The 53,416-nt window shown below is 63.7% G+C and carries 59 protein-coding genes and 1 pseudogene (1 of these 60 cut by a window edge); 39 read left to right on the top strand and 21 right to left on the bottom strand.

Annotated elements, in window-relative coordinates:
• Window positions 1–32: the start of a MurR/RpiR family transcriptional regulator gene (locus tag F6S12_RS07010; protein WP_169892262.1), read on the bottom strand. Its footprint begins 829 nt before the window's first position; the window shows 32 of its 861 coding nt (coding positions 1–32); the start codon lies at window positions 30–32; its stop codon lies beyond the left edge, outside the window.
• A gap of 312 nt (window positions 33–344) precedes the next feature.
• Between F6S12_RS07010 and zwf the strand changes: the two genes are divergently transcribed.
• The 3 genes from zwf to F6S12_RS06995 are packed head-to-tail and all read left to right on the top strand — an operon-like array spanning window position 345 to window position 3,197.
• The gene (zwf, locus tag F6S12_RS07005) at window positions 345–1,814 is read left to right on the top strand and encodes a glucose-6-phosphate dehydrogenase (RefSeq protein ID WP_015636738.1); all 1,470 of its coding nucleotides are present in this window, start codon (window positions 345–347) and stop codon (window positions 1,812–1,814) included.
• Window positions 1,801–2,514, top strand: coding sequence for a 6-phosphogluconolactonase (pgl, locus tag F6S12_RS07000; RefSeq protein WP_019094569.1), 714 nt, complete (start codon window positions 1,801–1,803; stop codon window positions 2,512–2,514). The genes zwf and pgl overlap by 14 nt, the downstream gene beginning before the upstream one ends.
• Before the next feature lie 17 nt (window positions 2,515–2,531).
• Window positions 2,532–3,197: a bifunctional 4-hydroxy-2-oxoglutarate aldolase/2-dehydro-3-deoxy-phosphogluconate aldolase gene (locus tag F6S12_RS06995; RefSeq protein ID WP_015636736.1), complete on the top strand. Its 666-nt coding sequence runs from the start codon at window positions 2,532–2,534 to the stop codon at window positions 3,195–3,197.
• A 114-nt stretch (window positions 3,198–3,311) separates the two neighbouring features.
• Here F6S12_RS06995 and F6S12_RS06990 read toward each other — a convergent pair whose 3' ends face one another.
• Both F6S12_RS06990 and F6S12_RS06985 read right to left on the bottom strand, forming a co-directional pair.
• The gene (locus F6S12_RS06990) at window positions 3,312–4,502 is read right to left on the bottom strand and encodes an aminotransferase class V-fold PLP-dependent enzyme (RefSeq protein WP_015636735.1); all 1,191 of its coding nucleotides are present in this window, start codon (window positions 4,500–4,502) and stop codon (window positions 3,312–3,314) included.
• Between the two features lie 13 nt (window positions 4,503–4,515).
• The gene (locus tag F6S12_RS06985; protein WP_015636734.1) at window positions 4,516–4,752 is read right to left on the bottom strand and encodes a DUF3820 family protein; all 237 of its coding nucleotides are present in this window, start codon (window positions 4,750–4,752) and stop codon (window positions 4,516–4,518) included.
• Window positions 4,753–4,984: 232 nt separating this feature from the next.
• Between F6S12_RS06985 and F6S12_RS06980 the strand changes: the two genes are divergently transcribed.
• The 4 genes from F6S12_RS06980 (at window position 4,985) to F6S12_RS06965 (ending at window position 8,668) form a co-directional block, all read left to right on the top strand.
• Entirely contained in the window at window positions 4,985–5,452 is a 468-nt protein-coding gene (locus F6S12_RS06980; RefSeq protein WP_011062859.1) for a ferritin-like domain-containing protein, read from the top strand.
• 157 nt (window positions 5,453–5,609) lie between these two features.
• On the top strand, window positions 5,610–7,598 hold the full coding sequence (locus tag F6S12_RS06975) for an FUSC family protein (RefSeq protein ID WP_174395797.1): 1,989 nt from the start codon (window positions 5,610–5,612) through the stop codon (window positions 7,596–7,598).
• A complete protein-coding gene (locus tag F6S12_RS06970; RefSeq protein WP_011062857.1) occupies window positions 7,585–7,791 on the top strand; it encodes a DUF1656 domain-containing protein in 207 nt (68 codons plus the stop codon). Before F6S12_RS06975 ends, F6S12_RS06970 begins: the two co-directional genes overlap by 14 nt.
• A 10-nt stretch (window positions 7,792–7,801) precedes the next feature.
• The gene (locus F6S12_RS06965) at window positions 7,802–8,668 is read left to right on the top strand and encodes an HlyD family secretion protein (RefSeq protein WP_011062856.1); all 867 of its coding nucleotides are present in this window, start codon (window positions 7,802–7,804) and stop codon (window positions 8,666–8,668) included.
• A gap of 67 nt (window positions 8,669–8,735) precedes the next feature.
• Here F6S12_RS06965 and F6S12_RS06960 read toward each other — a convergent pair whose 3' ends face one another.
• On the bottom strand, window positions 8,736–9,206 hold the full coding sequence (locus F6S12_RS06960) for a MaoC family dehydratase (RefSeq protein ID WP_015636732.1): 471 nt from the start codon (window positions 9,204–9,206) through the stop codon (window positions 8,736–8,738).
• Window positions 9,207–9,255: 49 nt separating this feature from the next.
• Window positions 9,256–10,200, bottom strand: coding sequence for an alpha/beta hydrolase (locus F6S12_RS06955; RefSeq protein ID WP_123431341.1), 945 nt, complete (start codon window positions 10,198–10,200; stop codon window positions 9,256–9,258).
• A gap of 214 nt (window positions 10,201–10,414) precedes the next feature.
• On the opposite strand from F6S12_RS06955, the gene fadD2 reads away from it, so the two are divergent.
• Both fadD2 and fadD1 read left to right on the top strand, forming a co-directional pair.
• Complete coding sequence (gene fadD2, locus F6S12_RS06950) at window positions 10,415–12,103, top strand: long-chain-fatty-acid--CoA ligase FadD2 (protein ID WP_011062853.1); 1,689 nt, start codon at window positions 10,415–10,417, stop codon at window positions 12,101–12,103.
• A 340-nt stretch (window positions 12,104–12,443) separates the two neighbouring features.
• Window positions 12,444–14,135 (top strand): long-chain-fatty-acid--CoA ligase FadD1, encoded by a 1,692-nt coding sequence (gene fadD1 / locus F6S12_RS06945; protein WP_011062852.1) that lies wholly within the window; start codon window positions 12,444–12,446, stop codon window positions 14,133–14,135.
• A 61-nt stretch (window positions 14,136–14,196) separates the two neighbouring features.
• Here fadD1 and F6S12_RS06940 read toward each other — a convergent pair whose 3' ends face one another.
• On the bottom strand, window positions 14,197–14,574 hold the full coding sequence (locus F6S12_RS06940) for a hypothetical protein (protein ID WP_152686383.1): 378 nt from the start codon (window positions 14,572–14,574) through the stop codon (window positions 14,197–14,199).
• A gap of 210 nt (window positions 14,575–14,784) precedes the next feature.
• On the opposite strand from F6S12_RS06940, the gene F6S12_RS06935 reads away from it, so the two are divergent.
• From F6S12_RS06935 to def, 3 genes are all read left to right on the top strand, one after another.
• Window positions 14,785–14,976: a CsbD family protein gene (locus F6S12_RS06935; protein ID WP_011062850.1), complete on the top strand. Its 192-nt coding sequence runs from the start codon at window positions 14,785–14,787 to the stop codon at window positions 14,974–14,976.
• A gap of 186 nt (window positions 14,977–15,162) precedes the next feature.
• A complete protein-coding gene (locus tag F6S12_RS06930; protein WP_015636729.1) occupies window positions 15,163–16,107 on the top strand; it encodes a YihY/virulence factor BrkB family protein in 945 nt (314 codons plus the stop codon).
• 2 nt (window positions 16,108–16,109) lie between these two features.
• On the top strand, window positions 16,110–16,649 hold the full coding sequence (def, locus tag F6S12_RS06925; RefSeq protein ID WP_011062848.1) for a peptide deformylase: 540 nt from the start codon (window positions 16,110–16,112) through the stop codon (window positions 16,647–16,649).
• Window positions 16,650–16,667: 18 nt separating this feature from the next.
• On the opposite strand, the gene F6S12_RS06920 is transcribed toward def, so the two are convergent.
• Both F6S12_RS06920 and gstA read right to left on the bottom strand, forming a co-directional pair.
• On the bottom strand, window positions 16,668–17,093 hold the full coding sequence (locus F6S12_RS06920) for a GNAT family N-acetyltransferase (protein WP_123472891.1): 426 nt from the start codon (window positions 17,091–17,093) through the stop codon (window positions 16,668–16,670).
• 265 nt (window positions 17,094–17,358) lie between these two features.
• Window positions 17,359–17,961 (bottom strand): glutathione transferase GstA, encoded by a 603-nt coding sequence (gstA, locus tag F6S12_RS06915; RefSeq protein ID WP_041119583.1) that lies wholly within the window; start codon window positions 17,959–17,961, stop codon window positions 17,359–17,361.
• Window positions 17,962–18,059: 98 nt separating this feature from the next.
• Between gstA and F6S12_RS06910 the strand changes: the two genes are divergently transcribed.
• The 3 genes and pseudogenes from F6S12_RS06910 (at window position 18,060) to F6S12_RS33745 (ending at window position 20,777) form a co-directional block, all read left to right on the top strand.
• Window positions 18,060–18,920: a LysR family transcriptional regulator gene (locus F6S12_RS06910; RefSeq protein ID WP_041774414.1), complete on the top strand. Its 861-nt coding sequence runs from the start codon at window positions 18,060–18,062 to the stop codon at window positions 18,918–18,920.
• 537 nt (window positions 18,921–19,457) lie between these two features.
• A pseudogene (locus tag F6S12_RS33750) lies at window positions 19,458–20,231 on the top strand (PAS domain-containing protein); the annotation flags it as partial.
• A 6-nt stretch (window positions 20,232–20,237) separates the two neighbouring features.
• Complete coding sequence (locus F6S12_RS33745) at window positions 20,238–20,777, top strand: methyl-accepting chemotaxis protein (RefSeq protein ID WP_225368817.1); 540 nt, start codon at window positions 20,238–20,240, stop codon at window positions 20,775–20,777.
• A 60-nt stretch (window positions 20,778–20,837) separates the two neighbouring features.
• On the opposite strand, the gene F6S12_RS06900 is transcribed toward F6S12_RS33745, so the two are convergent.
• From F6S12_RS06900 to F6S12_RS06880, 5 genes are all read right to left on the bottom strand, one after another.
• Window positions 20,838–21,347, bottom strand: coding sequence for a hypothetical protein (locus tag F6S12_RS06900; RefSeq protein ID WP_011062843.1), 510 nt, complete (start codon window positions 21,345–21,347; stop codon window positions 20,838–20,840).
• A gap of 160 nt (window positions 21,348–21,507) precedes the next feature.
• On the bottom strand, window positions 21,508–22,923 hold the full coding sequence (locus F6S12_RS06895) for an MFS transporter (protein ID WP_315868801.1): 1,416 nt from the start codon (window positions 22,921–22,923) through the stop codon (window positions 21,508–21,510).
• Between the two features lie 179 nt (window positions 22,924–23,102).
• Window positions 23,103–23,846, bottom strand: a complete 744-nt coding sequence (locus F6S12_RS06890; protein WP_015636722.1) for an NAD-dependent epimerase/dehydratase family protein — start codon at window positions 23,844–23,846, stop codon at window positions 23,103–23,105.
• A gap of 37 nt (window positions 23,847–23,883) precedes the next feature.
• Window positions 23,884–24,516, bottom strand: coding sequence for a glutathione S-transferase family protein (locus tag F6S12_RS06885; protein ID WP_011062840.1), 633 nt, complete (start codon window positions 24,514–24,516; stop codon window positions 23,884–23,886).
• A 90-nt stretch (window positions 24,517–24,606) separates the two neighbouring features.
• Window positions 24,607–25,038 (bottom strand): PACE efflux transporter, encoded by a 432-nt coding sequence (locus tag F6S12_RS06880; RefSeq protein ID WP_015636721.1) that lies wholly within the window; start codon window positions 25,036–25,038, stop codon window positions 24,607–24,609.
• 123 nt (window positions 25,039–25,161) lie between these two features.
• On the opposite strand from F6S12_RS06880, the gene F6S12_RS06875 reads away from it, so the two are divergent.
• Window positions 25,162–26,076 (top strand): LysR family transcriptional regulator, encoded by a 915-nt coding sequence (locus tag F6S12_RS06875; protein WP_011062838.1) that lies wholly within the window; start codon window positions 25,162–25,164, stop codon window positions 26,074–26,076.
• 4 nt (window positions 26,077–26,080) lie between these two features.
• On the opposite strand, the gene F6S12_RS06870 is transcribed toward F6S12_RS06875, so the two are convergent.
• The gene (locus F6S12_RS06870) at window positions 26,081–27,010 is read right to left on the bottom strand and encodes a LysR family transcriptional regulator (protein ID WP_041119577.1); all 930 of its coding nucleotides are present in this window, start codon (window positions 27,008–27,010) and stop codon (window positions 26,081–26,083) included.
• A gap of 66 nt (window positions 27,011–27,076) precedes the next feature.
• Here F6S12_RS06870 and F6S12_RS06865 point away from each other — a divergent pair, with 66 nt between their 5' ends.
• Window positions 27,077–27,697 (top strand): LysE family transporter, encoded by a 621-nt coding sequence (locus F6S12_RS06865; RefSeq protein WP_315868800.1) that lies wholly within the window; start codon window positions 27,077–27,079, stop codon window positions 27,695–27,697.
• A gap of 6 nt (window positions 27,698–27,703) precedes the next feature.
• Here the strand turns inward: F6S12_RS06865 and F6S12_RS06860 are convergent, their stop codons facing one another.
• Window positions 27,704–28,735: a LacI family DNA-binding transcriptional regulator gene (locus F6S12_RS06860; protein ID WP_011062835.1), complete on the bottom strand. Its 1,032-nt coding sequence runs from the start codon at window positions 28,733–28,735 to the stop codon at window positions 27,704–27,706.
• 215 nt (window positions 28,736–28,950) lie between these two features.
• Between F6S12_RS06860 and F6S12_RS06855 the strand changes: the two genes are divergently transcribed.
• Entirely contained in the window at window positions 28,951–29,484 is a 534-nt protein-coding gene (locus tag F6S12_RS06855; protein ID WP_011062834.1) for a gluconokinase, read from the top strand.
• 84 nt (window positions 29,485–29,568) lie between these two features.
• Entirely contained in the window at window positions 29,569–30,921 is a 1,353-nt protein-coding gene (locus tag F6S12_RS06850) for a GntP family permease (RefSeq protein ID WP_011062833.1), read from the top strand.
• Between the two features lie 102 nt (window positions 30,922–31,023).
• Here F6S12_RS06850 and alaC read toward each other — a convergent pair whose 3' ends face one another.
• Window positions 31,024–32,235, bottom strand: coding sequence for an alanine transaminase (gene alaC / locus F6S12_RS06845; RefSeq protein WP_011062832.1), 1,212 nt, complete (start codon window positions 32,233–32,235; stop codon window positions 31,024–31,026).
• A gap of 280 nt (window positions 32,236–32,515) precedes the next feature.
• Here alaC and F6S12_RS06840 point away from each other — a divergent pair, with 280 nt between their 5' ends.
• The 9 genes from F6S12_RS06840 to F6S12_RS06800 all read left to right on the top strand — a co-directional run bounded on the left by F6S12_RS06840 (window position 32,516) and on the right by F6S12_RS06800 (window position 42,184).
• Window positions 32,516–33,178, top strand: a complete 663-nt coding sequence (locus tag F6S12_RS06840) for a LysE family translocator (protein WP_011062831.1) — start codon at window positions 32,516–32,518, stop codon at window positions 33,176–33,178.
• Window positions 33,179–33,247: 69 nt separating this feature from the next.
• Window positions 33,248–33,736 carry a GyrI-like domain-containing protein gene (locus tag F6S12_RS06835; protein ID WP_011062830.1) on the top strand — a complete coding sequence of 163 codons (489 nt, stop codon included), beginning with the start codon at window positions 33,248–33,250 and terminating at the stop codon, window positions 33,734–33,736.
• A gap of 257 nt (window positions 33,737–33,993) precedes the next feature.
• On the top strand, window positions 33,994–34,092 hold the full coding sequence (kdpF, locus tag F6S12_RS06830; RefSeq protein WP_019093583.1) for a K(+)-transporting ATPase subunit F: 99 nt from the start codon (window positions 33,994–33,996) through the stop codon (window positions 34,090–34,092).
• Window positions 34,076–34,246, top strand: coding sequence for a hypothetical protein (locus F6S12_RS06825; RefSeq protein ID WP_011062828.1), 171 nt, complete (start codon window positions 34,076–34,078; stop codon window positions 34,244–34,246). Before kdpF ends, F6S12_RS06825 begins: the two co-directional genes overlap by 17 nt.
• A 13-nt stretch (window positions 34,247–34,259) precedes the next feature.
• Window positions 34,260–35,966: a potassium-transporting ATPase subunit KdpA gene (gene kdpA, locus F6S12_RS06820; protein WP_315868799.1), complete on the top strand. Its 1,707-nt coding sequence runs from the start codon at window positions 34,260–34,262 to the stop codon at window positions 35,964–35,966.
• Between the two features lie 9 nt (window positions 35,967–35,975).
• Window positions 35,976–36,659 (top strand): potassium-transporting ATPase subunit KdpC, encoded by a 684-nt coding sequence (gene kdpC / locus F6S12_RS06815; RefSeq protein WP_015636717.1) that lies wholly within the window; start codon window positions 35,976–35,978, stop codon window positions 36,657–36,659.
• A gap of 12 nt (window positions 36,660–36,671) precedes the next feature.
• Window positions 36,672–38,744 (top strand): potassium-transporting ATPase subunit KdpB, encoded by a 2,073-nt coding sequence (gene kdpB, locus F6S12_RS06810; RefSeq protein ID WP_315868798.1) that lies wholly within the window; start codon window positions 36,672–36,674, stop codon window positions 38,742–38,744.
• Window positions 38,745–38,822: 78 nt separating this feature from the next.
• Window positions 38,823–41,495 (top strand): sensor histidine kinase, encoded by a 2,673-nt coding sequence (locus F6S12_RS06805; RefSeq protein WP_019093585.1) that lies wholly within the window; start codon window positions 38,823–38,825, stop codon window positions 41,493–41,495.
• Window positions 41,492–42,184 (top strand): response regulator, encoded by a 693-nt coding sequence (locus F6S12_RS06800; RefSeq protein ID WP_011062823.1) that lies wholly within the window; start codon window positions 41,492–41,494, stop codon window positions 42,182–42,184. Before F6S12_RS06805 ends, F6S12_RS06800 begins: the two co-directional genes overlap by 4 nt.
• Here the strand turns inward: F6S12_RS06800 and F6S12_RS06795 are convergent.
• Entirely contained in the window at window positions 42,163–42,303 is a 141-nt protein-coding gene (locus F6S12_RS06795; RefSeq protein WP_015636715.1) for a hypothetical protein, read from the bottom strand. The genes F6S12_RS06800 and F6S12_RS06795 overlap by 22 nt on opposite strands.
• 211 nt (window positions 42,304–42,514) lie before the next feature.
• Here F6S12_RS06795 and F6S12_RS06790 point away from each other — a divergent pair, with 211 nt between their 5' ends.
• Entirely contained in the window at window positions 42,515–43,012 is a 498-nt protein-coding gene (locus tag F6S12_RS06790; protein WP_011062822.1) for a GNAT family N-acetyltransferase, read from the top strand.
• 34 nt (window positions 43,013–43,046) lie between these two features.
• On the opposite strand, the gene F6S12_RS06785 is transcribed toward F6S12_RS06790, so the two are convergent.
• Window positions 43,047–43,532 (bottom strand): GNAT family N-acetyltransferase, encoded by a 486-nt coding sequence (locus F6S12_RS06785; RefSeq protein WP_011062821.1) that lies wholly within the window; start codon window positions 43,530–43,532, stop codon window positions 43,047–43,049.
• Between the two features lie 182 nt (window positions 43,533–43,714).
• Here F6S12_RS06785 and F6S12_RS06780 point away from each other — a divergent pair, with 182 nt between their 5' ends.
• The 4 genes from F6S12_RS06780 to F6S12_RS06765 all read left to right on the top strand — a co-directional run bounded on the left by F6S12_RS06780 (window position 43,715) and on the right by F6S12_RS06765 (window position 46,326).
• Complete coding sequence (locus F6S12_RS06780) at window positions 43,715–44,149, top strand: YybH family protein (protein WP_019093589.1); 435 nt, start codon at window positions 43,715–43,717, stop codon at window positions 44,147–44,149.
• 67 nt (window positions 44,150–44,216) lie between these two features.
• Window positions 44,217–44,561 carry a YciI family protein gene (locus F6S12_RS06775; protein WP_011062819.1) on the top strand — a complete coding sequence of 115 codons (345 nt, stop codon included), beginning with the start codon at window positions 44,217–44,219 and terminating at the stop codon, window positions 44,559–44,561.
• A 26-nt stretch (window positions 44,562–44,587) separates the two neighbouring features.
• Window positions 44,588–45,079 carry an SRPBCC family protein gene (locus tag F6S12_RS06770; RefSeq protein ID WP_019093590.1) on the top strand — a complete coding sequence of 164 codons (492 nt, stop codon included), beginning with the start codon at window positions 44,588–44,590 and terminating at the stop codon, window positions 45,077–45,079.
• A complete protein-coding gene (locus F6S12_RS06765; RefSeq protein WP_011062817.1) occupies window positions 45,079–46,326 on the top strand; it encodes an RNA polymerase sigma factor in 1,248 nt (415 codons plus the stop codon). The genes F6S12_RS06770 and F6S12_RS06765 overlap by 1 nt, the downstream gene beginning before the upstream one ends.
• Before the next feature lie 52 nt (window positions 46,327–46,378).
• Here the strand turns inward: F6S12_RS06765 and F6S12_RS06760 are convergent, their stop codons facing one another.
• The gene (locus F6S12_RS06760; RefSeq protein WP_019093591.1) at window positions 46,379–47,104 is read right to left on the bottom strand and encodes an SDR family oxidoreductase; all 726 of its coding nucleotides are present in this window, start codon (window positions 47,102–47,104) and stop codon (window positions 46,379–46,381) included.
• Between the two features lie 111 nt (window positions 47,105–47,215).
• Here F6S12_RS06760 and F6S12_RS06755 point away from each other — a divergent pair, with 111 nt between their 5' ends.
• On the top strand, window positions 47,216–48,040 hold the full coding sequence (locus F6S12_RS06755) for a LysR family transcriptional regulator (protein ID WP_041752501.1): 825 nt from the start codon (window positions 47,216–47,218) through the stop codon (window positions 48,038–48,040).
• Between the two features lie 22 nt (window positions 48,041–48,062).
• Here the strand turns inward: F6S12_RS06755 and F6S12_RS06750 are convergent, their stop codons facing one another.
• Window positions 48,063–48,917 carry a LysR family transcriptional regulator gene (locus F6S12_RS06750; RefSeq protein WP_015636709.1) on the bottom strand — a complete coding sequence of 285 codons (855 nt, stop codon included), beginning with the start codon at window positions 48,915–48,917 and terminating at the stop codon, window positions 48,063–48,065.
• An 88-nt stretch (window positions 48,918–49,005) separates the two neighbouring features.
• Here F6S12_RS06750 and F6S12_RS06745 point away from each other — a divergent pair, with 88 nt between their 5' ends.
• Entirely contained in the window at window positions 49,006–49,440 is a 435-nt protein-coding gene (locus tag F6S12_RS06745) for a multidrug/biocide efflux PACE transporter (RefSeq protein WP_011062813.1), read from the top strand.
• Between the two features lie 7 nt (window positions 49,441–49,447).
• On the opposite strand, the gene F6S12_RS06740 is transcribed toward F6S12_RS06745, so the two are convergent.
• Window positions 49,448–50,095: a TetR/AcrR family transcriptional regulator gene (locus F6S12_RS06740; protein ID WP_072450736.1), complete on the bottom strand. Its 648-nt coding sequence runs from the start codon at window positions 50,093–50,095 to the stop codon at window positions 49,448–49,450.
• Window positions 50,096–50,246: 151 nt separating this feature from the next.
• On the opposite strand from F6S12_RS06740, the gene F6S12_RS06735 reads away from it, so the two are divergent.
• From F6S12_RS06735 to F6S12_RS06720, 4 genes are all read left to right on the top strand, one after another.
• Window positions 50,247–50,855, top strand: coding sequence for a paraquat-inducible protein A (locus F6S12_RS06735; protein ID WP_015636707.1), 609 nt, complete (start codon window positions 50,247–50,249; stop codon window positions 50,853–50,855).
• Window positions 50,855–51,469: a paraquat-inducible protein A gene (locus F6S12_RS06730; RefSeq protein ID WP_011062811.1), complete on the top strand. Its 615-nt coding sequence runs from the start codon at window positions 50,855–50,857 to the stop codon at window positions 51,467–51,469. Before F6S12_RS06735 ends, F6S12_RS06730 begins: the two co-directional genes overlap by 1 nt.
• A complete protein-coding gene (locus F6S12_RS06725) occupies window positions 51,462–53,153 on the top strand; it encodes an intermembrane transport protein PqiB (RefSeq protein WP_015636705.1) in 1,692 nt (563 codons plus the stop codon). The genes F6S12_RS06730 and F6S12_RS06725 overlap by 8 nt, the downstream gene beginning before the upstream one ends.
• On the top strand, window positions 53,150–53,416 hold a 267-nt coding region (locus F6S12_RS06720), incomplete at its 3' end, for a membrane integrity-associated transporter subunit PqiC (protein ID WP_315868797.1). The genes F6S12_RS06725 and F6S12_RS06720, both read left to right, overlap by 4 nt.

The following is a 53,416-nucleotide window of genomic DNA, read 5'->3' as shown; positions in this document are numbered from 1 at the left end:
CGGTTCTGGATCTGCTCCAGAAGGTTTCGCACTCGGTCCATTAAGGTTTCCTAGATCGGCTAGACAGGCGCTGCGGGCAGGGCCGGGAAGCGGTCAATCGAGCAAGGCGCGCCGACGGATTGTCGGTGCAGGCCTTTTGAGCTTGCTGCGATTGCGCTGCGCACCGGGTCGCTGGCGCGCCTGCAATGCGAAGTTGAGAGGTGGCCTATCCTACTGATGGCCCGGATCGACCACCACCTGGAATCTGTATTTTGTAAAAATGTTGTGTTTATTACTACATTTTTCCTTGAGTGATGCCTTGAAAAAAGGTATTTGTAGCTTAACTTGATAAAAGAACAAACATCATGCCTTCGATAACGGTTGAACCCTGCACCTTTGCCTTGTTTGGCGCGCTGGGCGATCTGGCGCTGCGTAAGCTGTTTCCTGCCCTGTACCAACTCGATGCCGCCGGTTTGCTGCATGACGACACGCGCATCCTGGCCCTGGCCCGCGAGCCTGGCAGCGAGCAGGAACACCTGGCGAATATCGAAACCGAGCTGCACAAGTATGTCGGCGACAAGGATATCGATAGCCAGGTCCTGCAGCGTTTTCTCGCCCGCCTGAGCTACCTGCATGTGGACTTCCTCAAGGCCGAGGACTACGTCGCCCTGGCCGAACGTGTCGGCAGCGAGCAGCGCCTGATTGCCTACTTCGCCACGCCGGCGGCGGTGTATGGCGCGATCTGCGAAAACCTCTCCCGGGTCGGGCTCAACCAGCACACCCGTGTGGTCCTGGAAAAACCCATCGGCTCGGACCTGGATTCATCACGCAAGGTCAACGACGCGGTGGCGCAGTTCTTCCCGGAAACCCGCATCTACCGGATCGACCACTACCTGGGCAAGGAAACGGTGCAGAACCTGATTGCCCTGCGTTTCGCCAACAGCCTGTTCGAAACCCAGTGGAACCAGAACTACATCTCCCATGTGGAAATCACCGTGGCCGAGAAGGTCGGCATCGAAGGTCGCTGGGGCTATTTCGACAAGGCCGGCCAGCTGCGGGACATGATCCAGAACCACTTGCTGCAATTGCTCTGCCTGATCGCCATGGACCCGCCGGCCGACCTTTCGGCCGACAGCATCCGCGACGAGAAGGTCAAGGTGCTCAAGGCCCTGGCGCCCATCAGCCCGGAAGGCTTGACCACCCAGGTGGTGCGCGGCCAGTACATCGCCGGCCACAGCGAAGGCCAGTCGGTGCCGGGCTACCTGGAGGAAGAAAACTCCAACACCCAGAGCGACACCGAGACCTTCGTCGCCCTGCGCGCCGATATCCGCAACTGGCGCTGGGCCGGTGTGCCGTTCTACCTGCGCACCGGCAAGCGCATGCCACAGAAGCTGTCGCAGATCGTCATCCACTTCAAGGAACCCTCGCACTACATCTTCGCCCCCGAGCAGCGCCTGCAGATCAGCAACAAGCTGATCATCCGCCTGCAGCCGGACGAAGGTATCTCGTTGCGGGTGATGACCAAGGAGCAGGGCCTGGACAAGGGCATGCAACTGCGCAGCGGTCCGTTGCAGCTGAATTTTTCCGATACCTATCGCAGTGCACGGATCCCCGATGCCTACGAGCGGTTGTTGCTGGAAGTGATGCGCGGCAATCAGAACCTGTTTGTGCGCAAAGATGAAATCGAAGCCGCGTGGAAGTGGTGTGACCAGTTGATTGCCGGGTGGAAGAAATCCGGCGATGCGCCCAAGCCGTACGCGGCCGGGTCCTGGGGGCCGATGAGCTCCATTGCACTGATCACGCGGGATGGGAGGTCTTGGTATGGCGATATCTGATTTGCAACTGCCGGCGGGCGTGCGCGCCCACGAATTCCGCAGCCCCACGCTGCTGGCTGAAGGCCAGGCGCTGAAGGTCGCCGAGCTGCTGCGCGAGGCCATTGCCGCGCGCGGCAACGCCACCCTGGTGGTGTCCGGTGGCCGTAGCCCGGTGGCGTTTTTCCAGGCTCTGGTGAAGCAGGAGCTGGATTGGTCCAAGGTGCTGATCACCCTGGCGGACGAGCGCTGGGTGCCTGTGGAGCATGCCGACAGCAATGCGGGCCTGCTCAAGCGCTACCTGCTCCAGGGGCCGGTGGCCAAGGCTCGCTTCCTCGGCCTCTACAGTGCGGCGGCCAATCTTGAAGAGGCTGCCCTGCAAGCGGACAGTCTGCTGGCCGAACTGCCGGGCATCGATGTGCTGGTGCTGGGCATGGGGGATGACGGCCACACCGCGTCGCTGTTCCCCAACAGCCCGAACCTGGCTGAAGCGCTCAAGGCCGATGGCACTCGTCGCTGCTGGCCGATGCTGGCGCCCAGCGTGCCCCATCAGCGCCTGAGCATGAGCCGGGCATTGCTGGCTTCGGCCCGCAACAGCCTGTTGTCGATTTCCGGTCAGTCCAAGCTGACCACCCTGAGCGCCGCACTGGCTGGTGACGCTGTCGCCGAAATGCCGATTCGCGCCTTCCTGCAAACCCCGTTAGAGATTTACTGGTGCCCATGAGCCAAGGATCAGCCGCTATGACAAACCTCGCCCCGACCGTTTCCATGGCGGACAAAGTTGCCCTGATCGACAGCCTCTGCGCCAAGGCGCGGATCCTGCCGGTGATCACCATTGCCCGCGAGCAGGATGTCCTGCCGCTGGCCGATGCCCTGGCGGCCGGCGGCCTGACCGCCCTGGAAGTGACCCTGCGTTCGCAGTTCGGCCTCAAGGCGATCCAGATCCTGCGCGAACAGCGCCCGGAGCTGGTGACCGGTGCCGGCACTGTGCTCGACCCGCAGATGCTGGTGGCGGCGGAGGCGGCAGGTTCGCAGTTCATCGTCACCCCGGGCATCACCCGCGACCTGCTGCAAGCCAGCGTGGCCAGCCCGATTCCCCTGCTGCCGGGGATCAGCAATGCCTCCGGGATCATGGAGGGTTATGCCCTGGGCTACCGCCGCTTCAAGCTGTTCCCGGCGGAAGTCAGTGGTGGCGTGGCGGCGATCAAGGCCCTGGGCGGGCCGTTCGGCGAGGTCAAGTTCTGCCCTACCGGCGGCGTCGGCCCGGCCAATATCAAGAGCTACATGGCGCTCAAGAATGTGATGTGTGTCGGCGGTAGCTGGATGCTCGATCCCGAGTGGATCAAGAACGGCGACTGGGCACGGATCCAGGAGTGCACGGCCGAGGCCCTGGCCCTGCTGGACTGAAGGTTCTACCCGATTCGTTGGTGTGTTCTACGGCTTTACGGTGCGCTTGGTCGGCGCACCGTTTTTTTTTGCCTGGAGAATAGCGCTGCCCGGCGCGCGACAGGCGGGCAGGGCTTACCGGCCGGCCAGGTCGGTGAGGGCTTCGATCAACTGCTGCATATGCGCAAGGGGAGTGGTCAGCCCCGGAGTGATGCGGATGCAGGTGCCGAACCCTGCGCCATTGCGGGCCACGGTGAACAGGTTGTAGTCCCGTAGCAGGCGATCCGCCAGGGCTTGCTGGTCCTGGTGGCGGGTGAAGCGCACAGCGCTGATGGCGCAGCACAGGCGCGGGTCCTGCGGGGTCATGACTTCCAGCCCGTCCATTTCGCGCACCGCTTCGCTCCAGCTATGGCGCAGGTAGTTCAGGCGCGCGCCCTTGGCCGCCGCACCACCCATCGCCCGGTGTTCCTCGAACACCCGGGGCAGGGTCATCAGCGCCGGAATGTTTGGCGTGCTGTAGGGCGTACGGGCGCGCACGTCGTCACGGGGAAAATGGAACTCGTCCATGTCCGGGTCGATGTCTTCCAGGCGTTCGGGGTGGATATACACAAAGCCCAGGCTCAGCGGTGCGCCGATCCACTTGTGCAGGTTGAAACCGGCGAAGGCGATGCCCAGGTCGCAAAGGTCGAAGTCGATCTGGCCCAGGGCGTGGGCGCCGTCGAGGATGATGTCGACCCCGTGTTCCCGAGCGGCGGCGGCAATCGCCCGGACCGGCATCACCAGCCCGCTGCGATGGGTGACATAGGTCAGGGGCATCAGCTTGAGCCGTGGGTAGCGCTCGAAAGCGTCTTTGTAGGTGCTTACAAGGCTGTCAAAACTGGCAGGATGCCGGTGGACGATCTCTATCACTTCGACGCCGCGCTGGCGGGCCAGCCAGCGCATGGCGCTCTTGACCGTGTCGTACTCCAGGTCGCTGAGCAGCACCTGGTCGCCCGGTTGCAGGCGGTTGTAGTTGCGGATCAGCGATTGCAGGGCGTCGGAGGCACAGCGGGTCAGGGCCACGGCGTTTTCCGGCGCCTGCAGCAGCGCCGCCAGTTGGCGGCGGATGTCCAGCGCGTCGATCTGCTCGAAGCGCTGGCGCACCAGCAGCGAGTTGCTGCGGTTCACCCACTGGATGTTGTGCTGGTACTCCTGGGCCACGCTGCGGGTCATGCGCCCGAAGTAGCCGTTTTCCAGGTTGATCGGCCCCGGCTCGATGTCGAACTGGCGAGCGATGCCCTGCCAATGATCTTCGTCGTGGGCAAGTGTGGCTGCAGTCCTTGGCATGGAGGGCTCTTTTTCAGTGACGGGGTTTGGGTTTGCCGTGTTTGGCCCGCAGGGGATCGAGCAGGTCGCTAAGGCCGTTGTGGTCAATTTCCTGCATCAGGGCCAGCAGGCCGCCGAGTTCGCCCTTGGGAAAACCTTCCCGGGCGAACCAGTTCAGGTAGGGGCCGGGCAGGTCGGCCAGGATTCGGCCCTTGTATTTGCCGAAGGGCATTTCCCGGGTGACCAGCAGTTCAAGAGTTTCAGGGGTCATGGCGGGGGCTGTCGTGTCATTCAAGAGCCTTGGAAAATACAGGCATTCTGCATGGAGGCCAAATGACAGATCATGCAAATAACTCGGATACAGATTTTTGTATATTTTCTAAGTAATTGAATAACAAGGAATAAAAATATAATCCAAGTCTGGCATGGCGGGTGCAACAGTTAACTCAACTAACTCAACTCTCGAGTTAACCCAATTCTCGCAACCCACAAGGAACCAGAAAATGACTGACTTGAATAAAGAAGCTATTTCGGTACTCAACAGCCTGATCGAGACCAGCAAGGACGGTCAGGAAGGGTTCAAGACCTGTGCCGAAGACATCAAGCACCCCGAGCTCAAGGCGCTGTTCATCAAGCGCTCCACCGATTGCGCCACGGCCGCGGCAGAACTGCAGTCGGTAGTGCGCTCCATGGGCGGGGATCCGGAAACCTCCACCAGTGTCAGCGGCGACCTGCACCGTCGCTGGGTCGACCTCAAGTCCCTGGTGACCGGCAAGGACGAGGAGGCGGTGCTCAACGAGGCCGAGCGTGGTGAAGACCATGCACTGAAGGCTTACAAGGAGGCTCTGGAGAAGATCAACAAGCACAACCTGGTGGGCATTCGTGACGTGGTAGAGCGCCAGTACCACGGCGTGCAACGCAATCACGACCAGGTCAAAGCCCTGCGCAACCAGGCACGCGCCCGTTCGTAAGGGTCAAAACCTGTCAAAAACGCCAGCCAGTCTGGCGTTTTTTTATGCCGGTAATTTAATGCTGGACGGTATTTAGTTAGCTAGCTAATAATTAGCCCAGCTTCGCTGATGCCTATCGCGACTATCGTTGTGTTTGTCCTGCCAAGAGTTGCCAGCCGTGCCCATTACCCTGCAAGCCCTGCTTGCTCCCAACCTTCCTGCATTGCAGTTCGCGATCAAGACCCTGCTCGGTGGTGGGGTAGCGCTGTGGCTGGCATTGCGCTGGGGGCTGGAGCAACCGGCCTGGGCCCTGATGACCGCATTCATCGTGGCTCAGCCGCTGTCCGGCATGGTCCTGCAAAAAGGTCTGGCGCGGCTGTTGGGGACCCTGGTGGGCACCCTTATGTCGGTGCTGTTCATGGGGCTGTTCGCCCAGACCCCCTGGCTGTTCCTCCTGGCCCTGGCGCTGTGGCTGGGGTTGTGCACGGCCAGTTCGACCCTGTTGCGCAGTGCCTGGTCCTACTCCTTCGTGCTGGCCGGCTACACCGTGGCCATCATTGCCTTGCCGGCCATCAGCCATCCCCTGGGGATCTTCGACCAGGCGGTGGCCCGCTGTACGGAGATTTCCCTGGGCATCATCTGCGCCACCGCCAGCAGCGCGCTGCTCTGGCCGCTGCGCGTCGAGCGACAGTTGGCCGATCAGGCCCGCAGCGCCTGGCACAGCGGGATGCAGGCGGCCCGTGCCACCCTGGCCGGGGATGCCCAGGCCCGCAAGGGCCTGCTGGAGATCCTCGGGCGCATCGTCGCCGTCGATGCCCAGCGCGAACATGCCTGGTTCGAAGGCCCGCTGGGCCGCCAGCGGGCCCGGGCGATCGGTGGCTTGAGCCAGAAACTGTTGATGCTGCTGCGTATCTCCCGTTCGGTGCGGCGCCAGTGGAAGCAGTTGGATAGCGTCGAAGCCGCGCGGTTGCAGCCGTGGATGGATCAGGTCCTGGCGGCCCTGGACAGCGCTGATGGGGCCAGCCTGCAAGCCTTGTCGCCACGGGTGCTGGAGGCCTCCCGCGATGGGGCGATCAGCCCGGCGCAGAGTTACTGCCTGGCGCGTTTCAGCTTGTTGCTGGACACCGCCCTGGCTGCCACCCAGGCCTTGGAAGCGGTGCAGGAGGGGCGCGGGGCAATGGTGCAGCCGGCGACGCTGACACCTCACCGCGACTTGTCGCTGGCCCTGGTATTCGGCGCCCGCAGCGCCCTGGCTTTTCTGACGGTGGCCAGCTTCTGGCTGGCCACCGCCTGGCCCGCGGCCTCCGGGGCGATGCTGCTGACCTGTGTGGTCTGCAGCCTGTTCGCCAGCCGCGAGAACGGGGCGCAGATCGGCATGAGCTTCATGCGCGGGATCTTTCTGGCGGTTCCGGCAGCCTTCGTGGTGGGGCAGATCCTGCTGCCCCAGTGGAGCGGTTTCCCGATGCTGGCGATGGCCATGGGCGTGCCGCTGTTCTTCGGCGCCCTGGGCATGGCCAAGCCGCAGATCGGCGCCACGGCCACTTCGTTCTGCCTGCACTTCATCGTGCTGATCTCGCCGATGAACCGCATGAGTTTCGATGTTGCCAGTTTCTTCAATAACGCCCAGGCCATGGTGCTGGGGGTGGGCGCTGCGGTGCTGGCCTTCCATCTGCTGATCCTGCGCAACCCGGCGTGGCACGGCCGGCGCCTGCTGGCTGCGACCCTGCACGACCTGGTGCGCCTGACCCGGCGCAACCTGCGGGGTGCGGAAAGCTGGTTTGGCGGGCGCATGGCCGACCGCCTGTTGCAACTGGCGCGGCATTATCCGGAACTGCCGGAGCCGGCCCGCAGCCGCTGGGACGATGGCCTGCTGGGCCTGGATATCGGCGACGAACTGATGCACCTGCGCCTGAGCCTGGCGGTGGCCCAGGTACCGGTCGGCGCCGCGCAGCGAGCTTATTTCGAGCACCTGCAGCGCACCCTGGAACAAGGCCCGGCGGGCAGTCGTCAGGATGCCCTGGAGCAGCCCAGCGTGGCCCTGCTGGAGGCGCTGGGGCAGCAGCCGCCCAGTGATGCGTTGAAACTGGCGCAGGGCGCCGTCGTGCAATTGCAAAGCAGCTGGCGCAGTTGGTGCCGGCAGCAGGAGGAAAGTCATGGGGCTGCGTGAGTGGTCGCTGGGCGGGGTGCTGCTCAGCCCGTTCCTGATTTATGTGGTGCTGGCGCTGGTGCTGACCGGTGCCCTGCGGATGCTGGTGCGGGTAACCGGGCTGGGCCGCTGGATCTGGCACGAAGCACTGTTCGATTGTGCCCTGTACGTCTGTGTCTTGACGGTCATTACGCTGGTCCTGGGGCCCTTATAAGGAGTTGATCATGCGTACACCCGTACGTGTCGTGTTTACCCTCTGCCTGGTGGCGGTGGCGATCTTTGCCGGTTATCACCTGTGGCAGTACTACATGCTTACGCCCTGGACCCGCGATGCGCGGATCCGCGCCGACGTGGTGATAGTCGCCCCGGATGTGTCCGGCTGGGTGCGCGAGCTCAAGGTGGCGGACAACCAGCCAGTCAAGGCCGGCGAGCTGTTGCTGAGTATCGACCGCGACCGTTTCGAGGCCGCCCTGGAAAAAGCCCAGGCGGTGGTGCAGACCCGCCAGCAGCAGTTGAGCCTGCGCGAACATGAAGCCAGCCGCCGCGCTGCTCTTGGCCCCCAGGCCATCAGCGCCGAGCTGCGCGAGAACGCCCAGATCAACGCCGGCATCGCCCGTGGCGAGCTGCGCCAGGCCCAGGCCGAGGCCAAGGTCGCCGAATTGAACCTGGCCCGTAGCCAGGTGCATGCGCCCCGTGACGGGCATATCACCAACTTGCGCCTGGCCGAGGGCAACTACGTCAATGCCGGGCAGCCGGTGATGGCGCTGATCGATGACTCGACCTTCTATGTCCAGGCCTATTTCGAGGAAACCAAGCTGCCGCGGATCCAGGTCGGCGACCCGGTGAAGGTCTGGCTGATGAGCGCCGGTGATGCCCTGCAAGGCCATGTGGAAAGCATCAGCCGGGGGATCACCGACCGTAATGCCACGCCTGACGGGCAACTGCTGGCGGAAGTGGAGCCGACCTTCAACTGGGTACGCCTGGCCCAACGGATTCCGGTGCGGATCAAGCTCGACAAGGTGCCCGAAGGCATCAACCTGAGCGCCGGCATGACAGCCAGTGTGCAGGTGGAGGAGGGCGGCAAACAGTAGGAGCCGGCTTGCCGGCGAAAGCGCCGGCATAGCCTTCGCCGGCAAGCCGGCTCCTGGGGAGCGAGACTCAGCCGATGGTGATGGCTGGCAGGGTGGTCAGGGTCACGGTCTGCTTTCTGCGCGGAGCGGCGATTTCGGCTTCGCCGTCCACAACCAGTTCATCGTGCTGGTTGAATACGCGAGTGGCGATGCGCACGCGGAACTTGGGCAGTTTTTCGAGGATCTCCAGGCGTACGGTCAGGGTGTCGCCAATCTTCACCGACTTCTGGAAGGTCATCTGCTGGCCGATGTAGATGGTGCCCGGGCCAGGCAGCTCGCAGGCCACGGCGGCACTGATCAGCGCGCCGCTGAACATGCCGTGGGCGATGCGCTCCTTGAACGTGGTGGCGGCGGCGAACTCGGGGTCCAGGTGCACCGGGTTGTGGTCGCCGGACATGGCGGCGAACAGCTGGATGTCACGCTCCTCGACGGTCTTGCTGTACTGGGCGGTCTGGCCGACTTCCAGGGCTTCGTAAGGCGTGTTGGTTACCTGGGTCATGTTGCTGAAATCCTCTGACAGATAAATAAGCGCACTGGCTGCGCACCGGCTATTCCGACCGTGGTGGCCGGCGGTGCTGCAGGGCCTGGTCGAGCCAGGCCAGCACGTCGTGGGTCACTTGGTCACGGTTGCTTTCGTTGAACAGCTCATGACGTGCCTGGGGGTAGATATTGAGTTGCAGGCACTGGCTGCCGGCCTCGCGCAACGCGTTGGCCAGATCCTTGAGACGCTTGCCAGCGCTCACCGGATCACATTCACCACCCATTACCAGCAGCGGCAGGCCCGGATCGATCTGCTTGAGGTTGGCAATCTTGCTGATTTGCTGCAGCCCACCCAGCAGATCGATCCACAACTGGTTGGTGCAGCGAAAGCCGCACAATGGATCGGCCACGTACTTGTCGACTTCCGCCGGGTCGCGGCTGAGCCAGTCGAAGGCGGTGCGATTGGGTTTGAACGCCTTGTTGAACGAACCGAAGGACAGCCATTCGATCAGTGCGCTGCGCCCCTGGCCGCCCTGGCGCCAGCGTTCGATGCGGGCGATCAGGCTGGCGGCGCGGTACAGCGCCACCGGCTGGAAATTCGAGCCGCTGAGAATCGCCCCGTGCAGGCTGGCGCTGTGATGTTGCAGATAGGCCTGGGCGATGTAGCTGCCCATGCTGTGGCCCAGCAGGACGATGGGCGTGCCGGGGTGCTGCTGGCCGATGTGCTGGTTGAGGCTGGCCAGGTCGCCGACCACCTTGCTCCAGCCGTTCTGGTCTGCGTAGTGGCCCAGTACCCCCTGTTCCGCCGTCTTGCCGTGGCCTCGCTGGTCGGGGGCGTAGACGGCATAGCCTTCGGCGCACAAGACCTGGGCCAGGCGCGCGTAGCGCCCGCTGTGCTCGGCCATGCCGTGGGACAGCAGGACCACCGCCTTGAGTGGCGGTTCGGGCAGCCACTGGTTGACGAAGAGGCGGTGGTGGTCGCTCGTGGTCAACCAGAACGTGTCATGGGTCATGGCGATTCCTTTGCTCGAAGACGCTGCACTTTATAGCGCATCGGTGCCTGGGCGTCTGATTCGCGCGCCCGTTGGAAGCAAGATTCACAAAATTAATGACACACTTGCGCATATTTGCCTGAATCGCCATAGCTGCTAACGTCCGAGGAGCCCCGCCCCTGAGAGCGTTGCAGTGGCGGCCCGGACAGCTCAGGTACAAGAGAGGACAAGAATAATGCAACCTGATTTCTGGAATGATAAGCGCCCCGCTGGCGTCCCCAACGAGATCGACCTGGGGGCCTTCAAGTCGGTGATCGAGGTGTTTGAGCGTTCCTGCAAGAAATTCGCTGATCGCCCGGCCTTCAGCAACATGGGCGTGACCCTCACCTACGCCGAGCTGGAACGCTACAGCGCGGCCTTCGCCGGTTATCTGCAAAGCCATACCGATCTGGTTCCGGGAGACCGTATTGCGGTGCAGATGCCCAACGTTTTGCAGTACCCGATCGCGGTATTCGGAGCCTTGCGCGCAGGGCTGGTGGTGGTCAATACCAACCCGCTGTACACCGCGCGGGAGATGCGCCACCAGTTCAAGGATTGCGGGGCCCGGGCCCTGGTCTACCTGAACATCTTCGGCCAGAAGGTCCAGGAAGTGCTGGGGGATACCGATATCCAGTTCCTGATCGAGGCCCGGATGGGCGACATGATGCCCAGCGCCAAGGGTTGGCTGATCAATACCGTGGTGGACAAGGTCAAGAAGATGGTGCCGGCCTACCACCTGCCCCAGGCCATTTCCTTCAAGAGTGCCCTGCGCCTGGGGCGTGGCCAGAGCATCAAGCCGCTGCAGGTGGGCCACGACGATGTTGCGGTGCTGCAGTACACCGGGGGCACCACCGGCCTGGCCAAGGGCGCGATGCTGACCCACGGCAACCTGGTGGCCAACATGCAGCAGGCGCGGGCCTGCCTCGGCCAGCATGGGCCCGACGGCCACACCCAGTGGCGCGAAGGCCAGGAGGTGATGATCGCGCCGCTGCCGCTGTACCACATCTATGCCTTCACCGCGAACTGCATGTGCATGATGGTGACCGGCAACCACAACGTGCTGATCACCAACCCGCGGGACATCGGCGGCTTCATCAAGGAGCTGAAGAAGTGGCGTTTTTCTGCGCTACTGGGGCTCAACACGCTGTTTGTGGCACTGATGGATCACCCGGATTTCAAGAACCTGGATTTTTCCAATCTGAAGCTCACCAACTCTGGCGGCACGGCCCTGGTCAAGGCTACCGCCGAGCGCTGGCAGAAGCTGACCGGCTGCCGGATCACCGAAGGCTACGGGCTGACCGAAACCTCGCCGGTGGCCTGTACCAACCCCTATGGCGAGCGTTCGCGGCTGGGCACCGTCGGCCTGCCGGTACCGGGCACCACCTTGAAGATCATCGATGACCAGGGCGTCGAGCTGCCGTTGGGCGAGCGGGGCGAGCTGTGCATCAAGGGCCCGCAGATCATGAAGGGCTACTGGAACAAACCCGAGGCCACCGCCGAAGTGCTGGATGCCGAGGGCTGGTTCAAGTCCGGTGATATCGCGGTGATCGATCCGGACGGTTTCGTGCGCATCGTCGATCGCAAGAAGGACATGATCATCGTCTCGGGTTTCAACGTGTACCCGAACGAGATCGAGGATGTGGTCATGGCTCACCCGAAAGTCGCCAACTGTGCAGTCATCGGTATACCGGACGAGCGTTCCGGCGAGGCGGTGAAGCTGTTTGTGGTGCCGCGTGAGGCGGGGGTCAGCCTTGAAGAGCTCAAGGCCTACTGCAAAGAGAATTTCACCGGCTACAAGGTGCCCAAGCACATTGTGCTGCGTGACTCTTTGCCGATGACCCCGGTGGGCAAGATCCTGCGCCGCGAGTTGCGCGATATCGCTTGAGCCCAGGGCTTTTACCTGGCGGGCAAGCCGGTTGGCGCAACCAGCTTGCCCGCTCTGCATTCCGAGGGGCGCAAAGCCCCGGGCCAGAGCGGAATTCAGGCGGGTAGAATTTTTACTCTAAAAGTGACCATTTAAGTGTCTTGAGTCATTTTTGTGACTATTCAGGCCTTCTTTGGCTCTAGTCGGCCTTTTCCAAAGCTGCTACTCTCGGCGCGCTTTGTGACTTCTCGGCCTAAGTAAAAGCCAGACTCACCAACAATAGACACCAATAAAAAACACAGACAAATAATAATCGCATCAAATGCGGTGATGAATTCGCGTTGCTGAGGAGTGGGCTTCCATGATCGAAGACTTTTGGAAGGATAAGTACCCAGCTGGGATTGCTGCCGATATCAATCCAGACGAGTATCCGAATATTCAGGCGGTGTTGAAGCAGTCCTGCCAACGTTTCGCTAACAAACCGGCCTTTAGCAACCTCGGCAAGACAATCACCTACGGTGAACTGTACGAACTGTCCGGGGCCTTTGCCGCGTACCTGCAGCAGCATACCGATTTGCAGCCCGGCGATCGAATCGCCTTGCAACTGCCCAACCTGCTGCAATACCCGATCGCGGTATTCGGTGCGATCCGCGCCGGCCTGATCGTGGTCAATACCAACCCGCTGTACACCGCGCGGGAAATGGAACACCAATTCAACGACTCCGGCGCCAAGGCCCTGGTCTGCCTGGCCAACATGGCCCACCTGGCAGAGGCCGTGGTACCCAAGACCGGGGTCAGGCACGTGATCGTCACCGAAGTGGCGGACCTGCTGCCGCCGCTCAAGCGCCTGCTGATCAACAGCGTGGTCAAGTACGTGAAGAAGATGGTGCCGGCCTATCACCTGCCGCAGGCCGTCAAGTTCAATGACGTTCTGCGCAAGGGCCATGGCCAGCCAGTGCAGGAAGCCAACCCTGCTAGCAGCGACGTGGCAGTGCTGCAATACACCGGTGGCACCACCGGGGTCGCCAAGGGCGCCATGCTGACCCACCGCAACCTGGTGGCCAACATGCTGCAGTGCAAGGCGCTGATGGGCTCAAACCTCAATGAAGGCTGCGAGATCCTCATCACCCCGCTGCCGCTGTACCACATCTATGCATTCACCTTCCATTGCATGGCCATCATGCTCATGGGCAACCACAACATCCTGATCAGCAACCCGCGGGACTTGCCGGCGATGGTCAAGGAGCTGTCGAAGTGGAAGTTCAGCGGCTTTGTCGGCCTCAACACCCTGTTTGTCGCCCTGTGCAACAGTGAAGCGTTCCGCAAGCTGGATTTCTCGGCGCTGAAAGTCACCTTGTCCGGTGGCATGGCCCTGCAACTGGCGGCGGCCGAGCGGTGGAAGGAAGTGACCAACTGCCCGATCTGCGAAGGCTACGGCATGACCGAGACCAGCCCGGTGGCCACGGTCAACCCGATCCAGAACATCCAGATCGGCACCATCGGCATTCCGGTGCCTTCGACCCTGTGCCGGGTGGTGGACGACGCCGGGGAAGAGCTGCCCCTGGGCGAAGTCGGCGAACTGTGCGTGAAGGGCCCGCAGGTGATGAAGGGCTACTGGCAGCGCCAGGATGCCACCGATGAAGTCCTCAACAGCGAAGGCTGGCTGAAGACCGGTGATATCGCGCTGATCCAGCCCAATGGCTACATCCGCATCGTCGACCGCAAGAAGGACATGATTCTGGTCTCCGGTTTCAACGTCTATCCCAATGAGCTGGAAGACGTACTGGCCTCGCTGCCGGGCGTGCTGCAGTGCGCGGCGATCGGCGTGCCGGACGAGAAATCCGGTGAGACCATCAAGATCTTCATCGTGGTCAAGCCGGGCGTGACCCTGACCAAGGAGCAGGTGATGGCGCACATGCGTGCCAATGTCACCGGCTACAAGGTGCCCAAGGCTGTTGAGTTCCGCGATGCGTTGCCAACCACCAACGTCGGCAAGATCCTGCGCCGCGAGCTGCGTGACGAAGAGCTGAAGAAGCTCGGCGTGAAGAAGTAAGCCGCAGCGCCCACAAAAAAGCCCCGCCAGTGCGGGGCTTTTTTATTGGGCGGCGCCCGCCTTACTGCTGGAACTGGGCGAAGTTCACGCCGGTGCCGGCCGGGCGCACGTCCTTGAGGAAGGAGTCCTTGTCGGCGCTCAACTCCAGGCTCAGGGCGGCCTTGCGCTTGCCTTCGTTGCGGATCACCAGGCCTTCGAGTTTTTCCCGCAGGAACACCGTAGGCACTTTCAGGTGCAGCAGTTGATCGGTGTCCGGGGTGTGCAGCAGCAGGTGCACCCATTCGTACTGACCGATGGCCAGGCGGGTGACCAGGATATCGAACCACCAGATATTGCGGTTGCGGTTCAGCTCCGCGAAGTGGCAGTTGTTGACGCCCAGCACCGCACCGCCCAGTTCCTGGTTCCTGCGGGCGATAGCCTGCTTTTTATCGAGTTTCATAACGTTCCTACGGGGATTGGATCTTCAGTGCTTGGCCTGAACAGGGGGAGCATTCTCCCGGGTTGCCCGGCAAACATAAAGCGCTACCTGGGCGGCGCGATGAAATGCCCGGCAAAAATAATTGAAACTCTGCGCGAAAGCCGCGGGTCAACCTTGGGTAACGACGCAATCCCCTTTGTTCGATCAATGAATGTTCTACGGAGAAATACCATGGGCAGCACAGCGGATAAGGCAAAAGGTCTGGCTAACGAAGCCATCGGTAACGTCAAGCAAGGTGTCGGCAAAGCCACCGACAACACCAAGCTGCAGGCTGAAGGCAAGCTGCAGGAGAAGAAAGGCGAAGCCCAGCAAGCGGTGGGCAAAGCCAAGGATGCAGTGAAAAAGACCATCGACAAGGCCTGAAAACGGCCTGTTCGATGACCCACTGCAGCGGCCATCCACGGATGGCCGTTTTCATGTGAGGTGTGGGTGAGAGAGGGGAATCGGCCACTGGAAATGGTTGCGGTTCGCCAACTAGGCTAATTTGTTGTAGAAAACGCCCCCTGAGTCGCTATCGACTTCAACCTTTTTGCGGCGAAAGGAGACGCTATGATTTTTCCGGACCTCAAAGGTTTGCCCCTGCACCGGGTACTGATCCGCACGGTGAATGAGTTCATCGCGGACGAGATGTCCACCTACGCCTCGGCACTGGCCTACCAGATGCTGTTCTCGCTGTTCCCCTTCATTCTGTTCCTGATCGCCCTGATCGGTTTCCTCCATCTGCCGGACTTCTTCACCTGGCTGCGCCTGCAGTCGGAGCTGGTGCTGCCCCACGAGGCCCTGGAGCAGGTCAACCCGGTCATCGATCAATTGCAGCAGTCCAAGGGTGGCCTGCTGTCCATCGGTATCGTCATCGCCCTGTGGACCGCTTCGGCGGGTGTACGCCTGATGATGAGCGCGATGAACGCCGCCTACGACGTGGTCGAGGGGCGGCCGATCTGGAAGCGCTTCCCGCTGTCGGTGTTCTACACCGTGGGCATTGCCGGCATGCTTCTGGCCGCCGCGGCGCTGATGGTGCTGGGGCCGCAGGTGATGGCCTGGCTGGCGGGGCAGGTGGGCCTGGAGGACTTCATCGTCACCCTGTGGACCATCCTGCGCTGGCCGGTGATCGTGCTGCTGATGATGGTGGCCGTGGCCCTGATGTACTACGTGATGCCCGATGTGCAGCAGAAGTTCCGCTTCATCACCCCGGGCTCGGTGCTGGCGGTGGTGGTATGGATCGTCGCTTCCCTGGGTTTTGCCTACTACGTGAAGACGTTCGCTAACTACAACGCCATGTATGGCAGTATCGGTGCGATCATCGTGCTGTTGCTGTACTTCTATATCTCCGCCGCAGTGCTGTTGCTGGGAGCGGAGATGAACGCGGTGATCGAACACATGTCGGCCGAAGGCAAGGACCCTGGCGAAAAGGACTTTGACCAGCACGACGAAAAACAACACGTTTCGGGACTGGGCCGGGACCACTCGCTCAAGCCGACCACTGACGAAGCCTGATCATGATCCGTGAAATCCTCAAGATGGGCGATGAGCGCCTGCTGCGCATCGCCCCGCCGGTACCGCCGGAAATGTTCGACAGCCCCGAGCTCTGGGAACTGATCGACGATATGTTCCAGACCATGGAAAGCGTGGGGGGCGTCGGCCTGGCGGCGCCGCAGATCGGTGTCGACCTGCAACTGGTGATCTTCGGCTTCGAGCACAGCGAACGTTATCCGGAAGCCGAAGCTGTGCCGCAAACCATCCTCATCAATCCGCTGATCACGCCCTTGAGCCCGGTGCTGGAAGAGGGCTGGGAAGGTTGTCTCTCGGTTCCCGGCCTGCGCGGCGCGGTGCAGCGCTACCAGCACATCCGCTACGAAGGCTTCGACCCCAGGGGCGAGCCCATTGTGCGCGTGGCCTCGGGTTTCCACGCCCGGGTGGTGCAGCATGAGTGCGATCACCTGATCGGCCGGCTGTATCCCTCGCGGATCAGCGATTTCAGCAAGTTCGGCTTCACCGAAGTGCTGTTTCCCGACCTCGACCCCAACGCCGACGAATAAGCCCCGGCCCGCCCGGTGTCAGGGCCTCGACCCAGGCCGGTCGATGGCCATGGCCAGCAACGGTTTGCTGCGCTGGTAGCGGGCCAGCCGTTCGTTCAAGGCGTGTGGCAGGCAGGTCGTGCTGCAGAAGCCCATCGACCGGTACAGGGCCTGCAGGTCCGGATGGCAGAACAGCCAGACCGGGCCTTCGACGCTTTGCACGGCCTGCCCCACCAGCTGGGTGGCCAGCCCCAGGCCGCGACTGGTCGGGGCGACGAACAGGCCTGTCAGCCAATAGCCTTCAGCTGCCGGGCTCAGGCTCATGCCAGCGATGATTTCACTGCTTCTGGCAACCCAGAGCTGCCCCTCGGAAGCGGCGCGCATGGATGACCGGTGCTGGCGATAGAACTTGTTCAGCAAGGGCCGTTCAACCTCGGCAAGCAGGTTGATCTGGAGGTCGGGCATGAGGTTTCCGGATTTGGCAACAGGGGCCGGCGGATTATAAAAGAACCCTGGCCGACTATAGGTGCTATACCTGAAGCCTTTCCCGCATCAGTGGAGTGAACGTCATGTCCAAAGGTATGAACGCCAAGAAAAATGCCAAGAAAAAGCCGGCAAAGAGCGCAGACGAGAAACGCGCCGAGAAAAAGGCCAAGAAGACCGAAGTGAATATCTTCGGCCACTGATCACTTTGACGAAGCCCGCCCCGCGGGCTTCGTGCTCTCTCCCCTCAGGCCAGTTCCAGCGCCAGGGCATCGCGTACCGCCGGTCGCTGTTCGACCCGAGCCTGGAACCGCGACAGCGCCGGCCAGTTCGCCAGGTCGATGGCGAACAATGCCGTCCAGCGCAGGACGGTGAACAGGTAGGCATCGGCGATCCCGAACTGCGCGCCTTGCAGGTAGTCCTGGTGTTCCAGCGTCTGCTCGAGCAAGGCCAGGCGCTTGAACAACTTCTGCTTGAACACCTCTTTCACCCCATCATCGAACCCCGGATTGAACAGCCAGCCCATGATCCCGTGCACTTCGCTGGTGATGAAGTTCAGGGTTTCCTGCAGGCGCACCCGCTCCCAGCTGCCATTGGCCGCGGCCAGGCCGGACTCGGGCTTGAGGTCGGCGAGGTATTGCAGGATGGCCGGGCCTTCAGTCAGGACCTGGCCATTGTCCAGTTGCAGCGCGGCTACGTAGCCCTTGGGGTTGATGGCGAGGAAGTCCCGGCCGTCGGCGGTGCGCTTGCTGCGGTTGTCGACGCGGATGGCCTCGAACGGCAATTGCAGCTCGCGCAGCACGATATGGGAGGCCAGGGAGCAGGCTTGTGGGGCGTAGTAGAGTTTCATCGGCAGGTCTCTGGTGAACGTGCGAGCCAGTGTCGTGCAAGGCGGCAACATGGGTAAAATTAATCTTTCAGAACACTGCCATAAGGACAGCTACTGCCATGATGAACCTGATGCACTGGCGCCTGCTGGTGGCGATTGCCGAGTGCGCCACCATCACCCGGGCCGCCGAGCAGGTGGGCATGACCCAGTCCGGGGCCAGCCAGGCCCTGGCCCAGATGGAGGACATGCTCGGGGTGCAGCTGTTTGTCCGCGAGAGCCGCCAGGCGCTGCCCACGGCGATCGGTTTGCAGGTGCTGGCCCAGGCGCGGGTGATGCTCGAGGCCCTGGCCGAGGTCCGCCGGCAGGTGGACGCGGCGCGGGGCATTCCTCAAGGCAGTGTGCGACTGGCGGGCTTTCCCATGGTCCTGGCGACTTTCCTGCCGCCGTTGCTGCGGCGTTTCAAGCAGCTGTATCCGGGCATCGAGGTGGTGCAGCTGGAGGTCAGTGATGATGAGGTCGAAACGCTGCTAGAGGCGCAACTGGTGGACCTTGGGGTCGTGCTCAACCCGGCTCCCGAGCGCCGATCTTGGTTGCTGGGGCGTGATTCGTGGGTCGCGGTGCTACCTGAAGATCACCCCTGGCAGGCCTCGACCATCGACCTTGAAACCTTGCTGGCGCAGCCCTTTGTCCTGGCCACCGGGGGCTGTTCGGTGAATGCCCGCAGCCTGGCCGCCGAGGCCGGGATCCCCCTGGCCGACGTCCGGGTGGAGGTGCGGGAATGGAACAGTGCCTTCAGCCTGGTGCGCGAGCGGCTGGGAGTGACTCTGGTGCCACAGAGTACGTTACCGGTGCAGCGCGAAGGGTTGCGGGTGCTGGAACTGAGCACAGGAGTGGAGCGGGAGTTCGCCCTGGTAGCGGCGCCGGGGCGGGAGTCGAGTGTTCTGGTCCAGGCGTTTCTGTCGACCCTCGAAGAGTTTTAGTGCGGGAGCTTCCCGGGCTTTGCCACAGGCTCTGTTTATGTCTTGTTTGTTACTTGTCGCGAATGCACTTCAATACCTCGAAAGTTGTGAAAACAGACTGACTAGTGGCCTTGCATAGAGACTGCGGCTGTCTATGCTCAATTGTGAAAATTCGTATCTGTTGGCCTATGAGTATCCGTCCCGCGCGGCCTGCGCCGTTGTAACCGGTATGCGTGCGACCTTCATCCAGGGCGCAGTATTGAATCCATGAATAAAGGCGAGAGTGCGCAGTTAGAGGCACCGCAGTATCAGGAGTGTCGATTTAGATGGAGTTTCTTAACTTTGTTAGGTCAGGCCCGGAAATGGGGCATCAAGTAAAGGATGGCTTGATAAGAGCGTTGCAACATGGACTCTCCGATTAAACATCATTTATCACCTGACACTTCCTCTCTCATATGGAGGGAGGCGCTTGCCCTGTTTTATAGATCGTTGTGGTGGATCAGTTGAAAGACTAGAAACTTCCGTCAATCAAAAGACAGCGTTGAAGGTGATACAACCATGTTTAACCTACATCACAAGGCTGACCTGCTGGAAATCGAACGATTCAACTGTGCGCTGAGCGAGGCCAACGCCAAGTTGGCGGCGATCAGTCGTTCCATGGCGATGATCGAGTTCTCGCCCGATGGCATCGTGCTGGATGCCAATGAAAACTTCTGCCAGGTCATGGGCTACTCCGCAGAAGACATACGTGGCAAGCATCACCGGATCTTCTGTGAGGAAGAGTTCTATCGCAGCGAGGAGTACAGCAAGCTGTGGCGCGACCTGGGGCGTGGCGAACCGGTCAGCGGGACTTTTCTGCGCCTGGACAAGCGTGGCCGGGAGATCTGGCTTGAAGCCAGCTATATGCCGGTGTTCGATGCCGATCGTCAGGTGCGCAGTGTGATCAAGGTGGCGTCGGACATCTCCGAACGCATCCATGTCGAACATGAGAACCAGAGCCTGCTGAACGCTATCGGCCGTTCCATGGCCATCATCGAGTTCAGCCCGGACGGCAGGATCATCACCGCCAACGACAACTTCCTGAAAACCATGCAGTACACCCTGAATGAAATCGTTGGCCAGCATCACAGCATGTTCTGCCACCGTTCCGAGGCTGAATCCCCGGAGTACAAGCAATTCTGGGCTTCGTTGAACCGTGGCGAGTTTCACTCCCATCGTTTCGAGCGGGAAAACAAGTATGGGCAGACGGTGTTTCTCGAAGCCTCCTACAACCCGCTGTTCGATACCAAGGGCCGCCTGTACAAGGTGGTGAAGATCGCCAGCGACATCACCGATCAGATGACCACCTTGCGCTCCGCCGCCGAGTCCGCCCACAGCACCTCGGTGCAGAACGACGCCTGTGCGCAGAAGGGCTCGGAGGTGGTGCAGCAGACCGTGGAAATCATTCAGCAGATTTCCCATGACCTCAATGAAGCGGCCCACAGCATCGATGCGGTGAGCAAGCAGTCGGACATCATCGGCAGCATCGTCCAGACCATCCGTGGGATCGCCGACCAGACCAACCTGCTGGCCCTCAACGCGGCCATCGAGGCCGCCCGTGCCGGTGAGCATGGGCGCGGTTTCGCCGTGGTCGCGGACGAGGTGCGCAGCCTGGCGGCGCGCACCAGCCAGGCGACGGTGGAAATCGTCGAGGTGGTGCGCAAGAACCACGACCTGTCGACGAGCGCGGTGACCAGCATGCAGTCGAGCCTGAGCCGCACCGGGCTCGGGGTCGAACTGGCGAATGAGGCGGGGGAGGTGATCCTGGAGATCCAGCAGGGCTCGCGGCACGTGGTGGATGCCATCAGCCAGTTCAACTCGACCCTGCAGTTGCAGTAGCCGGTTTTCGCCGGGCACAAAAAAGGGTTCCCATGGGGAACCCTTTTGCGTCCAGCGGGGTTACAGCGCGGCGAGGAACTTCTCGTCCACCGGTTTGGCGCTGTCCTTGGCGTCTTTCTCTTCCTTGGCCAGTTGCATCTTGTCCTGCAGGCGCTGGGCAATTTCCTGGTTGATCGCCAGCTGGCGCTCTGGCGGCAGGTTCTTCAGGTCTTCCTCGGTCAGCCCCATGTCCTTGAGGATGCTGTCGCGCAGGCGCTGTTCCGGGGTCTTGCTCATGTAGTCCTTGAACTCGCTCAGCGCGCCGGTTTCCGTCGCGCTGGTAGCCTGCGCGGCGCTGGCGGTCGGTGGCGTGGCCTGGAGCAGCACGCGGGTCTTGGCGAAGGCGGCGTTGACGTTGTCGTCCACGCTGTTGGCCTGCTGGCTGGAGGACTGGGACGCCGGATAGGTCACGGAGTTCTGGGCCTGTTGCAGCATGCCGCTGTACAGCGCGCTGGCGGCTGCGGTAGTCGGGTCCATATCGGTGCGCGAGGTGGGCTGCACCGAAACGGATTTCTGGGCGTTGACCAACATGATCGGGAACCTGTGTAAGAGAACTAGGCTGAGGTTTTAGCAAGTTCCATGCCGATTGATACGCCCTTGTATATCAAGGGCTTGGCTCAAGACGCCGGTCGTGGCTGCCAGCAAGCGGACAAGTCTTGCCGCTTTCAGGCAACCGCTGCCGGCGCCGTCTTCAGGCGTGGGCAATGTCTTCCAGGGCCAGGTTGCGGGTGCGCGGCCCGAAGCGGCCGATGGTCAGGATCACGATCAGCATGCTGCTGACGATAAAGGCCAGGACCCCGGGCGTGCCGAAATGCTCGAGGAAAAAGCCCACCAGCAAACTGCTGAACACCGTCGACAAACGGCTGAACGAGTAACAGAAGCCCACCGCCCGGGCGCGAATGTTGGTGGGGAACAATTCGCTCTGGTAGGAGTGGTAGCTGAAGCTCAGCCAGGCATTGCAGAAGGTGATCATCACCCCGCAGACAATCAGCCCCAGGGCGCTGCTCTGCAGGGCGAACAAGGTGCCGAAGGTCATGGCGCCCAGGGCCGAGCCGACGATCTGCCACTTGTTCTCGAAGCGGTTGGCGAAACGCACGAACAGCAGCGGCCCCAGGGGATAGGCCAGGGTGATGATGAAGGCGTACAGCAGGCTGTGGGTGACGCTCACGCCCTGGCCCGACAGCAGCGCCGGCAGCCAGTTGCCGAAACCGAAGAAGCCGATGGCCTGGAACACGTGAAACACGATCAGCATCAGGGCCCGGCGGCGGTAGGGCGGTTGCCAGATATCGGCGAAGCGCCCACGGCCCTGGATATCCACGGCCTGGGGTTCGGGCTCATCCAGCGGCTTGGCGTAGTCCCGGGCGCAGCGGGTCTCGAGGCCTTGCAGGATCCGGTCGGCTTCGTCGAAGCGCCCGTGCTGGGCGAGCCAGCGTGGCGACTCCGGCAAGCGTGAGCGCAACCACCAGATGAACAGGGCGAACACCGCGCTGGCCAGCACCACCCAGCGCCAGCCGGAGATCCCCCAGGGCGCCTGGGGCACCAGCCACCAGGACATCAGCGCCACTGCCGGCACCGACAGGAACTGCACGAAAAAGGCAAAGGCGAAGGCCGAGCTGCGCATGCGCTTGGGCACCAGTTCGCTGAGGTAGGCGTCGATGGTCACCAGTTCGATGCCCAGGCCGATGCCCACCAGGAATCGCATGCAGATGATCTCCAACGCCGTGCTCTGCAGCCCCATCAGCACCGTGGCCAGGGTGTACCAGATCAGGGCGAAGGTGAAGATCGCCCGGCGTCCGAAGCGGTCGGCTATCGGGCTCAGCAGGCTGGCGCCGAGGAACAGGCCAAGAAAGGTCGCCGAGGCGAAGGCCGCCTGGTCGGAAAAACCGAACACCCCCTGGTTGCCGCTGGCGAAGATCCCGTCGCGGATCAGCCCCGGGCTGATGTAGGCGGTCTGGAACAGGTCGTACAGCTCGAAAAAACCGCCAATGGACAGCAGCGCCACCAGGCGCCAGATCGTGGCCACGGCAGGCAGGCGGTCGATGCGCGCGCTGATGCCGGCGGCGCGTTGAGGGTCGAGGTCGCTGGTGAGCGGGGCAGAGGCGGGCATGCAGGGAATTCCACAGGACACAGAGCGGAAATCTTAGCCTGCTAACGGAAACCAAGGATTGTGAATCCACGTGCGTAAACCGGAGGATGCGCTGATTTATTGTCGTATTTCGTTACATCTGCCGGATTTATAGCGCAACGCCGGGCACCCGCGCGTGACGGCGGGTGCCCGGTGGTGGCTCAGTAGGTGATGGGAATGCCGAAATCTTCCTGGAAGGCATCGTCCACCGGTTCGTAGCCCAGCACCCGGGTGGTTTCGCTGAGGTCCAGGCGCTTGAAGCGATTGTTGGAAATGCCGTGGCCGATCAGCAGTTGCACCCCCGGGGTTTCCACTGCCCGTTGCAACAGCTGCACTGCATCCCGTGGGCTGAGCCAGGCGCTCAGGTCGCGGGTGGTGGTCAGTTCGTGGTGTTTCGGGTCTTCGAACGCACCAATGCGCAGGGCAATGCAGGACAGCCCGCGCTTGGCGGCATAGAAGGCGCATAGCGCCTCGCCGTAGCACTTGCTCACGCCATACAGGTTGGCTGGCATCACCGGCATGCCCGGGGTGATCTGCCGGTCCACCGGGTAGCCCTCGATGGTCTGGGCGCTGCTGGCAAATACCAGGCGCCGGCAACCGGCCTGTACCGCGGCCTCGAACAGGTAGGTGGTGGCGAGGATGTTGTTCGGCAGCAACTCGTCGAAGCTGGCGCTGGCATGGGGAATGCCGGCCAGGTGCACGATGACGTCGATCCCCGGGAGCAGGCGGCCGATGGCTTGCGGGTCGTCGAGGTCCAGGCGCACGAAGCGGTGTGGCGCGGGGATTTCGAAGTCCGGCTCTACCCGGTCGGTGAGGGTGAAGCGGTGGCGCTCCTGGGAGCCCTGAAAAAACACCTTGCCGATCCTGCCGCAAGCGCCGGTCAGTAGTACGTTAAGTCCGTTCATTTCGAATCTCCGATGGGCCAGAGGAGGGATGGCCAGCTCAGGCGATGCCATTGCGCCCGTGCAGCATGAAGCCCGGGTGCAGGCTGAGGCGTTCGTAGTAGGCGGCCACGGCGGGGTAGGCCGGGTGCTCCATGGGGGTCATCTTCCAGCGATTCACCGAGAGGCCAAGAACGATATCCGCAAGGCTGAAATCCTCGCCCAGAACATAGGCGCCCGAGCGCTCGAGCTGGCGTTCGAGGATTTGCATCTTGGCATTCCAGGCCAGCAGGCTGGCGCCGATGCGCTGGCTGTCCTGGTAATCCGCATGCTGGCGCACCAGGCCCATGAAGGCATAGCTCCAGGACGGGTTCAGCTCGGTGGCCTGCCAGTCCATCCACTGTTCAACCAGGGCCCGGGCGCGCGGGGCCGTGGGCAGCAGGCCGCTGCCGGGGTGCAGGTTGGCCAGGTAGCGGCAGATGCTGTTGGATTCCCACAGGACCCCGGCGTCGTCGATCAGCACCGGTACCTGGGCATTGGGGTTGAGGGCGAGAAACTCGGGGGTATGGGTGGACTGAAAGCCACTACCCCAGTCTTCCTGCTGGTAGGAAAGCCCAAGCTCCTCACAGGTCCACAAGACTTTCCTGACATTGATGGACGAGGCTTTACCGAGAATTCTGCAGCGGGTTCCCATGACGCTTCCTTGTTCGTGGTACTGGATGGCCATGGGAATCTAACAGCGTGGCGTCGTCTCGGCGACGATCAATTTGCCGATACGGGTATCTCAGGCCGGATCGGGGAGGGCCGAGGCCGGCAAGCCGAAAACCCGGTCGAACAGCCAGTTGAAGGCAAAGGTGTAGCAGGGGATGAACAGGATCAGCGCCAGGTCCAGGAGAAAGGCCTGCACCAGGCTGATCGCCATCCACCAGGCGATCAGCGGGATCAGGAACACGATCAGGGTCAACTGGAAACCCACGGCATGGGCAATGCGCCGCTTGACCGTACGGGTGCGCGATGGCTGGCGGCTTTCCCAGCGCTCGAACAGGGTGGTGTAGATGAAGTTCCAGGTCACCGCGATGCTGGTGATGACCACCGCCAGCGGCCCGGTGCTGCTGGGCGAGGTGCCGGACAGCAGGGCCAGGCCCAGGGCCGAGAAGGTCATGCCGAACACTTCGAATAAAGAGACATAGACCAGTTTGCGTTTCACGCCTTGCATGCGGGTTCCTCGATTTTGAATGGGAATGGCCAGCCTGAGGGTGGCGCAGGGCGCGGAAGATAGCTTCAATCAAGGTGACAGAAAAAGTCGGAAGCTTTCAGTTTTCCTGATAGGTTGTTTCTCATGAACTTCTCCAGCGACAGCATCCAGTTGTTTCTCGCCGTGCTCGATCGCGGCTCCTTTTCTGCGGCGGCGCGTTCTTTGGGCAAGGTGCCTTCGGCCGTGAGCATGGGCATCGCCAACCTCGAGGCGGAGTTGGGGTATGCGCTGTTCGATCGCAGCCACCGCGAGCCGCTGCCCACGCCGCTGGCCTTGTCCCTGGCGCCCCATGCGCGGCTGATTGCCGACCAGCTCAAGCAATTGCAGGTGCATGCCGTCGAGCTGTCCCTGGGCCTGGAGAGCAAGCTGTCGATCGCGGTGGTGGATGACATCGACAAGCAACGGGTACTGGCCGCCATCAAGCTGATTGCCGAGCGCTATCCGCTGCTGGAAGTCGAGCTGCTCAGTGCTCCCCAGGATGACGTGCTGCACCTTTTGCACAGTGGCCGGGTCAGCGTCGGCGTGGCCTTTGCCGGGTTGAGCGTGAATGCCCTGGAGTATTTCCAGTACCTGGGCTGCGAGCGGATGATTGCCTGCATTTGCGCCGGGCACCCTGTGTTCCAGGCCAGTGACGGTTCGCTGTACCTGGAAGAGCTGATCAAGGTCCGTCAGGTGGTGGTGGCCAGCCGCGACCTGCCCCTGAGTGATACCCGGCCCCTGGTGGGCGAGTCGCTGTGGCGCACCGACAGCCTGGCGATGGCCCTGCACATGGTGGAGGCGGGGATCGGCTGGGGCAATTTCCCGTTGTCGGTGATCCAGCCGTTGCTGGCGGCGGGGCGCTTGCAACGGTTGCATTTCAAGAACATCGACAACGGCCTGGTGTTGCCGGTGCACGCGGTGTGGTTGAAGAACCAGCCTTTGCAGAAGGGGGCCCTGGCCCTGGTGCAATTGCTCAGCGGCGAGGACCCGGCGCTGGGGGCCGTGGCCCCGCCTGCCTGAGTGCCTACGCCAGGGCTTGCCGGCGCAGCCAGTGCAGCAGTTTTCCGCTGGCCGAATCTGGGTCTATGGCCTGGGGGGAAAGCAGGTAATAAGCGCTGCCATCGGCGACAAAGCCGAAGGGCGCACACAGCAGCCCGCCCTCCAGGTCGTCACGCACCAGTTGCCAGGGGGCAATGGCCAGACCCAGCCCGGCCACGGCCGCTTGCAGGCTGAAGTAGAAGTGCTCGAAGACCTGCTCCGGTGGCGTCGGGGCAACCGGTTGTTGCTGCAATTGCAGCCACTGTTGCCAGGCGTGCGGCCGGGTGGCGCTGTGCAGGCGCGGGGCCTGCGCCGCCAGTTGCGCCAGCCCGGCCGTTGCCGGGGTCCAGTCGGCCTGGCGCTCAGGGCGGCATACCGGGCCTATGGCTTCGTCGAATAGCCAGTGGGCCTGGGTGTCGCGGCTCCAGGCAAAGTCGTTGCGGCGGATCGCCAGGTCGATACCGGCACCGAACGAGAAGGGCCCGCCGCCGGCCAGCAGCTGGATCGGCACTTGCGGGTGCTCGGCATAGAACCCCGGCATGCGCGGAATCAGCCAGCGCATCAGCAGGGTCGGCTCGCAGGACAGCACCAGCGGTGCTGCGGGAGCCGGGGCTCGCAGGCGGCTGGCGGTGCTCTCGATCAGGTCCAGGGCCTGGGTCACGCTGTGCAGCAGTTCGGCTCCGGCGGCGGTGAGAAAGACCCGCTGGCTGCGGCGCTCAAAGAGAGGGGTGCCGAGGTCCTCTTCCAGGGCGCGCACCGCACGGCTGATGGCGCCGTGGGTCAGGTGCAGGGTGGCGCCGGCCTGGGTGAAGCTTTCCAGGCGTGCAGCGGCTTCGAAGCAGCGCAAGGCGCTCAGCGGGGGCAGGCGCCGTCGCGAGAGTTGTGAGTTTTTATCACCAGGAATGTCAGTTTTCATCGTTATCGGCCTGGGTCATGGTCCCAATACAGTAGCGCCTGATTCTATAGCCTAGGCGTATTCAACGTGACCGAACTGTTACTCGTAATCACCATTACCATTCTTGCTGTACTCAGCCCCGGGGCCGACTTTGCCCTGGTAACCCGCAACAGCCTGCTGCTTTCGCGCCGCCACGGCGTGTTCACGGCCCTGGGCATCGGGCTCGGGGTCATGGTGCATATCGGCTACAGCTTGCTGGGGGTGGGGGTGCTGTTGCAGCAGTCGCTGCTGTGGTTTACCGGCTTGAAGATCGCGGGTGCGCTGTACCTGATCTACCTGGGCATCAAGCTGTTGCGCAGCCCTGAGCAACGTCCGGGGGAAGAACCGGCAGAGGGGGCTCGGATGTCGACCTGGGGCGCCTTGCGCAGTGGCTTTCTGACCAATGCCCTGAACCCCAAGACGATGATTTTCGTTCTCAGTCTGTTCATGCAGGTGATTCAGCCGGGCACGGCCTTGCCGGTGCAGATCGGCTACGGCGCGATCATCGTCCTGGCCCACGTGCTGTGGTTCGTGCTGGTGGCGCTGTTTTTCTCGGCACCGGCGATTGCCGGCCGGCTAATGGCCTACAAACGCCGGATCGATCAGTTGTTCGGCGCGGTGCTGGTGGGCTTCGGCCTGTTGCTCAGTGTCCTGAGCGTCAGGCCCTGAGGCGTTTCAGGTGCTTTCCCGAACCCGCAGTTCAAAGCCCATGTCCACCACCGGCTCGGCCACGCTGTTGCCGGCCAGCAGGGTCAGCATCTGTTCGGCGGCGCGGCGGCCAATGGCTTCGCGCGGAGTGCTGATGCTGCTCAGGCGCGGCACCATGTGTTCGGAGGAGGGCAGGTCGTTGAAGCCCAGCACCGCCACCTGCTCGGGCACCTTGATCCCGCAGCGCATGGCTTCCAGCAGCGCGCCCTGGGCCAGGTCGTCGTTGCCGAAGAAGATCGCGTCCACCTGGGGCTGGCTCTGCATCAGCTGCAGGAACAGCTCGGCCCCCAGGCCGACGGACGAGGGCCGTGGGGTCAGCAGTTCCAGGTCGGGGTTGTACAGCCCGGCCTGCTGCAGGGCACGGCGGAAACCTTCGCCGCGCAGCAGGGTGCGCTGGTCCAGTTGCGCACCGACGTAGGCCAGGTGCTTGCGCCCGCGGGAAATCAGATGCTGGGCCGCCGTTTCGCCGGCGTTCAATTGCGAGAAGCCCACGCAGTTGAGCCCGGCGCCGGAGTCCAGGTCCATCATGTAGACGCAGGGAATGTTGTTCGCCTCGATCATCCGTCGGGCGCTTTCGGTGCGGTCGAAACCGGTCAGCAGCAGCCCCCGGGGCTGGTAGGTCATGTAGTTGCGCAGCAGGTTTTCTTCTTCGTCCCGAGAATAGTGGCAGTTGCCGATCAGCACTTCGAAGCCTTTGGGGCGCAGTACCTGGTGGATGGCTTCCAGGGTTTCGATGAACAGCAGGTTGGACAGCGACGGCACCAGCACCACCACCGACTGGCTCTGCGCCGAAGCCAGGGCGCGGGCGGCGGAGTTGACCACGTAGTTCAGTTCCTGCGCGGCCTTCTGCACCTTTTCCACCAGTTCGGTGGCCACGCTGCTGACGCCGCGCAGGGCCCGGGAGGCGGTAATCGGGCTGACTCCGGCCAGGCGGGCGACTTCATTGAGGGTGGGACGGCCCGTGGTACGGGTGTTTTTATCGTTTTTATGAGTGGTCATCAGACGGCTTGCCAAACAAAATTCAAGTCTCTAAGGTAGCGCTGTCCTGAAACAGCTGCAATGCGTGAGCGAGGTGTGCCTGACCCTCGCTCTTTGGTTTGGCGGACTATATACGCGGCAACCCACAAAAATGACAAGAAGGCGTCGGCAGACACTGTTTTTGTACTAGATTTTTTATTTGCGAAGGTAGCGCTGTCTGCGCGCTGAGGTGTTTCATGAGTCAACCCATCACCGCCCTGGTCATCATGGGTGTTGCCGGCTGCGGCAAGTCCAGTGTCAGTCAGGCCCTGTGCCAGCGCAGCGGCGCCATGGCCATTGAAGGCGATACCTTCCACCCGGCGGCGAACATCGCCAAGATGAGTGCCGGCATTCCCCTCGACGACGAAGACCGTGCCGGCTGGCTCGACAGCCTGTGCGATGAGTTGCGTCGTGCCCTGGCCGCCGGCCAGCACCCGGTACTGACCTGCTCGGCGCTCAAGCGCAAGTACCGCGAGCGCCTGCGCGCCGCCACGCCCGGCCTGGGCTTTGTCTTTCTCGAACTGACTCCGGCAGTCGCCGCCGACCGTGTGGCGCACCGGCCAGGGCATTTCATGCCTTCGACCCTGATCGACAGTCAGTTCGCCACTCTCGAATCCCCGGTGGGGGAGCCGCTCACCCTGGCCCTGGATGCCAGCACCCTGAGCGTCCAGCGCCTGGCCGAACTGGCCAACCAATGGTGGCTGGAGCATGGCCTGGAACCTTCACATTAAGTGCTGGCTCGAAAAAGGTAGCGCTATCCCACTCGGCCCTTGTTTTTAACGCTTTAATAAAAACAACAAACCGGAGGCAATCCCATGTTTGGCATGTCCCAAGAGACCTATCTGCTGGTTGATGCAGTGGTCACTATCATCGGGCTGATCGTGTTGATCACCCGATTCAAGCTGCACCCCTTCATCGCTCTGATCATCGCCGCGGGTTTCCTCGGCCTGACGTCGGGCATGCCGGTGGACAAGATCATCAAGGCGTTCCAGGACGGCTTTGGTGGCGTGCTCGGTTTTGTCGGCATCATCCTGGCCCTGGGTACCATGCTCGGCAAGATGATGGCCGAGTCCGGTGGCGCCGATCAGATCGCCCAGACCCTGATCCGCTCGTTCGGCAAGGAGCGGGTGCAGTGGGCGATGATGTTTGCCGCCTTCCTGGTGGGCATCCCGCTGTTCTTCGAGATCGGCTTCGTGCTGCTGATTCCGCTGGTGTTCATCGTTGCCCGGCGTACCGGGGTGTCGCTGATCAAGATCGGCATTCCGCTGCTGGCCGGCCTGTCGGCGGTGCACGGCCTGGTGCCGCCGCACCCGGGGCCGCTGCTGGCCATCGGCGTGTTCGGCGCCGACATCGGCAAGACCATCCTGTATGGGCTGATCGTGGCGCTGCCCACGGCGATCATCGCCGGGCCGATCTACGGCACTTTCATTGCCAAGTACATTCCCGGCAATCCGTCCCAGGAACTGGTGGACCAACTGGCCCGCGAGCCCCAGGCCGCCCAGTTGCCCAGCTTCAGCGTGACCCTGGTGACCGTGCTGTTGCCGGTGTTCCTGATGCTGCTCAAGACCTTCGCCGACGTGGCGCTGCCGGACGGACACTTCTTCCGCATCTGGATGGACATGATCGGCCACCCGATCACCGCCTTGCTGCTGGCGCTGCTGCTGTCGCTGTACACCTTCGGCTACAAGCAGGGCATCGGTTCCAAGCAGATTCTCAAACTGTTGGATGCCAGCCTGGCGCCGACCGCGGCGATCATCCTGATCATCGGTGCCGGTGGCGGCTTCAAGCAGATGCTGGTGACCAGCGGCGTGGGTGACGTGATCGGCCATATGGCGGTCAATGCGCAGATCTCGCCGATCCTCCTGGCGTGGCTGGTGGCGGCGGTGATCCGTATCGCCACCGGTTCGGCCACCGTGGCCACCATCACCGGTGCCGGCATCGTGGTGCCGGTGGTGGGGATGATCCCCGGGGTCAACCGTGAGCTGCTGGTGCTGGCCACCGGCGCCGGCTCGCTGATCCTGTCCCACGTCAACGACGCCGGGTTCTGGCTGGTCAAGCAGTACTTCAACATGACCGTGGCCGAGACGTTCAAGACCTGGACGGCGATGGAAACCATCCTTTCGGTGGTGGGCCTGATCTTTATCCTGCTGCTGTCGTTGGTGGTTTAAACGGCTTCGCCGGCAAGCCGGCTCCTACAGGGAGCAGGTTGTCGGTGAAACGCGAGTACAAAAAAACCGCATCACTGCGGTTTTTTTGTGGCTGAAAGCATCTCAGCTTTTCGGTGCCAGGCCGTCGGCGCGGAACATGCCGCGGATGCCGCGCACTGCCTGGCGAATCCGGTCCTGGTTTTCGATCAGGGCGAAGCGCACGTGATCGTCGCCGTATTCACCAAAACCCACCCCCGGCGAGACACAGACCTTGGCCTCGGCCAGCAGCTTCTTGGCGAACTCCAGGGAGCCCAGGTGCGCGTAGGCCTCGGGAATCTTGGCCCAGACGTACATCGAGGCCTTGGGGTTCTCCACCATCCAGCCCAGTTCGTGCAGGCCCTTGACCAGCACGTTGCGCCGCTGCCGGTACTGTTCGGCAATGTCGCGCACGCATTGCTGGTCGCCTTCCAGGGCGGCAATCGCCGCCACCTGCAACGGGGTGAAGGTGCCGTAGTCGTGGTAGCTCTTGATCCGCGCCAGGGCGCTGACCAGTTCCGGGTTGCCCACCATGAAGCCGATGCGCCAGCCGGCCATGTTGTAGCTCTTGGACAGGGTGAAGAACTCCACCGCGATGTCCTTGGCGCCCGGCACCTGCATGATCGACGGGGCTTTCCAGCCGTCGTAGACGATATCGGCGTAGGCCAGGTCATGGATCACCAGCACGTCGTACTGCTTGGCCAGGGCGATCACCCGTTCGAAGAAGTCCAGCTCCACGCACTGGGCGGTGGGGTTGGACGGGAAACCGAGGATCATCATCTTCGGCTTGGGGATCGAACCGCGGATGGCCCGCTCCAGCTCGGCGAAGAAATCCACCCCGGGCACCAGCGGCACCGAGCGCACCTGGGCGCCGGCGATGACCGCGCCGTAGATGTGGATCGGGTAGCTGGGGTTGGGCACCAGCACCGTGTCGCCCTGGTCCAGGGTGGCCAGCATCAGGTGCGCCAGGCCTTCCTTGGATCCGATGGTGACGATGGCTTCGCTTTCCGGGTCGATATCGACCTCGTAGCGGTCCTTGTACCAGCGGGAAATCGCCCGGCGCAGCCGCGGAATGCCCTTGGAGGTGGAGTAGCCGTGGGTGTCTTCGCGCTGGGCGACGGTGACCAGTTTCTCGACGATATGCGGCGGGGTAGGGCCGTCGGGGTTACCCATGCTCAAGTCGATGATGTCTTCGCCGCGCCGACGCGCAGCCATCTTCAGCTCGGCAGTGATATTGAAAACATAGGGGGGAAGACGATCGATGCGCGCAAAGCGGCGCGGCGAACCTTGTTCGGCCATTGTTGCCTCGAAAAGACGTAAGCGCCCGGAACCGTCCGAGCGACGTTGGCCACTGCGGTGGCCTGCGGGGCAGACGATACGGGCGCCGCCGCCGGCTTGTCCAGAGGCGCGGAAAATTATTTTTGGTGCGCCCGTGCGGATTTGCGAGGGGGCAGGATTTGCCGCTATAACGTGCACGCTTCTTGCCTGCAAGGGCTGTGAGCTGCCTCAGCCGGCCCGGCTTTTCCGGGCTCCTCGCACCTCGCTTCTCTTCGAACAACAGCAGCAAACGGGATGAATGATGGAGTTTACCAGCGGCTTCTTGTTGAGCCTTTCGCTGTGCCTGGACATCGGCGTGGCCAATATCGCGATGATTACCCTGGCCATGCAACGGGGTTATTTCCAGGGCTTCTGCCTGGGCCTGGGGACCTGTGTCGGCGACCTGATCTATGCGCTGCTGGCCCTGGCCGGGATGACCGTGCTGCTGCAATACCAAAGCGTGCGCTGGGTGCTGTGGATCGGCGGTTCGGCCCTGCTGGTGTACTTCGCGGCGAAGATGATCTACGCCGCCCTCCATCACAGCGCGGTGCTGGCCACCGCCGGGGAGGCGGACCAGGGCTCGCCGCGTCGGGAGTTTTTTCGCGGGATCTTCCTGGCCATGTCGTCCCCCAGTGCGATCCTCTGGTTCGCTGCCGTGGGCGGCACCCTGATTGCCCGATCCGGGGGCGGTGGGATTGCCGATTCGGGATTGTTCCTGGCCGGCTTTTTCTGTGCCGGGCTGGTCTGGACCCTGGGCCTGTGCCTGGCCGCGACCCAGGGCGGCAAGCTGCTGGGGGACAAGCTGTTGCGCTATTCCTACCTGGCATCTGCGGCGATCTTCTGCTATTTCGCGGTGTACGTGATTCTATCCGGCTACCAGGAGTTCATCCTTGGTACGGGCGCGGCAGACCTTCCGGCGCTCTGATCCTGGCCTTGGCTATTGGCTTCTATACTTCGTGCCGAACCCATCTTTTCTGCGGCAGGAGTGGCATTCATGGATGAGCAAGAACAGGGCAGAGGCCCAGAACCGCGCTTCGAAAGGGAGCGTTTTTTGCTGATCGCCGGCCTCGGCGAACGATTCACTCCTGCCACTCGCCAGGACATCGGCCTGCTGTGGCAGCGCTTTGTGCCGCACATCGGCAAGGTGCCGGGGCAGGTCGACCGCAAGACCTATGGCATCTGCTGCAACCCCGACGGCCAGGGCGGCTTCGAGTACATCGCCGGGGTCGAGATCAGCAAGCTCGACGATCTGCCCGAGCGCTATCGCTGGATCGAGGTGCAGCCGCAGCACTATGCGGTGTTCGAGCATGGCGGCGCCTTGCAGGACTTGCCCCGGACCTTCGACTACATCTGGAACACCTGGCTGCCCCAGTCGGGTCGAGAGGCCGCCGATGCCCCGGAGTTCGAGCGCTACAGCGCCGACTTCAACCCCCAGGCCGGCACCGGGGTACTGGAAATCTGGCTGCCCCTGAAAAGTGAATGACCCCCTCGGGGGCGCTGGCCCGTCCCCGATTCTCCCGCCCCACACCGCCGCAATCTTTACGCCGTCTTAATGCCGCCCCCGGCAATCAGTGCCCGACCTTGATGCGCCCTCACCTAACCTGCGTGGCGCAGAGGAGAGCGGTGGACGAGGCGTTCCCGACTCCCTGCCGGCGCCCGTCGCGGGTGCCCTGACCGGCCGTGCCCGGGTTGCGCTTTGCGCTCCCGGCACCGCCTTTGAGCATTAAGGGGAGAGCTGCCTTGCTGACACTGCCATTCATCTACGGCGCCAGTGGTTTGTGCGCCGTGCTGCTGTTTGCCTACCTGGGTTATGCGCTGATCCGTGCCGAGAAATTCTGATGACCGCACGCAGCAACTGCCACCCACTTTCATTCGCCCGTCCGGGCATCTACCAGAAAGGAAACCAGCCATGTTCGACCTGATCTTCGTGGGCCTGACCCTGGGGTTCTTTGTGTTGACGGCCCTGGTCATCGTCGCCATGGGCAAGATTTGAACGGAGCATCGACATGTTGAGTACTGTGCTGGAATACGCGGTGATCCTCGGCCTGATGACCGGGCTGGCCGCGCTGATGGGCCAATGGCTGGCCCGGGTCTTCAGCGGCCGTGGCCACGCCTTGCCGGAGCGTGCCACCTACCGCCTGCTGGGGATCGACCCGGCTGAAACCATGGGCTGGGCCCGCTATGGCTCGGCCCTGCTGCTGTCCAATGCGGCGATGATGCTGCTGGGCTACCTGCTGCTGCGCCTGCAAGGCAGCACACCGCTCAACCCCCTGGGGCTGGCGGCGCAGACCCCGGACCTGGCGTTCAACACCGCCGCGTCCTTTATCACCAACACCAACTGGCAGGCGTACTCAGGTGAAAGCAGCCTGTCGAACTTCAGCCAGATGGCAGTGATCACCTTCCTGATGTTCGTCGGCGCCACCGCCGGCGTGGTGGCGGCAGCCGGCTTCATTCGCGGCCTGAGCCGTTCCAGCTCGGCGGATATCGGCAACTACTGGGTCGACTTCACCCGCACCCTGTACCGGGTGATGCTGCCGTTGTGCCTGGTCATGGCCCTGGTCTATGTCTGGCAGGGCATGCCCCAGACCCTCAACTCCCAGGCCCTGGCCACCAGCTTGGAAGGCGCCCAGCAGCAACTGATCGTCGGCGCCGTGGCCAGTTTCGAGTCGATCAAGCACATCGGCACCAACGGTGGCGGCTTCTTCAGCATGAACGCGGCCCACCCGTTCGAGAACCCGACGCCGCTGACCAACGTCCTGCACATCCTTAGCATGCTGCTGATCCCTTCGGCCCTGACCTACGCCTTCGGCAGCATGCTGCTGCGTCGGCGTCAGGGCTGGGTGTTCTTCGGCACTTTCCTGGTGATGTTCGTCGGCTTCCTGGCGATTGTCTTCACCGCGGAGCAGGGCGGTAACCCGCTGCTGACCCAGGTCGGTGCCGACCAGCAGATGTCGGAGACCCAGAGCGGCGGCAACATGGAAGGCAAGGAGCTGCGCTTCGGCATTGCCGACACCGCGCTGTTCGTCACCACCACCACCGGCGCCACCACCGGTTCGGTGAATGCCATGCACGACTCGCTGACCCCCATGGGCGGCTTCGTGCCCCTGGCGCAGATGATGCTCAACTGTGTGTTCGGCGGCGACGGCGTGGGCTTTATCAACCTGATCCAGTACGCCCTGCTGACGGTGTTCCTGGTGGGCATGATGATCGGTCGCAGCCCTGAGTTCCTCGGCAAGAAGATCGAGGCCCGGGAGATCAAGCTGGTGATGCTCTCGGTGCTCGCGCACCCGATCTGCATCCTCGGTTTCACCGCCCTGGCGGCACTGTGGCCGGGCACTCTCAACAGCCTCAACAATCTGGGCCCCCATGGCTTCAGCGAGGTGCTCTACGCCTACGCCTCGGGCACCGCCAACAACGGTTCGGCGTTTGCCGGCCTGAACGCCAATACACCGTTCTTCAACACCACCATTGGCCTGGCGATGCTCATGGGGCGCTTCTTCACCATGCTGCCGATGCTGGCCGTGGCCGGTTCCCTGGCGGCGAAAAAGAACATCCCGGCCGGTGCCGGCACCATTCCCACCGCCACGCCGCTGTTCATGTTGCTGGTGGTGTTCGTGGTGCTGGTGGTCGGTGGCCTGACTTTCCTGCCGGCCCTCGCGCTCGGCCCGCTGGTGGAGCAACTGCAGTTGCTCGCCGGCCAGACCTACAAGTAAGGGGTTGTGATGACTACGCAAATGCAAACCCAGGGCGCCACCGCGCTGCTGTTCAAGGGCCTGTTGCGCCCGGTGCTGGTGTCGGCGGTGTTCTTCATGCTGCTCACCGGGCTGGCCTATCCGCTGGTTACCACGGGGTTGGCCAACCTGCTGTTTCCGTTCCAGGCCCAGGGCAGCCTGGTGCAGCGTGATGGCCGGGTCGTGGGCTCGGCGCTGATCGGCCAGGCGTTCGACCGCCCGGAGTATTTCCAGGGCCGCCCGAGCATGACCCTGGGCAGCGATCCGCTGGACCCGAGCAAGAGTGTGCCCCAGCCCTACAACGCCGGGGCCAGTGGCGCCAGCAACCTGGGCCCCACCAGCCAGAAGCTGGTGGACAGCGTGGCCGCGCGGGTCAGCGCCTATCGCCAGCTCAATGGCCTGGCGGCAGACATGCCGGTGCCAGTGGACGCAGTGACCGCCTCGGCCTCCGGCCTGGACCCGCACATCTCCCTGGCCAACGCCCGGCTGCAACTGAACCGGGTGGCCCGCCAGCGGCAAATGGCCGCCGTGGACGTGCTGATGCTGCTGCAGGCGCACAGCGAAAGCCGCACCTTCGGCCTGCTGGGCGAGCCCCGGGTCAATGTGCTGCAACTCAACCTGGCGCTGGATGCCCAAGCGCCCCTGCATTCCTCGCCCGTTGCGGCCAGTGAGTAAGAGACGTCGATCATGAGTAGCAACCCTCGTATAGCGTTGTTCGACCGTGGGCTAGTGCTCACCGCGTGCCTGGATGCCGTGAAGAAACTGCTGCCCCAGGCGCAGTGGAAGAACCCGGTGATGTTCGTGGTCTACCTGGGCAGCCTTCTCACCACCCTGCTGTGGTTCCAGTCCCTGGGCGGCGAGGGTGAGGCCCCCAGCGGCTTTATCCTCAGCATCACCCTGTGGCTGTGGTTCACCGTGCTGTTTGCCAACTTTGCCGAAGCCCTGGCCGAGGGCCGCAGCCGGGCCCAGGCGGCGAGCCTCAAGGGCATGAAGCGCCAGACCCTGGCCAAGCTGCTGCAACAGCCCCGGCATGGCGCCGCCTGGTTGCCCATGGCCGCCAGCGAACTGCGCAAGGACATGGTGGTGCTGATCGAGGCCGGCGACCTGGTGCCCCTGGACGGCGAGGTCATCGAAGGCGTGGCCACGGTGGACGAAAGCGCCATCACCGGTGAATCGGCGCCGGTGATCCGCGAGGCCGGAGGCGATTTCTCCTCGGTCACCGGCGGCACCCGGGTGCTGTCGGACTGGTTGGTGGTGCGCATCAGCGTCAACCCCGGCGAGTCGTTCCTGGACCGCATGATCTCCATGGTGGAGTCGGCCAAGCGCCAGAAGACTCCCAACGAGGTGGCCCTGACCATTCTCCTGGTGGGCCTGACCCTGCTGTTCCTGCTGGTGATCGTGACCCTGAGCCCGTACTCGATCTTCGCCGTGGCCATGAGCGGCACCGGCAGTGTGATCAGCGCCACGGTGATGGTGGCGCTGCTGGTGTGCCTGATCCCCACCACCATCGGTGGCCTGCTCTCGGCCATCGGTGTGGCGGGCATGAGCCGGATGATGTCGGCCAATGTCATTGCCACCTCCGGCCGCGCCGTGGAAGCGGCGGGGGACGTGGACGTGCTGCTGCTGGACAAGACCGGCACCATCACCCTGGGCAACCGCCAGGCCAGCGCCTTCCTGCCGGCGCCGGGGATCAAGGACAGTGAACTGGCGCAAGCCGCGCAACTGGCTTCCCTGGCGGACGAGACCCCTGAAGGCCGGAGCATCGTGGTGCTGGCCAAGCAACTGTTCGACATCCGTGGGCGCGACCTTCACGCCCTGGGCGCCAGCTTCGTGCAGTTCACCGCCCAGACCCGCATGAGCGGGGTCGACCTGCCCGAGGGCCGGAGCATCCGCAAGGGCGCGGCCGATGCCATCCGCCGGCATATCGAGGCCCAGGGCGGCAGCTTCCCGCCGGCCTTGCAGGCCAAGGTCGATGAAGTCTCGCGCCGTGGCAGTACGCCGCTGGTGGTCAGTGAAGGCGCCCAGGCCATGGGCGTGGTGGAGCTCAAGGACGTGGTCAAGGGCGGGATCAAGGAGCGCTTCGCCGAGCTGCGGCGCATGGGCATCAAGACCGTGATGATCACCGGTGACAACCGCCTGACCGCGGCGGCCATCGCCGTGGAAGCCGGGGTCGACGATTTCCTCGCCGAAGCGCGGCCCGAGGACAAGCTGCAACTGATCCGCGACTACCAGGCCAAGGGCAAGCTGGTGGCCATGACCGGCGACGGTACCAACGACGCCCCGGCCCTGGCCCAGGCCGACGTGGCGGTGGCCATGAACAGCGGCACCCAGGCGGCCAAGGAAGCCGGCAACATGGTGGACCTGGACAGCAACCCGACCAAGCTGATCGAAGTGGTGGAAGTGGGCAAGCAGATGCTCATGACCCGCGGTGCCCTGACCACCTTCAGCGTGGCCAACGACGTGGCCAAGTATTTTGCTATCGTACCGGCCGCCTTCGTCGCCACTTACCCGCAACTGGCGGCGCTGAACGTGATGCACCTGAACAGCCCGAACTCGGCGATTCTCAGTGCGGTGATCTTCAACGCGCTGATCATCGTGTTCCTCATCCCCCTGGCGCTCAAGGGGGTGAAGTACCGGGCCATTGGCGCCGCGGCGCTGCTCAACCGCAACCTGCTGATCTACGGCCTGGGCGGGGTGCTGGTACCCTTCGCCGGGATCAAGCTGATCGACATGCTGCTGGCCGGCCTCGGCCTGGTCTGACAGGGACTTGCAAGGCGGCGCTCTTTCGAGTGCCGCCTTGTCCATTTAAGGATGCACATGGCTGTTCTCGATGCTGACATGCCGCCCCGCGACGGTCGCCCCGATCCCGATGCGCTGCTGGAAAAACTGCAGCAGGACGAGCAAGCGGCCCAACGGGGCAAACTGCGGATCTATTTCGGTTCCAACGCCGGAGTCGGCAAGACCTGCGCCATGCTCACCGCGGCGCGCAACGAAGTGGCCCAGGGCCGCGACGTGGTGGCCGGGGTGGTGGAAACCCATGGCCGGCGGGAAACCGCCGAGCTGCTGCAAGGGCTGCAAGTGCTGGAGCGCCACCGCCTGATGCACCGCGACTACGCGTTGCCGGAGTTCGACCTGGATGCCGCCCTGGCGCGCCACCCGGCGGTGCTGCTGGTGGACGAGCTGGCCCACAGCAACGTGCCCGGCTCGCGCCATCCCAAGCGCTGGCAGGACGTGGAGGAATTGCTGCGGGCCGGCATCGATGTCTGGACCACCCTCAACGTCCAGCACCTGGAAAGCCTCAACGACATCGTCAGCGGGATCATCGGCATTCGGGTGCGCGAGACGGTGCCCGACCACCTGTTCGACGAAGCCCACGAAGTGCTGGTGATCGACCTGCCGCCGGATGACCTGCTGCGCCGCCTCAAGGACGGCAAGGTCTACCTCGGGCCCCAGGCCGAACGCGCTTCACGGCATTTCTTTCGCAAGGGCAACCTGCTGGCCCTGCGTGAACTGACCCTGCGCCGTACCGCCGACCGGGTCGATGCACAGATGCGCGACTATCGCCGCGAGCGTTCGATCAATGCCTTGTGGCCAGCCCGCGAGCGCTTGCTGGTGGGGATCGCCGGCGACCCGGCGGACGAGCGCCTGGTGCGCGAAGCCGCGCGCCTGGCGCAAAAGCTCGAAGCCGACTGGATGGTGGTGCACGTGGCTTCGGCCCAGCGCCGTGGCGCCGGCGCCGCCCGTTATGCGGCGGCCATGAAGACCCTGGCCCTGGCCGCCGAGTTTGGCGCCGAGACCGCCACTTTGCCCGGCATGGATGTCGCCGAAGCCCTGGTGGCCTGCGCTCGCGAGCACAACGCCAATCGCCTGGTGCTGGGCCATTACCCGCGCAAGGTCTGGCAGTTCTGGCACCAGTCGGTGAGCGACCGCATCAGCCGCCAGCACCCGGAAATCGACCAGATCGTGATCGCCAACGGGCCCTTGAGCCGGCGCCCTGCGCCAGTGGACAAGCCCGAGGCCGGCCTGCCGCCCAGCCGCGCGCCGGCCTACCTGTGGGCGAGCCTGGCGTGCTTTGCCGCCACCGCGGTGGCGGCGCTGCTGCTCAAAGTGTTCGACCCGGCCAACGTGGTCATGCTGTTCCTGCTGACCGTGGTCCTGGTGGCGCTGCGCTACGGGCGGGGCCCCGGCGTCTGGGCGGCGATGCTGGCGGTGCTGTGCTTCGATTTCTTCTTCGTCCAGCCGGTGTGGTCGTTCACGGTCAACGACACCCAGTACTTCTTCACCTTCGCCCTGATGCTGGGGATTGCCCTGATCACCGGCCAGCTCACCGCGCGCCTGCGCCATGAAGCGCGTACCGCGGCCGCGGGCGAGCGCCGTGCCACCTCCCTGGCCGGGCTGGCCCGTGAGCTGTCGGCGGCGTTGACCGAGGAGCAGATCTGCGCCGTGGCCTTGCGTACCTTCAGTGGGGTGTTCGAGGCCCGGGTCGGGCTGGCGTTGCCGGATGCCGAGAACCGGGTGCGGGCGCTGAGCGCCAATACCCTGGCCATTGACGAGAGCATCGCCCAGTGGGCCTATGACCACGACCAACCGGCCGGGCGCGGCACCGATACCCTGGCGGCGGCCAAGGGCTGCTATCTGCCGCTCAAGGCGCCGATGCGGGTGCGTGGCGTGCTGGTGCTTGAAGCCGAGGATGCCGAGCGCCTCAAGGAGCCGGAAGAACAGCGCCTGCTGGAGGCCTGCATGAGCCAGCTGGCGATTGCCCTGGAGCGCGTGCATTACGTCGAGGTGGCCCAGAGCACTGTGCTGCAGATGGAGGGCGAGCGCATGCGCAACACCCTGCTGGCGGCCATTTCCCATGACCTGCGCACGCCCTTGACCACCATCATCGGCGCCGCCGACGCCGCCTTGCCCCACGCTGCGCAGGGCCCGCTCAAGCACCTGCTGGCAGGGATTCACGATCAGGCTTCGTCCATGCAGCGGCTGATCGAGAACCTGCTGGACATGGCGCGCATGCAGGAGCGCGGGGTACGCCTGAATCGCCAGTGGAACTCCCTGGAGGAGATTGTCGGCAGTGCCCTGCGCCAGCTGCGCGAGCCCCTGGCCGGGCATCAATTGCGAGTGGCCATGGCGCCGCAGCTGCCCTTGGTGGAAGTGGACGCGCTGTTGCTGGAGCGGGTGCTGGTGAACCTTCTGGACAACGCCGCCAAGTACACCCCGGCCGGGACCCTGGTGCAGATCAGCGCCCGCCAGGTCGACCAGCAGATCATCCTGCAGGTCAGCGACAGCGGCCCGGGCTGCCCGAAGGGCAGTTCCCCGGCCAGCCTGTTCGAAGCCTTCAGTCGCGGTCAGCAGGAATCCGCCGTGGCCGGCATCGGCCTGGGCCTGGCCCTGGCCAAACGTATCGTCGAGGCCCATGGCGGGCGCATCGAGGCCCAGCCTCATGCCGATGCCGGGCTGAGTTTTGTCATCACCTTGCCGGCGGGTCAGCCGCCTTCCATGGAAACCCTATGAGCAGCGCACGCATCCTGATCGTCGAGGACGAAGCCAATATCCGCCGTTTCGTCGGTATCGCCCTGGAGGACGAAGGTTTCCAGGTGTTCGAGGCCGACAGCGTCAAGCGCGCCCTGATCCATGCCGCCAGCCGCCAGCCGGACCTGGTGATCGTCGACCTGGGCCTGCCGGACGGCGACGGCAAGCAGTTGATCAGCGAGCTGCGCGGCTGGCTGGCGGTGCCGATCCTGGTGCTGTCGGCCCGGGATCGGGAGGACGAGAAAGTCGCCGCCCTGGATGCCGGCGCCGACGACTACCTGGTCAAGCCGTTCGGCGTGCCGGAACTGCTGGCGCGGATTCGCGCGCAACTGCGCCGTCATGGCCAGAGCGGTACGGCGGCCGCCACCAGCAAGGTGGCCTTTGGTGCCATCGAGGTCGACCTGGCCACCCATGAGGTGCGCCGCGAAGGGCTGCCTGTGCACCTCACGCCGATCGAGTACCGTCTGCTCTGCGCGCTGATCCGTGGCCAGAGCCGGGTGCTGACCCATCGCCAGTTGCTGCTGGAAGTCTGGGGCCTGGACTACGTCGACCGCGCCCATTACCTGCGGGTGCACATGGCCCATCTGCGGCAGAAGCTGGAGGCCGATCCGGCCCAGCCCCAGCATCTGATCACCGAGTTGCAGGTGGGTTACCGCCTGGTGGGGCTGTGATCCCGGCCCAGGGATTTTTCGCCGCGGCGCCGTTCGTGGACAAAGTCGATGTACAGGGTGATGCAGCCGAAGGCAGCAATGCCGAACAGCAGTAGAAGGCCGATCTGGATATTGCTCATGGGAAAGCTCCTGGGGGCAGGACGGGGCGGTTCCAGCCCGCTCGGGCTGGCCACCCTGACGTCGGGGAGCTGATAGATAAGCCCTTGGCGCAGGCGTTGCCAGGGCTTATATGAAAGCTTTACGGCGGCCCCTTCGATCCCTATGCAATGCATACGCAGGCTGCACTGTTGATAGAATCGGCGGCCCTTCTCCGACCCCAGGTTGCCGCCCATGACCGCTTCGACTCCGCTGATCCGCACCGTCTTGCCCACCGACCTGGACCGCTGCTTTGCCATCGAGACCCTGGCCTACGAAGGCGACGAGGCCGCGACCCGGGACAAGATCGCCACCCGCATCGCCACCTGGCCCGAAGGTTTCATCGTTGCCGAGGTGCAGGGTGTGGTGGCCGGCTTCATCAACTCCGGCGCCACCTTCGACGTGCAGATGGCCGACGAGGCCTTCAAGGAACTGATCGGCCACGACCCGGCGGGCCCGGAAGTGGTGATCATGTCGGTGGTGGTGCACCCGGACTTCCAGGGCCTGGGCCTGTCCCGGCACCTGCTGCAAGCCTTCATCGCGCGCATGCGCGAACTGGGCAAGGCGCGCATCCACCTGATGTGCAAGGAACGCCATGTACCGCTGTACCAGCGATTTGGTTTTGTCTACATCAAGGCGTCGGAGTCGGACCACGGCGGCATGGCCTGGCACGAGATGGTGCAGTCGCTGTAGAACGGATATCGGGTTTGCAGCAGCGGGCCCGGGGTCAGAACGCCAGCGCCATCCGCCGTTCATAGCCGATCCGGCCCTTGCAGGCTTCGCCGTTTTCCACCCAGCCCAGCTTGCGGTACAGCCTGAGGGCCGGCTGGTTGTCGCTGTCCACCGCCAGGGTCAGGCCCTTGAGTTCGGGCCAGGCCTGGCGGGCGGCCTCAGGCACCGCTTGCAGGCAGGCCTGGCCGAAGCCCCGGCCCTGGTGCCGCCGGTCTACTTGCAGGGCGTGCAGGCTGGCGCTGTCGGCATCGGCCCAGGCCGGCAGGCAGGGCGGGCGCTTGAGCAGCAGGAAGGCCACCGGCCACTCCTCGCTGAGCAGGGCAAAGCCCCTGATCGCTCCCCGCGGCGCGTTGTCGAGGGTGTACAGCGCGCCATGAATGTCCCCGCTAAACGCCTTCTGTCCGGGCAGCACCTCAAGCTCCAGCAAGCGGGCATGCTGGTGGCTGTCGAGCTGTTCGTAAGGCACCAGGCGAGTGGTCACGGGCACGTAGATCCGGTGGGGGGAGGGTGCGGATTCTAGCGATTTTGCCCCGCCGGTAAATTTTTTTATGCGCAGTGTCGATTGCGCGAATGGCCAGACGACTAAGGGTGAACTGAACATTCAACGGCGTGGGTGCAGGGGGTGTTCAGCAGCGGTTCATTCCATTCATGAGGAGTTTCGCCATGCACAATCCATCCAACGAAGCGCAGGTCCGCAGCCTGATCGACAACTGGCAACAGGCTGTGATGGCCCGGGATATCCAGCGTATTGTCAGCTACTACGCCGACGACATCACGTCTTTCGACGCGGTCGGTGCCTTGCAATTCAAGGGCAAGGCCGCCTATCGCGAACACTGGGAAGCGTGCATGCAGGTCTGCCCCGGCCCGGGCATTTTCGAGTTCCATCAGTTGCAGGTGCTGGCCGACGAAGAGCTGGCCTTCGCCCACTGGCTGGCCCATTGCGGTGGCACCGATGCCGAGGGCGTGACCAAGGCCTGCTGGATGCGGGTGAGTGCCGCTTACCAGCGCCGTGCGGGCCAATGGCTGGTGGTGCACGAGCACTGGTCGGCGCCGTTCGACATGCTCACCGGGACCACCCAGTTCGACCTGCAACCCTGAGCAACCAGCGGTTCGCCAAAGCGGCGAACAGCGACCATAGTTGCTCAGCCCGAATCCGGAGGTGCCCATGAAATACCTATGCCTGGTCTACAGCGACGAACAGTTGCTGCACAGCCTGCCCGACAGCCCCGAGGATGCCGAGTGCCTGGCCTATGCCGAGTCGGTCCAGGGCAGCGGGCGGATGCTTGCCGCCGAGGCGCTGCAATCGGTGCACACCGCCACCACGGTGCGCATGCGCGGTGGCAAGCTGTCGATCACCGATGGCCCGTTCGCCGAAACCAAGGAACAGTTGGCCGGTTTCTACCTGATCCAGGCCAAGGACTTGAACGAAGCTATCCAGGTGGCCGGGCAGATACCGGCGGCCCGGGTCGGCAGTGTCGAAGTGCGTCCGGTACGTGAATTGAATCCCTGAAAACAACGATAAACAGGAGTTTCGCGATGACTTTCCAGACCGCGGGCCGCAAGCCCGCCGAGCATGAACTGTCCATCAGCCGCCTGATCGACGCGCCGCGCAACAAGGTCTTTCGCGCCTGGACCGAGCCGGCCTTGCTGGCGCAATGGTGGGGGCCCCACGGCATGATCACTCCGGAGTGTGAAATGGACCTGTGGGTCGGCGGCCAGTTTCGTACCCTGATGCGCGCCCCGGACGGCAGCGAGTACCCGACCATGGGGGTGTTCCTGGAGATCGCCGCGCCGTCGCGGCTGGTGTTTACCGACGCCTACCTGCCGGGCTGGATCCCCTCGGGCAAGCCGTTCATGACCGCTGAAGTGACCTTCGAGGAGCAGGGCGACCAGACCCTCTACACTGCCCGCGCCATGCACTGGACCGAGGCCGATCGCAAGGCCCATGAGGCCATGGGCTTTCACGAGGGCTGGGGGCAGAGCCTGGAGCGCCTGGTGGCCCTGGTCACCCGGGACCTGCCGGACTGATGAGCGACCAGCCTCGGGAAGTCATCGCGGCAACGGTGGCGCAGGTCTACCGCGAGCAGTCGCGGCGAATCCTCGCCACCCTGATCCGCCTGCTGGGGGATTTCGACCTGGCCGAGGAGGCTCTGCATGAAGCCTTCTTCGTGGCGGTGGAGCGCTGGCGCAGCGATGGCGTGCCGGACAACCCGCGGGCCTGGCTGGTGTCCGTCGGCCGCTTCAAGGCCATCGACGCCCTGCGTCGCCGGGCGCGCTTCGCGGCGTCACAGGCGGCGCTGCTCAGCCAGCTCGAGCAACTGGAACAGGACGACTGGAGCGCCGAGGACGTGCAAGACGATCGCCTGCGCCTGATCTTCACCTGCTGCCACCCGGCGCTGGCGGCGGATGCCCAGGTACCCCTGACCCTGCGGGAGATCTGCGACCTGAGCACCGAGGAAATCGCCCGGGCCTTTCTGGCCACGCCGGCCACCATCGCCCAGCGCATCGTGCGTGCCAAGGCGAAGATCCGCGATGCGCGGATTCCCTACCAGGTGCCGGCGTTGAGCGAGCTGCCCGAGCGCCTGGAGAGCGTGCTGCGGGTGATCTACCTGGTGTTCAACGAAGGGTATTCGGCCTCCATGGGCGCCGAGCTGACCCGGGAGGACCTGACCCGCGAAGCCATCCGCCTGGGCTACCTGCTGCTGGAACTGTTGCCGGAAGCGGAGGTGATGGGCCTGCTGGCGCTGATGCTGTTGCACGAGTCACGGCGTGGCGCGCGCCTTTCCAGCGACGGCGAGCTGGTCCTACTGGACGAGCAGGATCGCGGGTTGTGGCAGCAGGACTTGATCGAGCAGGGCTGTGCCCTGGTAGAGCGCGGCCTGCGCAGCGGCCAGGCCGGGCCCTATTGCCTGCAGGCGGCGATTGCCGCGGTGCATGCCGAAGCGCCGAGTGCAGCACAGACCGACTGGCCGCAGATCGTCGGTTTGTATGACGTGCTGCTGCGCCTGCAGCCTTCGCCGGTGATCGAGCTCAACCGTGCCGTGGCCCTGGCCCAGCGCGACGGGCCCGGTGCCGGGCTGGCGCAAGTGGAAGCGATCCTGCTGCGCGGCGACTTGCAGGATTACCACCTGGCCCATGCCGCTCGTGCCGACTTCTGCCGGCAACTGGGGCATATCGCCGCGGCGCGCCAGTCCTACCAGCGGGCCCTGGCCCTGGTCCGGCAAGCCCCCGAGCGGCGCTTCCTCGAACAGCGCCTGGCCCAGCTCCCCCAGTAGCCGCTGCCGAAGGCTGCGACCGAACCCGCCGGGGCGCCAACCGCGCCCCGGCTCAAGCCTGCTGCCGGGTCGCCGCCAGGACGATCTCGCGGATACACACTTGCTGCGGCTGCTGGTAGGCAAAGGCAATGGCCCCGGCCACATCGTCTGCACTCAGCACCGTACCGCCCATGTCCTGTTTCCAGGCCTGGTAACCGGCCTTGATGGCCTCGTCGGTGGTGTGGCTCAGCAGTTCGGTTTCTACCGCACCGGGGGCGATGGTGATGACCCGCACATTGTGCGGCGCCAGCTCTTCGCGCAGGTTTTCCGAGAGCCCGTGGACCGCGAACTTGGTGCCGACATAGGCCACGTGGTTGGCAAAGGTCTTGCGCCCGGCCACCGAACTGACGTTGATCAGGGTGCCCTGGCGGCGCTCGATCATCCCGGACACCACGGCGTGCACGCCATTGAGCAGCCCCTTGACGTTGACGTCGAGCATGCGCTCCCACTGCTGCGGGTCCTGCCGGCTGATGTCCCCCAGGAGCATGACCCCGGCGTTGTTGATCAGGGCGTCCGCCGGGCCGAACCGCGCTTCGGCCTCCTCCACGGCGGCCAGCAGTGCGGCGCGGTCGGTGATGTCCACCGCGCGGCTCAGGCTGTCGGGCAGTTCCAGGGCGTGCAGGCGCTCGACGCGCCGGGCCAGCAGCAGGAGGGGATGGCCGGCCGCCGACAGCAGGCGGGCGGTGGCCTCGCCGATGCCCGAACTGGCGCCGGTGATGATGACGAGAGGCTTGCTCATGGGAGGACTCCAGGAATAAGAAAAATGCATGGCTTTACGGGACGGGCAGTATATTTAGCCCTCTTGAGGCTGAAAAATGCCTTATTCCTCTGTCTGTCATCGGTATTTCCTATGGATATCCGCCATCTCAAAGCCTTCCTTGCGGTGTTCGAGGAGCGCAACATCACCGCTGCCGCCCAGCGCTTGTGCATCAGCCAGCCGACCTTGTCGGTGACCATCAAACAGCTTGAGGACGAGTTGGGGGCGCAGTTGTTCCTGCGCCAGCCACGGGGTGTTGAAGTCAGCGAGCAGGCGCGGGTGCTGTATCCCCAGGCCCGGCGCATGGTGGCCGAGGCCGAGAGCTTGAGCCGTCTGTTTCGCCAGGACGAAAGCCGTTTGGCGCTGGAGCTGGGAGTAGAAGGTGATATTGCCGACAGCCAGGTCTCCGCTTTCGTACGAATGGCCCAGCAGGCGTTGCCCAACCTGTTGCTGACCTTGCAGGAAGGCTGTGTCGGCGACGCGCGCCTGGCGGTGGAAGAGCTGTGCTGCGAGGACGAATTGTTCCTGCCGTTATGGGAGGAGCCTTATGTGCTGGCGGTGCCGGTGGGGCACAGGCTGCTGGAGCAAGAGCAGCCCCAGCCCCGGGTGGAGGACTGGGTCACTTGCCCGGAACACGCCTCGCACCAGCGCCTGATGGCGCTCTATGGCGGTGCTGTGCAAGCCCAGGCCGGGCATGCCGGGAGCTTGAAACAGGCGCTGAACATGGTGGCGGCGGGCCTGGGGGTGGCGATGCTGCCGCTGTCGCTGGTGCAGGGCCGCGAGGGGGTAGAAAGCCGGGCCTTGCACCTGCCGGCGCCCAGCCGGCGGATCGGCTTGTGCTACGCCGTGCAGGCGCTGGAGTCGGCGACCTTGCGCACGCTGCATGACTACTTGCGCACCCTGCGGCCAATCGGCTAGCGGGCGGCGCTGACGAGCGCAGTCATTGCAGCATCTGCGCCAGCAACCAGCTGCCCGCCGGCCCTGGCGGGTGCAGGCGCGACCAGAGCGCGTCCACCGCCACGGTGCGCGGCCAGCCACGCACGTTCAGCTCCTGCAACTTGCCCGCGCCAAAACCTTCCACCAGCCAGCGCGGCAGGGGTGCCCAGCCAAAGCCGCCCTGGGCCATCTCCAGCAGCATCAGGTAGCTGGGGGCCGACCAGACCCGGCCCTGGCAGCGGCTGTCGTAGGGGTTGAGCACGGTGGCCAGACGCAATTCACGGTGCTGGCGCAGGCTTTCCTCATCGACCCGGGCCTGCTGCGCCAAGGGATGCTTGCAGGCCACGTAGAGGGAAATCTCACTGCGCTCTTGCATGGTCTTGTGCTCCAGGTCCGCCGGGTAGTCGGCCTGCATCTCGGCAAAGGCGATCTGCGCCCGGCCGCTCTGCACCAGGGCGATCAGGTCTTCGCACTCGGCAATCAGGCATTCCAGCTCGAGGTCCGGGTAACGCTGCTCGAAGGCGCTCAGGCTGCTTTCGAAGCGATCCGACTGGTAGGTGTCCGACAGCGCCACCGTGAGTTTCGCCTCAATGCCCTGGGACAGCTGGCTGGCGGCCATTTCCAGGCGGCTGGTGGCAGCCAGGATTGCTTCGGCACGCTGCAGCAGCACATGCCCGGCCGGGGTCAGGCCGGGCTTGCGGCTGGAACGGTCGAAAAGCTGCACGTCGAGGTCGATCTCCAGGCTGGCCACCGCCGCGCTGATGGTGGACTGGCTCTTGCCCAGCTTGCGCGCGGCAGCGGAAAAGGAACCTTGGGTGGCTGCCTGGACAAACGCCAGGAGCACTTCATGTGAGGCCATGAACTATCGCCCTGCTCGATGGTTATTGATTATGAAGTATCGGCCTTGTCCTGGAAGATCGGCAACACATTCATTCAAGGAGCCGACCATGAGCCTTCAGAAATCCCTTAACGAACGCATCTTCCAGGCGGTAGGTTTTGAACTGCTGGCGGTGCTGATCTGCACCCCGCTGCTGTCCTGGATCATGGACAAGCCCATGGCCGACATGGGCCTGGTGACCATCGGCATCGGCCTGTTGGCCCTGGCCTGGAACGTGGTGTTCAACGGCCTGTTCGACCGGTTGCTCAAGCGCTTGCAGTGGGTCCACAACGGCTGGACCCGGGTCCTGCATGCGTTGATGTTCGAAGGCGGGCTGGTGGCAGTGGGCGTACCGATGATTGCCTGGTGGCTGAATATCAGCCTGCTGCAGGCGTTCATCCTGGACATCGGCGTGCTGCTGTTTTTCCTGCCGTACACCTATGTCTATCACTGGGTCTACGACGTGCTGCGGGACAAGTGGCTGCAACAGCGCCTGGCTCACTGAGCCGGTTTCAGGGCGCCGGGTGCCGCCCTTCGATGGCAGCCAGATAGGCTTCCAGCGCCCGCGGCACTTCTTCGAGCAGCAGCTGGCTCTTGAACTCGGGGTGTTCCAGGGCCAGGTGGAACAGGCCGATGGGCAGGCCGAGCATGGCCATGGCGTAGGCCTCGCGCTCGGCGGCACTGGCCTGGGGAAGGCGCAGCGCAAGGACCTGGCGATAGACGCTCTTGATCTGCAGGCGCAGGTCCGGGGCCTGCAACTGGCCCATGGCAAACCCCGGGTTGATCATCAGCAGCAGGTCGGGGTGCTGCTCCAGGTATTCGAGTATCGGCAGCACCATGCGCTCTATCACTTGCCGGCCACTGGACCCCGTCCAGACCTGCGGAGCAACCGCCAGCAGGTCGCTGGTGATGGTGCTCAGGGCTTCGATGTGGCGCTGGCCCAGGGCTTCGAGCACTTGCTGCTTGTCACTGAAAAAATGATAGAGCGAACCGATGGAGGTACCGGCCAGCCGGGCGATGCCATGCATGGTCAGGTTCGCCGCCCCCTGGCTGGGCAGTAGCCGGGCACAAGCGTCGAGGATCGCCATCACCCGTTCGTGGCCACGGGACTGTTTGGGGGCTCGGTGGGGAGCGGCGGGGGAGGGAATGGATTCGGTCATGGTCAGCGAAATGTCCGGGGGCGCCTATTATGGCGTAGAGCGTGGGGTGCAGTCCTAGAGAAAACTAGACACCATCCTCTACTTTTGCAGAAAATACCCGGCTTCGGGTTCCGTTCAGTGAACCTGCTGTCCTCCTGACTATCTGAAGGCCATGACTATTTCCCGCAACTGGATCATCTGCGAACACTGCGATTCGTTGTACGAGTCCGTGCCGCTCGGCAAAGGCCAGACGGCCCAGTGCTCGCGCTGTGGCGCGGTGCTGGCCCGTGCCCGTTGGCTGAGTGTGCAGCAGCTGTTGGCCCTGTCGATCACCGCTGGGTTGTTGTTCGTCTTCGCCAATCTGTTTCCGGTGATCAAGATCAGCCTCGAAGGCCTGAGCAACGAGGCGACCCTCTGGCAATCGGTGGAGGCCCTGGCCCAGGGCCGCATCAGCCTGATTGCCGCGATCACCGGCCTGACCATCATTCTTGCGCCCTGCCTGCAGATCATCCTGCTGTGCTGGGTGCTGGGGTTTGCCAATGTGGGGCGCGCCGCGCCCGGCTTCAAGGCCAGCATGCGCGCTCTGGAGCACCTGCGGCCCTGGAGCATGCTGGAGGTGTGCCTGCTGGGGATCCTGGTGGCCATCGTCAAGCTGGCGGGGATGCTCGATGTGCACCCGGGGCTGGGGCTATGGGCCCTGGCGATGCTCACGGTGCTGATCATCCTGATTTCCGGCAAGGACATCCGCTACCTCTGGGATGACCTGGAGGGCCGCTACTGATGAGCGCTCCGCCCTACGCCCGGGACCACCAATTGATGCTGTGCCACACCTGCGGCCAGGTCTGCCAGGCGTCCGAGCATCAATGCCCGCGCTGCGATGCGCCGGTGCATGCGCGCAAGCCCAACAGCCTGGCGCGCACCTGGGCCTTTCTCCTGGCCAGCCTGATCTTCTACATTCCGGCCAACCTGCTGCCGGTAATGCACACCAGCATCTTTGGCAGCGCCAGTGAAAACACCATCATGAGCGGCGTGGTGGAGTTCTGGAAACACGGTTCCTGGGACATCGCCCTGCTGATCTTCATCGCCAGCGTGGTGGTGCCCTGCAGCAAGTTCTTTGTCCTCGGCACCCTGCTGGTGACCTGCCAGCGCCGCAGCCTCTGGGCCCAGCGCGAGCGGGCCAAGCTCTATCGTTTCATCGAGCTGATCGGCTACTGGTCGATGCTCGACGTGCTGGTGGTGGCCCTGGTGGCGGCCCTGGTGCAGTTTCGTGCCCTGAGTTCGATCGACCCGCGCATGGGTATTCTGTTTTTTGGTTTGGTGGTGGTGCTGACGATGTTGGCGGCCATGAGTTTCGATCCCCGGCTTATCTGGGACGCAGAGGTTGAAGATGTCTGATCATCCAGGTTCCAACGCAGCAAATCCCCCGCCCGTCCCTGGCGCTCCGGCGCTGCGCACGCGGCGTTTCAATGTCTCGCTGGTGTGGCTGGTGCCGATTGTCGCGGCCCTGGTGGGGCTGTCGATGGTGGTGCACAACTCACTCTCGGCGGGGCCGGAAATCAGCATCAGCTTCCAGACCGCCGAAGGCCTGGAAGCCAACAAGACCCAGGTCAAGTACAAGAACGTGGTGATCGGCAAGGTGACCTCCATCGCCCTGAGCGACGACCGCAAGAAGGTGGTGGCCAAGGTCGAGCTGGACCAGTCCGCCGAACCCTTCACCGCCGACGATTCGCTGTTCTGGGTGGTGCGCCCGCGTATCGGCGCCAATGGCATTTCCGGGGTCGACACCCTGCTTTCCGGGGCCTTTATCGGCGCCGACGCCGGCAAGTCGGAAAAACGCAAGGACAGCTTCAAGGGCCTGGAAACCCCGCCGCCCATCACCTATGGGCAGAAGGGCAAGCGCTTTACCCTGCACACCGACGACCTGGGGTCGCTGGACATCGGCTCGCCGGTTTATTACCGGCGCATCGAGGTGGGGCAGGTGGTGTCCTACCAGTTGGCCAACAGCGGCAAGGGCGTGGACGTGAAGATCTTCGTCAATTCGCCCAACGATAAGTACGTCACCACCGACACCCGTTTCTGGAACGCCAGCGGCGTCGACGTGACCCTCGGCGCCAACGGTTTGAAGGTCAACACCGAGTCGGTGTCGTCGATCCTCGCCGGCGGCATTGCCTTCGTCGAACCCAAGTACAGCCCCAACGCCAAGCCGGCTGACGAGAACGCCGAGTACACCCTGTTCGGCGACCAGGACACCGCCCTGGCGCCGCCCGACGGCGCGCCCTATTACATTCGCATGCGCTTCGACCAGGCCTTGCGCGGCCTGTCGGTGAATGCCCCGGTGGAGTTCCTCGGGGTGAACATCGGCAAGGTGGTGTCCATGGACCTGGACTACGACGAGCAGCGCAAGTATTTTCCGACCCTGGTCGGCGCGGTGATCTACCCCGAGCGGCTGGGCAAGGCCCACGAAAAGCTGGTGAAGCAGACCGGCGGCGAAGACGACGCCCGCTCGGCGAAACTGATCGGCGCCTTCGTCAAGAACGGCCTGCGCGCCCAGCCCCGCAGCGGCAACCTGCTGACCGGCCAGCTGTACATCTCCCTGGACTTTGTCACCAACGCCAAGCCGGTGGCCTATGACGCTACCGCACGGCCCCTGGAGATTCCCACTGTGCCTGGCAGCATGGACAAGTTGCAGGAGCAGTTGCAGGCCGTGGTGGACAAGATCAGCAAGCTGCCGATCGACTCCATTGCCGCCAACCTCAATGGCAGCCTGGCGGAGATGCAGAAGACCCTCAAACAGGTCAACGGCGAAGTGCTGCCACAGATGCGCGACACCCTGGAGCAATCCAAGAAGACCCTGGCCAGCGCCAACGAGAGTTTCTCCGAAGACTCGCCGCAGCGGCAGAAACTCGGCCAGGCCATGGAGGAAGTGCAGCGCACCGCGCGTTCGGTGCGGGTGCTCAGCGATTTCCTCGGGCGTCATCCTGAAGCGCTGATCCGCGGGCGCCTCAAAGACAATCAACCGGATGCCTACCAGTCGCCATCCTCCTCTGTTCGCGAATCCGTACCGGAAGCCCAGCCATGAAAACCCGTGCCCTGTTGCTCTGCCTGACCCTGGGACTTGCCGCCTGCAGCTCCGCGCCCACCCATTACTACACCCTGCTGCCACCGGTGGCCGAAGGCAGCAGCGCGGCCCGCACCGGGGGCCCGCAGTTCGAAATGTCCACGGTGCGGATTCCGGTCCAGGTGGACCAGCCGCAACTGGTGGTGCGCCAGGACAGCGGCACCCTGGCGATCCTCGAAACCCAGCGCTGGAGCGCGCCGCTGGTGGATGAGTTCCACGACGCC

The organism is Pseudomonas sp. JV245A (assembly GCF_032424515.1).
Lineage (GTDB): Bacteria > Pseudomonadota > Gammaproteobacteria > Pseudomonadales > Pseudomonadaceae > Aquipseudomonas > Aquipseudomonas protegens.
This window is presented reverse-complemented; position numbering and strand designations above follow the sequence as displayed.

Excerpts from the sequence above, each read along its gene's own strand:
- zwf (WP_015636738.1), top strand. The coding sequence starts at position 345 with ATGCCTTCGATAACGGTTGAACCCTGCACCTTTGCCTTGTTTGGCGCG.
- pgl (WP_019094569.1), top strand. The coding sequence starts at position 1,801 with ATGGCGATATCTGATTTGCAACTGCCGGCGGGCGTGCGCGCCCACGAA.
- F6S12_RS06995 (WP_015636736.1), top strand. The coding sequence starts at position 2,532 with ATGACAAACCTCGCCCCGACCGTTTCCATGGCGGACAAAGTTGCCCTG.
- F6S12_RS06990 (WP_015636735.1), bottom strand. The coding sequence starts at position 4,502 with ATGCCAAGGACTGCAGCCACACTTGCCCACGACGAAGATCATTGGCAG.
- F6S12_RS06985 (WP_015636734.1), bottom strand. The coding sequence starts at position 4,752 with ATGACCCCTGAAACTCTTGAACTGCTGGTCACCCGGGAAATGCCCTTC.
- F6S12_RS06980 (WP_011062859.1), top strand. The coding sequence starts at position 4,985 with ATGACTGACTTGAATAAAGAAGCTATTTCGGTACTCAACAGCCTGATC.
- F6S12_RS06970 (WP_011062857.1), top strand. The coding sequence starts at position 7,585 with ATGGGGCTGCGTGAGTGGTCGCTGGGCGGGGTGCTGCTCAGCCCGTTC.
- F6S12_RS06965 (WP_011062856.1), top strand. The coding sequence starts at position 7,802 with ATGCGTACACCCGTACGTGTCGTGTTTACCCTCTGCCTGGTGGCGGTG.
- F6S12_RS06960 (WP_015636732.1), bottom strand. The coding sequence starts at position 9,206 with ATGACCCAGGTAACCAACACGCCTTACGAAGCCCTGGAAGTCGGCCAG.
- F6S12_RS06955 (WP_123431341.1), bottom strand. The coding sequence starts at position 10,200 with ATGACCCATGACACGTTCTGGTTGACCACGAGCGACCACCACCGCCTC.
- fadD2 (WP_011062853.1), top strand. The coding sequence starts at position 10,415 with ATGCAACCTGATTTCTGGAATGATAAGCGCCCCGCTGGCGTCCCCAAC.
- fadD1 (WP_011062852.1), top strand. The coding sequence starts at position 12,444 with ATGATCGAAGACTTTTGGAAGGATAAGTACCCAGCTGGGATTGCTGCC.
- F6S12_RS06940 (WP_152686383.1), bottom strand. The coding sequence starts at position 14,574 with ATGAAACTCGATAAAAAGCAGGCTATCGCCCGCAGGAACCAGGAACTG.
- F6S12_RS06935 (WP_011062850.1), top strand. The coding sequence starts at position 14,785 with ATGGGCAGCACAGCGGATAAGGCAAAAGGTCTGGCTAACGAAGCCATC.
- F6S12_RS06930 (WP_015636729.1), top strand. The coding sequence starts at position 15,163 with ATGATTTTTCCGGACCTCAAAGGTTTGCCCCTGCACCGGGTACTGATC.
- def (WP_011062848.1), top strand. The coding sequence starts at position 16,110 with ATGATCCGTGAAATCCTCAAGATGGGCGATGAGCGCCTGCTGCGCATC.
- F6S12_RS06920 (WP_123472891.1), bottom strand. The coding sequence starts at position 17,093 with ATGCCCGACCTCCAGATCAACCTGCTTGCCGAGGTTGAACGGCCCTTG.
- gstA (WP_041119583.1), bottom strand. The coding sequence starts at position 17,961 with ATGAAACTCTACTACGCCCCACAAGCCTGCTCCCTGGCCTCCCATATC.
- F6S12_RS06910 (WP_041774414.1), top strand. The coding sequence starts at position 18,060 with ATGATGAACCTGATGCACTGGCGCCTGCTGGTGGCGATTGCCGAGTGC.
- F6S12_RS33745 (WP_225368817.1), top strand. The coding sequence starts at position 20,238 with ATGACCACCTTGCGCTCCGCCGCCGAGTCCGCCCACAGCACCTCGGTG.
- F6S12_RS06900 (WP_011062843.1), bottom strand. The coding sequence starts at position 21,347 with ATGTTGGTCAACGCCCAGAAATCCGTTTCGGTGCAGCCCACCTCGCGC.
- F6S12_RS06895 (WP_315868801.1), bottom strand. The coding sequence starts at position 22,923 with ATGCCCGCCTCTGCCCCGCTCACCAGCGACCTCGACCCTCAACGCGCC.
- F6S12_RS06890 (WP_015636722.1), bottom strand. The coding sequence starts at position 23,846 with ATGAACGGACTTAACGTACTACTGACCGGCGCTTGCGGCAGGATCGGC.
- F6S12_RS06885 (WP_011062840.1), bottom strand. The coding sequence starts at position 24,516 with ATGGGAACCCGCTGCAGAATTCTCGGTAAAGCCTCGTCCATCAATGTC.
- F6S12_RS06880 (WP_015636721.1), bottom strand. The coding sequence starts at position 25,038 with ATGCAAGGCGTGAAACGCAAACTGGTCTATGTCTCTTTATTCGAAGTG.
- F6S12_RS06875 (WP_011062838.1), top strand. The coding sequence starts at position 25,162 with ATGAACTTCTCCAGCGACAGCATCCAGTTGTTTCTCGCCGTGCTCGAT.
- F6S12_RS06870 (WP_041119577.1), bottom strand. The coding sequence starts at position 27,010 with ATGAAAACTGACATTCCTGGTGATAAAAACTCACAACTCTCGCGACGG.
- F6S12_RS06860 (WP_011062835.1), bottom strand. The coding sequence starts at position 28,735 with ATGACCACTCATAAAAACGATAAAAACACCCGTACCACGGGCCGTCCC.
- F6S12_RS06855 (WP_011062834.1), top strand. The coding sequence starts at position 28,951 with ATGAGTCAACCCATCACCGCCCTGGTCATCATGGGTGTTGCCGGCTGC.
- F6S12_RS06850 (WP_011062833.1), top strand. The coding sequence starts at position 29,569 with ATGTTTGGCATGTCCCAAGAGACCTATCTGCTGGTTGATGCAGTGGTC.
- alaC (WP_011062832.1), bottom strand. The coding sequence starts at position 32,235 with ATGGCCGAACAAGGTTCGCCGCGCCGCTTTGCGCGCATCGATCGTCTT.
- F6S12_RS06840 (WP_011062831.1), top strand. The coding sequence starts at position 32,516 with ATGGAGTTTACCAGCGGCTTCTTGTTGAGCCTTTCGCTGTGCCTGGAC.
- F6S12_RS06835 (WP_011062830.1), top strand. The coding sequence starts at position 33,248 with ATGGATGAGCAAGAACAGGGCAGAGGCCCAGAACCGCGCTTCGAAAGG.
- kdpA (WP_315868799.1), top strand. The coding sequence starts at position 34,260 with ATGTTGAGTACTGTGCTGGAATACGCGGTGATCCTCGGCCTGATGACC.
- kdpC (WP_015636717.1), top strand. The coding sequence starts at position 35,976 with ATGACTACGCAAATGCAAACCCAGGGCGCCACCGCGCTGCTGTTCAAG.
- kdpB (WP_315868798.1), top strand. The coding sequence starts at position 36,672 with ATGAGTAGCAACCCTCGTATAGCGTTGTTCGACCGTGGGCTAGTGCTC.
- F6S12_RS06805 (WP_019093585.1), top strand. The coding sequence starts at position 38,823 with ATGCCGCCCCGCGACGGTCGCCCCGATCCCGATGCGCTGCTGGAAAAA.
- F6S12_RS06800 (WP_011062823.1), top strand. The coding sequence starts at position 41,492 with ATGAGCAGCGCACGCATCCTGATCGTCGAGGACGAAGCCAATATCCGC.
- F6S12_RS06795 (WP_015636715.1), bottom strand. The coding sequence starts at position 42,303 with ATGAGCAATATCCAGATCGGCCTTCTACTGCTGTTCGGCATTGCTGCC.
- F6S12_RS06790 (WP_011062822.1), top strand. The coding sequence starts at position 42,515 with ATGACCGCTTCGACTCCGCTGATCCGCACCGTCTTGCCCACCGACCTG.
- F6S12_RS06780 (WP_019093589.1), top strand. The coding sequence starts at position 43,715 with ATGCACAATCCATCCAACGAAGCGCAGGTCCGCAGCCTGATCGACAAC.
- F6S12_RS06775 (WP_011062819.1), top strand. The coding sequence starts at position 44,217 with ATGAAATACCTATGCCTGGTCTACAGCGACGAACAGTTGCTGCACAGC.
- F6S12_RS06770 (WP_019093590.1), top strand. The coding sequence starts at position 44,588 with ATGACTTTCCAGACCGCGGGCCGCAAGCCCGCCGAGCATGAACTGTCC.
- F6S12_RS06765 (WP_011062817.1), top strand. The coding sequence starts at position 45,079 with ATGAGCGACCAGCCTCGGGAAGTCATCGCGGCAACGGTGGCGCAGGTC.
- F6S12_RS06760 (WP_019093591.1), bottom strand. The coding sequence starts at position 47,104 with ATGAGCAAGCCTCTCGTCATCATCACCGGCGCCAGTTCGGGCATCGGC.
- F6S12_RS06755 (WP_041752501.1), top strand. The coding sequence starts at position 47,216 with ATGGATATCCGCCATCTCAAAGCCTTCCTTGCGGTGTTCGAGGAGCGC.
- F6S12_RS06750 (WP_015636709.1), bottom strand. The coding sequence starts at position 48,917 with ATGGCCTCACATGAAGTGCTCCTGGCGTTTGTCCAGGCAGCCACCCAA.
- F6S12_RS06745 (WP_011062813.1), top strand. The coding sequence starts at position 49,006 with ATGAGCCTTCAGAAATCCCTTAACGAACGCATCTTCCAGGCGGTAGGT.
- F6S12_RS06740 (WP_072450736.1), bottom strand. The coding sequence starts at position 50,095 with ATGACCGAATCCATTCCCTCCCCCGCCGCTCCCCACCGAGCCCCCAAA.
- F6S12_RS06735 (WP_015636707.1), top strand. The coding sequence starts at position 50,247 with ATGACTATTTCCCGCAACTGGATCATCTGCGAACACTGCGATTCGTTG.
- F6S12_RS06730 (WP_011062811.1), top strand. The coding sequence starts at position 50,855 with ATGAGCGCTCCGCCCTACGCCCGGGACCACCAATTGATGCTGTGCCAC.
- F6S12_RS06725 (WP_015636705.1), top strand. The coding sequence starts at position 51,462 with ATGTCTGATCATCCAGGTTCCAACGCAGCAAATCCCCCGCCCGTCCCT.